This is a genomic window from Bradyrhizobium sp. 191 (assembly GCF_023100985.1).
Taxonomy (GTDB): domain Bacteria; phylum Pseudomonadota; class Alphaproteobacteria; order Rhizobiales; family Xanthobacteraceae; genus Bradyrhizobium; species Bradyrhizobium diversitatis.
In genome coordinates this window covers 5,512,828-5,568,521 of sequence record NZ_CP064692.1, presented here as the reverse complement: position 1 = coordinate 5,568,521, position 55,694 = coordinate 5,512,828, and the positions used below count along the sequence as shown (strand labels likewise).

Genomic DNA, 55,694 nt, shown 5'->3' with positions numbered 1-55,694 from the left:
ATCACGGGAGCGCGGGGGAATTGATGCGTCTCCTCCTCGCCTGGAACCCGCATCCGGGGCTTGCGTACAGACCCGGAAGATTACGGGGTTCTGTTGTAAATCTTACAAATTCCATTCAATGGTGCATTGCAAAAATGTGAATTGCGTTTTGGTCGAAACCGCTTATTTTATTTGTATACAAACGAGTTGAGCCCCGGCACCAGACCGTGCATGGGGTTGTTTTCCGTTTCTTTCGCAAGCCAGCTTCAGGACTGCCCAAAATGACAGAGCACAGCCTCTGGCGTTTCTCGCGCGCGTTGCACCGCGCGATCAACGACCGGCATTTCGAGGACATCGAAGCGCTCATCGACGAGGACGTCGAGTGGGCGCTCTACGGCCCGATCGACATGTTTCCGTTCCTCGGCGCGCGCCAGGGCAAGGAGGCCGTGCTCGATGTCATCCGCCAGTTAGCCGACAATTTCCACGTTCGCCGCTTCGACCGCGAGAGCATCATGCTCGGCGTCGATTCCGCCGCCTCGATGCTGCGCTATTCGCTGACCGCACTGGATTCCAACAAGCCGATCAGCTTGCGCGTGGCGCAGTTCGCCCAGTTCAGGGCGGGCAGGCTCGTCAGCATGCGCGTGCTGATCGACACCTTCGATCTGGTCGAGCAGGCACTCGGCCGCGCCATTCATCTGCCGAAGATGACCAGCGTCGGCTGACGCATGATCCGGACCCGAAGGGCCGCGTTAGCGCAAAGTGCGAAGCGGTTTTCCGATAAAGATCATGCGCAAACAACAACCTGAAGCGCGATGATGATCATCGCGCTTTAGGGGGGACGCCAACGGGCCCCGCTTGTCGGGACCGACGACAAGGCTATCGCGACGTCCTGGCCTCCAGCCCCGCCGGATGCCGTCGCATCAAAAGCTCGTCGTCGGGCGCGCGCGGTTTCGCGCGGCCCGTTGGTTCGCGTCCCCTTTGGAGAACCGCCACAATTCCGCAACGATGGATCAGCATCCTGTGAGCGGAATGGCGCATGGCCGAACGCCGATGTATATTAGCGGCAAGCATGCGCTGGGGTTCGCGGGCAGGACGATGGAATTCTCGACAGGGTTTGGCTGGACCAGGCTGCCGGTGCTGGCGGCCGCATTCATTCTGGGCTCGGTGCTGACGTTACAGGCGCAGATCATTCTGCCGGTCGCAGCAGTGCCCGACGAGGAGGCCGAGACCCAGGCCGCCGAGACCCCCGATGTCAACGACCCCGACGTGCTCAAGGGCATCGACGTCGACAAGCTCGACTGGAGCCAGCTCGCGGTCGATGCCGGGACCGGTATCGACCCCATGGCTGCCAAGAAGCGCGCCCAGGCCGCAGCCAGGGACGGCCTGGACTGGTCCTCGAACCCCAATGCGAACGGCTCCTCGGCCGTGACCGTGAAGCAGTCCGTGTTCTCGTTCTGGGATACGCGGATCGGCGCCGACATGACGGTGACGAGCGAGCCGCGGACAATGTCCGAGCTGCTGGCGCAGAAGGCCACCAATGGCGGCAGCCTGCCGCAATCCTCCGGCAGTGCCTGGGCCACCGCGACCGCGCCGGGCGCAGGCTCGCTCTGGGACAAGACCGCCGTGGAGGCCCGGGTCGATCCCGGCGCCGAGCACAGCAAGATCGGGGCATCGCTGACCAAGTCGGTGCCGCTGTCGGGCGACACGTCGCTGACACTGCAGAACGGCTACAGCGTCAACCAGCAGGGCACCACCGCGGTCCCCGGCATCGGCGGACATGTCACGCGCAACTACGAGACCGACCAGACCGCCAAGGTCACCCTCACCGACACCGGCACCAGCATCACCGCCGGCCAGACGCTGTCGACCACCGACGACAAATGGCTGCGCAGAATCGGCGCCGAGCAGAAGCTGTTCGACAACGTCACCGTCTCCGGCTCGGTCGGCGAGACCTCGCAGGGCGCGATCAACAAGAGCGTGACGGCAGGCTTCAAGAAGAGCTGGTGACTCTTTCGCCTCTCCCCGCCTGCGGGGAGAGGCCGGAATTTGCGCAAGCAAATTCCGGGTGAGGGGGACTCTCCGCGAACTCCTCTGTCACCGTTCCTGCGGAGACTCCCCCTCACCCCAACCCTCTCCCCGCAAGCGGGGCGAGGGAGCAGACCGCCGACCCGGCTAGAGCTTCGCGTCGCCGCGACAGCATTCATACTCTCCTAACCATGCGCCACGGCAAAACCCCTGAATCGTCCCCCCTTGCCGCATCTCGGCCCATTTGCGGCCAAATTCGGACGCCTTGATGAGGCAGCCTCACAGACGTCGTCGTGCGGGGACACTCGCGCTGCGCTCAACGCGAACAGGGGAATAACGATGAACGCCACCCGTCCCGAAAAGATCGAAGCCACCGAGACCGAGACGGTCGACACCAACCTTGCCGCCGTGACCGAGGTCGAAGCCGGCATCCGCGATTTCGTCCGCAACGACATCGCCTATCTGCGCCGCCCCGCCTCGACCACGACCGACGCGCCGCCGCTCGACCCGAGCGCGGAAGCCACCGTCAACAACGTGAACTCGCTGATCCAGCGCGTCGCCGGCACGTCGCTCGCCGAGATCGAGAACCTGATCTCCGAGCTCGAGAGCCTGCGCGACCTGCTCCACGCCGAAGGCCAGCGCGTCCAGCGCGAGATCTCCGGCTACGCCCAGCTCAGCCAGGCCGCGATGAAGTCGACCCGCATGATCGCCGACAACGTCGCGCAGTGGAAGCGCGCCGCCGACGGCCTGCGCAACAGCTGATCGCAAGCACCGCATCACAGGCCGCCGCGTTCCGGAAGGGGCGCGGCGGTTTTTGTTGGAGGTCGATCTCCCCAACGAAGGTGTCATCGCCCGACTTGATCGGGCGATCCCAGTACTCCGAGACGGTGAGGCAGGAGCCGAGAGGCCGCGGCGTACTGGATGCCCCGGTCCCGTCTCCGCGAAGGCTACGCCGGGCCACGCGGGTGCTCGGCCGCCGAAGCTTTAGCGAAGGCGGCAAGCCGGGGCATGACCGTGGAGGGGATGGCTGGTGGAGGGGATGGCTGAAGGACATGGCAGCGCGGCAGTGAACACGCGGTCACACACTCACGCGGCCCAGCACAGCCCCACCTTTGAACCCTCCACCCCTCTCCGGCGACAAACGCCAAGCGCTCGTGGCCGTTTTGGCCGAGCCCTGGGGACAGGTCATGGAAAGCATTCGGCCCGACAACACGGACCCTATATCGCTGCAGCCCGCGCCGAATCAGCTCGGCACGATCATGCTGCGCTTTGTCGGATTGCTGGCGGCTGCGATCGCGGTGCTGGCGTTCGTCTACAGCCGCTGACAGAGGGCCGGACTCCGCCCTCCTAAAGTGCGATGCGATTCGGATGAAGCGTCATCGCGGTCCGGATTGTCGTTTGAGCAGATGGTCCCTGAAATCGCTGCGCGCTCTTCCGGATCATGCTTCAGAAATCAGCGCCCCCTTATCGGGCGGCCTCCACGGTCGAGGCTTCAAGGGTGTAGCCACCATCGGCATAGCCCTTCACCACCATGCCGGCGACCAGCATCACGGCGAGCGTCGCGGTCGCGAAGATGAATCCAACGAATTTGAGTGCGCCGCGGTCTGCCATGGTCCTCGTCCCCTGTTCTCTGCCAATTCGTTTCAAATAGACAGCGACAGGTTCATAATTAGTTAGCAACTCACTGGTTCCGCCAAACTGCTCGCGGTAACCATGTTGCGCAGGCTTATGGCAGCCACCCGGAATCGCGTCCATAGCACGCGGGCAACACTCGCGCACTCATTTGCACGTTCATTCTGGAACGAGTCTAAGCGTTGTTCGCACGCGTCGGCACGAACGCGCTGGCGGTGATGGAATAGACTTCCTCGCCGCGCTGGTTGGTGCCGGTGGTCCGGGCCGTCAGAATGCCCCAGCCGGGGCGCGAGGCGGAGGTGCGCTTGTCGACGACGACGTTGACGAAAGCAACGGTGTCGCCGGCGAGCACGGGCCTGATCCAGCGCAGGTCGCGAAAGCCCGGCGACGGGCCCCACACCGCGACCTCCTCGCCGCGCGCTGCGGCTTCCCGCGCCAGACGCTGGCCGTCGGCGACAAGCAGGCTCATGCAGGCCGAGCCGACATGCCAGCCGGAGGCGGCGAGCCCGCCGAACAGCGAGTTCTTGCCTTCCTCCTCGTCGAGGTGAAAACGCTGCGGATCGAACTTTGCGGCGAATGTCTTGATGGCCTCGGCCGTGAACGTATAGCTGCCGATCTCGCGGCGCTGTCCGATCGCGATGTCGTCGAAGAACCGCATCAGACCGCTCCCTCGCGCCGCTTGATCAGGATCGGCGAGGTCATCTCGGCGAGCGCCTGCCCCGCCGCGTTGCGCACAGTGCATTTGAATTTGACGATGCCGAGCTCCGGCCGGCTCTTCGAGGTGCGCGCCTCCACGACGTCGACGTCGAGCATGAGATCGTCGCCGGGTCGAAGTGGCGACAGCCAGCGCACCTCGTCCACGCCGGGCGAGCCGAGCGACGCGGCGCCGGTGATGAAGCCGTCGGCCATCATCCGCATCATCAGCGAGCACAGGTGCCAGCCTGAGCCGGACAGGCCGCGCAGCATGCTTTTCGCCGCCGCCGCCTCGTCGAGGTGCATCGGCTGCGGATCGAATTCGGCGGCAAAGGCCAATATCTCGTCGCGGGTGACATGGCGCGGGCCGAACGTTCCGAACCGGCCGGGCGGGAAATCTTCGAAGGTCAGGGTCATCTTGGGATTGGTTGGCGGAAATGACAGATTGTGGCCGCACTTTACGGCAATCTCAACCCGCCGGCCCGCATGGCTCGTGCTACATATGGGGTGTCGGCGTTGATCCTGAGTCGGATCTACCGACGGCCGAGGCCTGATTTGCCCCTGGGGAGAGCGATGTTTTCATTCAGCGACCTGTTTCAATGGGACCGCTTCATCACGCCGACGATCATCAAGACCTTCTACTGGCTGGTGATCGCGCTGATCTGCCTGTTCGGCCTCTCCGGCATCTTCTCTGGCCTGGCCGCGATGGCGATCAGCCCGTTCGGCGGCTTCCTGGTGCTGCTGTCCTCGATTGCCAGCGTCGTGGTCGGCATCGTGTTCTCGCGCATCGTCGCGGAGCTGATCCTGATCGTCTTCCGCATCAACGAGCATCTCGGCGCGATCCGCGACCAGGGCGGCGGGATACGGTGAGGTTGGTCTCGTAGGGTGGGTTAGGCGAAGCCGTAACCCACCTCTTCCGTTTCCGCGGACCGAGACAGTGGTGGGTTACACCGAGCAGATGCGCTTCGCGCATATGCTCGTCTAACCCACCCTACGGCGCCGATGTTGGTGCTTACGTATTGAACCTGAAATGCATCACGTCGCCGTCGGCGACGACGTATTCCTTGCCTTCGAGGCGGAGCTTGCCGGCATCGCGCGCGCCGGCTTCGCCGCCGAACGCGACATAGTCCTCATACGCGATGGTCTCGGCGCGGATGAAACCCTTCTCGAAGTCGGTATGGATCACGCCGGCCGCGGCCGGCGCCTTGGTGCCGCGATGGATGGTCCAGGCGCGCGCTTCCTTCGGGCCGATGGTGAAGTAGGTGATGAGATCGAGCAGCGTGTAGCCAGCGCGGATCAGGCGGTCGAGGCCGGCTTCCTCCAGCCCCAGCGTCTCCAGGAACTCGGCGCGCTCCTCGCGGGAAATGGTGGCGATCTCGGATTCGATCTTCGCGGAGATGACGACGGCAACCGCGCCTTCCTTGGCGGCCTGCTCCTGCACGGCCTTCGAGAACGTATTGCCGGTCGCGGCCGAGCCTTCCTCGACGTTGCAGACATAGAGCACGGGCTTGGACGACAGCAGGCCGAGCATGGAGAAGGCGCGCTCCTCCTCGGGCTTGCGCTCGACGAGGCGCGCGGGCTTGCCCTCGCGCAGCAACACCAGGGTGCGGTTGACGAGATCGAGCTGCTCCTTGGCGTCCTTGTCGTTGCCCTTGGCTTTCTTGGTGAGATTGTCGACGCGCTTCTCGAGACTGTCGAGATCGGCGAGCATCAGCTCTGTCTCGATGGTCTCGATGTCGGCGAGCGGGGCGATCTTGCCCTCGACATGGGTGATGTCGGAATCTTCAAAGCAGCGCACCACATGCGCGATGGCATCGACCTCGCGGATATTGGCGAGGAACTGGTTGCCGAGGCCTTCGCCCTTGGAAGCGCCGCGCACGAGGCCGGCGATGTCGACGAAGGTCAGCCGCGTCGGAATGATCTGGCCGGACTTGGCGATGGCGGCGAGCTTCTCCAGCCGCGGATCGGGCACGGCGACCTCGCCGACATTCGGCTCGATGGTGCAGAACGGATAGTTCGCGGCCTGCGCCGCGGCCGTCTCGGTCAGCGCATTGAACAAGGTCGACTTGCCGACATTGGGCAATCCGACGATCCCGCATTTGAATCCCATGGTATCCTCTATCCGTATTCGTCATGGCCGGGCTCGTCCCGGCCATCCACGCCTTGACGCGCAGAACGAAGAACGTAGATGCCCGGAACATCTAGCGCGAAGACGCGCTTCGCGCTTCTGTCCGGGCATGACGGAGAAAACGGCGACCCTATTCCTTGCCGTTCTCGTCCTTGGTCAAAAAACCCTTCGCCTGCATGGCGAGATGCACCCTGTTGGCGAAGGTCGCGTCCGTGCCCTTGGCAAGCAGCGCGGCGTGCTCGGCGACGGCGTCGCAGAGCGTCGCCACCCATTCGTTGTCGGCTTTGGCGAAGTCCGACAGCACGTGGCCGTGCACCAGTTCCTTGACGCCGGGATGACCGATGCCGAGCCGCACCCGGCGATAGTCGTTGCCGATATGGGCCGAGATCGAGCGCAGGCCGTTGTGGCCGGCGATGCCGCCGCCGATCTTCACCCGCACCTTGCCCGGCGGCAGCTCGAGCTCGTCATGGAACACGGTGACGTCGCCTTCGGCGATCTTGAAGAAGCCTGCCGCTTCCTGAACGCTGCGACCGGACTCGTTCATGTAGGTCATGGGCTTGAGCAGGATCACGCGCTCAGTGCCCAGCGCACCTTCCGAAGTCTCGCCCTGAAAACGACGGCGCCATGGCGCAAAGCCATGACGCCGCGCGATCTCGTCGACGGCCATGAAGCCGATATTGTGCCGGTTACGTGCGTATTTCGCGCCGGGATTGCCGAGCCCAACAAAGAGTCGCATGACGCGGCGCGCCCCTCGCTCGGCGCGCGATCAAGGACCGCGCGCCAGCCTTGAGAGATTACTTCTTCTTGTCGCCGCCGGCGGGAGCCTTGGCAGCCGCCGCCGGAGCAGCAGCAGCCGGAGCAGCCGCACCAGCCGCCGGAGCCGCCGCAGCGCCCGGAGCCGCGCCACCGGCAGCCGCCGCAGCCGCGGCCTTCTGCTCTTCGGCGTAGCCGGACGGCGGCACGATGGTGACGAGGGTCGCGTCCTCGCGGGTCAGCGCCTTCACCCCGGCCGGCAGCTTGACATCCGACAGATGCAGCGAGTGACCGATTTCGAGCGAGCCGACATCGACCTCGATGTATTGCGGAATGCTCTCGGCGCCGCATTCGAGCTCGATCGCGTGGGCGACGATGTTGACCGTGCCGCCGCGCTTCACGCCCGGGGAGGTTTCAGCCTTCACCACGTGCAGGGGAACGCTGATGCGGATGGTGGCGCCTTCGCCGAGCCGCATGAAGTCGACATGGATCGGGAAATCCTTGACCGGATCGAGGTGGTAGTCGCGCGGAATCACGCGGTGCTTCTTGCCCTCGAGGTCGATGTCGACCAGCGTGGTCAGGAACCGGCCGGCGAGGATGCGCTGGCGCAGTTCACGATCTTCGACCGAGATCGTCAGCGGGGGCTGGTTGTTGCCGTAGATCACTCCGGGCACTCTGCCGGCGCGACGCTCAGCCCGGGCGGCCCCCTTGCCGCTCTTCGGACGTGCGGTCGCCTTCAATTCCTTGACGGTCGTCGCCATGTCGTTAAGTCCTTGTTTTTGCAAAAGTTAATGGGCCGCAGCGCGGCCCATGGCATCATCCGCAGCAAGCCTCCAGGGGTGCGGGGGCCGCGAACGTGGCGGGCTTTTACCCGGAAGATGCGGAAATGACAAGGAGAATGGGCTGATAGGCCGTGCCTAGCTTGCCGTCATTCCGGGGCGGTCGCGATAGCGGCCGAACTAGGGTGCGCAATTGCGCACCTGAGAATCTCGAGATTCCGGGTTCGATGCTGCGCGTCGCCCCGGAATGACGGCAAGAACCTACCCCCCGAGCTTGGCCTCCAGCGCTGCAATCCGCGCCTTCAGCGCTTCGTTCTCCTCGCGCGCGAGGCGCGCCATGTCCTTGACCGCCTCGAACTCCTCGCGCTTGACGAGGTCCATGTCGCGCAGGAATTTTTCCGCCTGGGTGCGCATCACGGTGTCGAACTCGCGCTTGACGCCCTGGGCGGCACCGGCGGCGTCGTTCATCAGGCGGCCGATCTCGTCGAACAACCGGTTGCTGGTCTGGGTCATCTCGGCCTCCGATAAACTTTGCGCGAACTCTCGAAAAGACAATGGCAATCCGCATCGAACGGTTCAAGGGCCGATCGCCGGTATCCTTGTCATGAACCGGTTTCCTTGCAATCGTATTCAACGTGCCTGCATAAGAAGAATCACGCGGCGTCCGCTGCTGGTGCTCCGTCGCCGCAATCTCGTCCACACATAGAAGGCGCGATGCCCTTTCTGCTGATCGACTTTCCCGCCTTCAAGCCGATCGCGATCGAGATCGGTCCATTCGCGATCCGATGGTATGCGCTGGCCTATATCTGCGGCATCGTGTTCGGCTGGCTCTATGCGCGCTCGCTCCTGAAGAACCAGCGCCTGTGGGGCGGACCGGCGCCGATCTCGCTGGTGCAGATCGACGACTTCATCCTGTGGGTCACGCTCGGCATCATCCTCGGCGGCCGCACCGGCTACGTGCTGTTCTACAACCTGCCCTTCTTCATCGATCATCCCGCCGCGATCTTCAAATTGTGGGAGGGCGGCATGTCCTTCCACGGCGGCTTCCTCGGCTGCGTCGTCGCGGTGATGTGGTTTGCCTATCGCAACAAGATCCCGATCCTGTCGCTCGGCGACATCACCACCGCCGTCGCCCCGGTCGGGCTGCTGCTCGGACGAATCGCCAATTTCATCAACGGCGAATTGTGGGGCCGCGCCACTGACCCGAGCCTGCCCTGGGCGATGGTCTTCCCCAACGACCCGACGCAGCTGCCGCGCCATCCGAGCCAGCTTTACGAAGCGGGCATGGAGGGCATCCTGCTGTTCACGGTGCTCGCGATCATGATCCGCTTCGGCGCGCTGAAGCGCCCCGGCATGATCCTCGGCGCCTTCATCCTGATCTACGGTCTGACCCGCATCGCCGGCGAGCATTTCCGCGAGCCGGACGCGCAGCTCGGTTTCCTCTGGGGCGGGTTAACCATGGGCATGCTGTTGTCGATCCCGATGCTTATCGTCGGCGCGATACTTATTGTATGGGCTGTCAGGCGGGGGGCGGCGAAGCCCCTCCAGGCCGTTCGTTAGTTCATTTCGAGAAGACAGCCGTGACCGACTCGCCGCTCCTGAACGAGATCAAGGCGCTGATCAAATCCTCAGGCCCGATGCCGGTCTGGCGGTACATGGAATTGTGCCTGATGCATCCGCGCTACGGCTATTACGTCTCGCGCGATCCGCTCGGGCGCGAGGGCGACTTCACCACCGCCCCCGAGATCAGCCAGATGTTCGGCGAGCTCTTGGGGTTGTGGACCGCCTCGGTCTGGAAGCACATGGGCTCGCCGCAATTCTTGCGACTGATCGAGCTCGGCCCCGGCCGCGGCACCATGATGGCGGACGCGCTCCGCGCACTTCGCGTGCTGCCGCCGCTCTACCAGGCGCTCCATATCCACATGGTCGAGGTCAATCCGGTGCTGCGCGAACGACAGGCGGCGACGCTGTCCGCCGTGCGCAACATCACCTGGCACGACAGCATCGACGACGTACCGGACGGCCCAAGCATCATCCTCGCCAACGAATATTTCGACGTGCTGCCGGTCCGCCAGATGGTCAGGCTCGAGAACGGCTGGCACGAGCGTGTGATCGAGATCGACCCCACCGGCAAGCTTCAGTTCGGCGCGGCGCCGGAGCCGACACCGCGCTTCGAGGTGCTGCTGCCGCCTCTGGTGCGCGCGGCCCCCATCGGGGCGGTCTACGAGTGGCGGCCCGACGGCGAGATCATGAAGCTCGCCACGCGCGTGCGCGACCAGGACGGCGCGGCGCTCATCATCGACTACGGCCATCTGCGCAGCGATGCCGGCGACACCTTCCAGGCCATCGTGCGCCACAGCTTCGCCGATCCCTTGAAAGCCCCGGGCCAGGCCGACGTCACCGCCCATGTCGACTTCCAGGCGCTGGCGCGCGCGGCCGAGGATGTCGGCGCCCGCGTGCACGGCCCGGTAACGCAAGGCGACTTCCTCAAGCGTATCGGCATCGACACCCGCGCCGCGGCCTTGATGCAGAAGGCGACACCCGAAGTCGCCACCGACATTTCGGTCGCGCTCAAGCGCCTGACCGATACCGGGCGCGGCGGCATGGGCTCGATGTTCAAGGTGCTCGGCATCTCCGAGCCGCGGCTGACGGGCCTTGCCGGCCTCAGCGATCTCGAACGGGCCGGAGAGACCTCATGACGCTTGCTTCTTCGCTGCTGTCCGCCGTGCCCGGCCTGCGCCATGCCTTCTTCACCCGCGAAGGCGGCGTCTCCGGCGGCATCTATTCCGCGCTGAACGGCGGGCTCGGCTCCCATGACGATCAGGCCCTCGTCGCCGAGAACCGCCGCCGCATGGCCGAGCATGTCGGCGTCGCGCCCGATCGCTTCCTCAGCCTGCACCAGATCCATTCGCCCGACGTGCTCGTGGCCGATGCGCCGTGGCCGAACGGGCCACGGCCCAGGGGCGACGCGCTGGTGACGAAGACGCCAGGCATCGCGATCGGCGTCTCCACCGCCGATTGCGCGCCGGTGCTGTTCGTCGATCCCAATGCGCGCGTGATCGGCGGCGCGCATGCCGGCTGGAAGGGCGCACTGACCGGCGTGCTCGAAGCGACGATCTCGGCGATGGAAACGCTAGGCGCAACGCGCGGCGGCATCATCGCCGCGATCGGCCCCCTGATCCGGCAGGAGAGCTACGAGGTCGGCAACGAGTTCGTGACGCGTTTCATCGAGGCTGACGCCGAGAACGCGATGTTCTTCATCCCGTCGGTGCGCGAGGACCACGCGATGTTCGATCTCGCCGGCTTCATCCGCAAGCGGCTGGACATGGCGGGCATCCTGATGATCGACGATCTCGGCCTCGACACCTATGCCGACGAACGCTTCTTCAGCTATCGCCGCTCGGTGCATCGCAAGGAGCCCGATTACGGCCGGCACGTTCACGCCATCGCGCTGGAAGGGTGAACACCCGGGCAACACGCCGTCATTCCGGGGTTCGCGAAGCGAAAACCCGGAATCCATCGTGCAGCAATGTACGGGGAGGAATGGATTCCGGGCTCGCGCCGAGTGGCGCGCCCCGGAATGACGGCAGCTTGTGGCGCCGCCGCCCTAGACGTTAATCGATTTTAACGATATCGCTGCCCTCCATAATGAGGGAAGCGTCATCTTTTCTGCGCCGCGCGGGGTCGCGCGTGCTGGCGGCCATGCTGCTGGCGACTGCGCTTGGCGGTTGCGCCGGCGGCAACGCGCCGGGCAATTCCTATGCGATGGCGCCGAGCGGCGGTAGCGGGGCCACGGTGGCGTTCGAATCCATCGACGGACCGCCGCCGCAGGTGTTCGACCGCATGGTCGGGGTGCTCGACAGCGAATCCAAGCTGCGCAGCCTGTCCGTGGTCTCCCGCGAGGGCACGGCCGCCTACCGCGTGCGCAGCTACCTCTCCGCCCAGGTGGTGCGCGGCAAGACGGTGATCGCCTGGGTCTGGGACGTCTACGACGCCAACCAGCAGCGGGCGCTGCGCCTCTCCGGCGAGGAACCGACCTCGGCCAAGGGCGGCCGCGACGCGACACGTGATGCTTGGGCGGCTGCCGACGACCTCGTGCTGCGGAAGATCGCCCAGGCCGGATTCAGCGGACTTTCCAACATGATCAACGGAACGCCGGATGCACCGGGTGCGGCTCCGGCTTTGCGCGGACCGGCGGTGGCGAGCGTCATCAGGGACGCTCCGCGGTCGGACATGCCGGCCTCGGCCCTCGGCTATGCCGAGCAATAACCCCCGCTAAACCACGGCCTCAAGTTGCGGCCAAGCCGTTGACCCGACTCTGGATTTTCAAAGGGAAAACGTAGCATCCCGGGTTGCCATTGCAGCCTCCGGCCTGATATTTCCTCGCCCGTCATAACCGTGCTTCCAGTGGGTATTTTCTGATGTTGAACGTCGTATCCAGCAAAGCGCGGGAGGAAGCGTCCATGTCGGGCAAGAACGGCTCCATCAAGCTCGTCGCCGGCAACTCCAATCCGGCTCTCGCACAGGCCATCGCGCAAGGGCTCCACATGCCGCTGACCAAGGCGGTGGTGCGGCGCTTCGCCGACATGGAGATCTTCGTCGAGGTCCAGGAGAACATCCGCGGTTCGGATGCCTTCATCATTCAGTCGACCTCGTTTCCAGCGAACGACAATCTGATGGAGCTGCTGATCATCACCGACGCGCTGCGCCGCTCCTCGGCGCGCCGCATCACCGCAGTGATTCCCTATTTCGGCTATGCCAGGCAGGACCGCCGGTCCGGCTCGCGCACGCCGATCTCGGCCAAGCTCGTCGCCAATCTGATCACCCATGCCGGCGTCGACCGCGTCATGACGCTCGACCTGCATGCCGGCCAGATCCAGGGCTTCTTCGACATCCCGACCGACAATCTGTTCGCTGCGCCCCTGATGGTGCGCGACATCCGCGAACGCTTCGACCTCGGCAGGGTGATGGTGGTCTCGCCCGACGTCGGCGGCGTGGCCCGCGCCCGCGGCCTCGCCAAGCGCATCAACACCCCGCTCGCGATCGTCGACAAGCGCCGCGAGCGTCCCGGCGAGTCCGAGGTCATGAACGTGATCGGCGACGTCTCCGGCTACAGCTGTATCCTGGTCGACGATATCGTCGACTCGGGCGGCACGCTGGTGAACGCGGCCGACGCGCTGATCGCCAAGGGCGCCAAGGACGTCTACGCCTACATTACCCATGGCGTGCTCTCGGGCGGGGCGGCCGCCCGCATCACCAACTCCAGGCTGAAGGAGCTCGTGATTACCGACTCGATCCTTCCGACCGAGGCGGTGACCAAGGCGCCGAACATCCGCACGCTGCCTATCGCCAGCCTGATCTCGGACGCGATCGCGCGCACCGCCGCGGAAGAGTCGGTGTCGAGCCTGTTCGACTGATTTTCTTCGCCTCTCCCCGCCTGCGGGGAGAGGCCGGAATTTGCGACAGCAAATTCCGGGTGAGGGGGACTCTCCGCGAGTCCAGCTCTCACCGTCCCCGCGGAGATTCCCCCTCACCCCGACCCTCTCCCCGCAAGCGGGGAGAGGGAGAGGCATCCTACCCCACGATCCCCGCCGCGACCTGGCCGCGCAGTCGCTCCAGGCCGTGCAACGTCTCCGCGCAGGCTGCCGCGACCTCGACGCCCTTGATGGCAAAATGCTTGCGGAAGAAGTCGTAGTGCACCTCGGTCTCGTGGAACTGCTGTGGGGTTAGCACCGCGGAGAACACCGGCACCTCGGTGCGGAGCTGCACATCCATCAGCGCCTTGATCACGGTGTCGGCGACGAATTCGTGCCGGTAGATGCCGCCGTCGACGACGAGGCCGGCGGCGACGATCGCGGTGTAGCGCCGCGTCTTGGCGAGGACCTGCGCGTGCAGCGGGATCTCGAACGAGCCCGGCACCTCGAACACGTCGACATGGGTGAGGTGACGCGCCTCGGCTTCCCTCATGAAGGCGATGCGGGCCTCCGCGACCACGTCGCGGTGCCAGCAGGCCTGCACGAAGGCCACCCGCTGCGGCTTTGCGAAGCGCGGATGCTCGATGGCCGGCGGGTCCACGGGAACCGGCGGCTGCGTCGTCTGGGACGTTTCGTTTTGGGGATCTTGCAACATCTGATTCATGGCTTTCCTCAGTTAAGGACCAGAATCAGGGCACACGGAACGACAAACAGCCGCACCTTGCGATGCGTCTGCCACCGACCGTTCTCTTTCATCCGGACTTTAACCGTCGGCTTCGGAGTTGCACCGAATCTGCTGACCCTTCCCTTTGGCAAGATCCTTTTCAGGATACCTGGGGGAAGGCGCTCGCGGGCTTAGGCCTTTCGGCCCTTACCGCCGGTGGGGACTTTCACCCCGCCCTGAGAACATCGGCCGTCCGGGATGAACGGCCTGACCGGAAATATGCCGCCCTCGCGCAGTCGCGGCAAGCGCGTTCGGCATGGGCAAAGCGCATGGTCCCATGCCGGGGTCGAGGCCCTCGTGGCGCCGGCCCGCGCCGGAACTCGCGATTGGCGGCGCTCCCAGGGAATCTGATTCCGGTTTGTTCTCCTCGACCCGGAGTTGGGACCTCCAACGTTAAGAATTGTGGCGGAGATGAGCTGTGGACGAACGAGTCCTGGCTTGTGGACGGACTCGCGACCCCGTTGCGCAGATTCCGCAAATCACATCACTTGATCCGCGACAGGCCCGCGCTGATCCGAGGGGCTCGCGAGAGCGACCCCAGGGATCGCCGCAGCGACGTTTAGGGAGCGCGCGCCGGGCCCAACCGCGTGCGTATCAAAGACAACAAGAAGGCAAGAGGTCGAGACGGCATGTCCCTGCTCGAAGGCACTATCGATTCCAGAAGCCATCCACTCGCGGTGGTCGAGGATATCGCTGCCAGCAACAACTGGCCGTTCGAACGCTCCGGCGAAGACGAACTCACGATTGTCTCCAAGGGACAATGGACCGACTACCAGCTCTCCTTCACCTGGATGGGCGAGATCGAGGCGCTGCATCTGGCCTGCGCCTTCGACATGAAGATTCCGCTCGCGCGCCGCGGCGAGGTGCAGCGGCTCGTCGCTGCCGTCAACGAGCAGCTGTGGGTCGGTCATTTCGATCTGTGGACCAACACCGGCATGGTGATGCACCGCCAGGCCCTGGTGCTGCCGGGCGGCCTCACCGCCTCGACCGCGCAATGCGAGGCCATGCTCGCCGGCGCCATCCACGCCTGCGAGCGCTACTTCCCGGCGTTCCAGTTCGTGGTGTGGGCCGGCAAAACCACCGCGCAAGCCATGGACGCGGCGATGTTCGACACGGTCGGAGAGGCATAGAGCTCGCAATGCATGGGGAGCCGCAGCTCCCTCCCTGCGTCATCCCGGACAAGCGCGCCCCAAGCGCGCGCCGATCCGGGATCCATTCCGCGTGATGGCCACTTGTGGCACGCGGCTTGTTGCCAACACCTCGATCCACTAGAACCGCCTGTGGTTATGGATCCCCGCCTTCGCGGGGATGACGCCTGAGTGTGTGGCAACGGCGATGGCAAACAATCCTCTCCAAAACGTCACCGGCACCATCCTGCTCGCCGGCGCCGGCAAGATGGGTGGCGCGATGCTGACGGGATGGCTGGCAGGCGGGCTCGATCCGCGTCGCGTCGCGGTGATCGATCCGCACATTGCGCCCGAGATATCCGCGCTCGCCGCCAAGGGCGTCGTGCTCAATCCCGATGTGAAGACCGCCGGCCTCGTCGAGACGCTGGTCGTCGCGGTGAAGCCGCAGATGTTCCGCGAGGCCGGCGCCAGGCTGAAACCGTTCGTCTCGGACAGGACCTCGGTGGTCTCGATCATGGCGGGCACCACGATCGCCTCGCTTGCCGAAGTCTGCGGCGGCGCCGTGGTGCGCGCGATGCCGAACACGCCGGCGGCGATCGGCCGCGGCATCACCGTTGCGGTCGCAGCCCGGGACGTAAGCGCCGCCCAGCGTGCCGTGGCCGATGCGCTGCTGCGCGCCACCGGCGCGGTGGAATGGGTCGAGGACGAAGCCCTGATGGACGCGGTCACCGCCGTGTCGGGCTCGGGGCCGGCCTATGTGTTCCTGCTCGCCGAGGAGCTCGCCCGCGCCGGTGTGGAAGCGGGCCTGCCCGAAGCGCTGGCGACGAAGCTCGCTCGCGAGACCGTCGCCGGCTCCGGAGAGTTGCTGCACCAGTCGGAGCTTCCCTCGGCCACGCTGCGCCAGAACGTCACCTCGCCCGGCGGCACCACCGCCGCGGCCCTCGGCGTACTCATGGGTGAGGCCGGCCTGCGCGATCTCATGATCCGCGCGGTCGCGGCGGCGACGCAGCGGTCGAGGGAGCTCGCGAAGTAAACAGGTGGCGCGCTACGCTCCCAGCCGCTTGTTGAACATCTCGACATTGACGAGACCGCGGGCATGGCGGCCCTCGCCGAGCTTGCGCGTGCCCTCGAAGGCCTCGACCTCGAAGCGGATGACGCGGCGCTCGACCGCAACCACCTTCGCCGTGGTCCGCACCGTCGCGCCGACCAGCGCCGCGGCGAGATGGCGGATGTCGACCTCGGTACCTACGGTGACCCAGCCCGGCTGAAGCGCCGCGCGGATCGCATCGCCCGCCGTCATCTCCATCTCCAGGATCATCATCGGGGTCGCATAAACAAACGGCATGCCGGGCACGAAATGCCCGACCGTGCGCTCGGCCGGAACCACCAGCGTGCGCTCGGCGCTCATGCCGGCCTTGATGAAGTCGCGTGCGTCCATGGTGCTTGCTCGATGTCGTTCCGGACAAGCGCGCCCTAAGCGCGCGCCGATCCGGGACCCATAACCACAAGACGTCGTGGTTGCGGGGATTCGGAGTTAGCGCTTCGTCAGATAACCAGTGCCTGTGGCTATGGGTCCCGGATCTGCGCTTACGCTTGTCCGGGACGACGGCGGTGGTTGCCGCGCCAGCCGAAACTATTTCTTCGCCGCCGCCGCGCGCTCCACGAAGGTCTTGCCGCCCTTCATCTTGTGGCGCAGCGGGGCTTCGTTGATCTGGATGACGACGGCATCGGCATCGACGCCGAGATTCTTCACCAGCGCCTGGGTGATGTCGCGCATCATGCCGGCCTTCTGCTCGTCGGTGCGGCCTTCGGCCATGCTGATGGTGATCTCAGGCATCGTTGTCTCCCTGCTGCTCTGCTGCTGTCGTCATGGCCGGGCTTGTCCCGGCCATCCACGTTCTTTTCCATCAAACAAGACGTGGATGCCCGGGACAAGCCCGGGCATGACGACCTGCCGGAATGGCTAACCCCAGCTCACGTCATGGCGGGCGAGGACCTCACGCACCTTTGAAACCAGATCGGCTTCCCTGCAGGAGAACTGCGCCGGCCGGGTCTCGCGCCATTCCTGGTTGGAGGCGATCGCGGCGGCGGCCTTCGCGCCCTCGATCAGGTCCTTGACCTGCACTTCGCCGAGCGCCTTTTCATCCGATCCCTGGATGATCACGCAAGGTGAGTCGCGGCGGTCGGCGTATTTGAGCTGGTTGCCCATGTTCTTGGGATTGCCGAGATAGAGCTCGGCGCGGATGCCGGCGGTGCGCAAGCTGGCCACCATTTTCTGGTAGTCGGCGACGCGATCGCGGTCGAACACGGTGACGACGACGGGGCCGAATTCGGGCCGCGTGTCGAGCTTGCCGAGCAACGTCAGCGCAGCCTGGAGCCGCGACACGCCGATCGAAAAACCGGTCGCCGGCACCGGCTCGCCGCGGAAGCGCGAGACGAGGCCGTCGTAGCGCCCGCCGCCACCGACCGAGCCGAACCGCACCGGGCGGCCCTTCTCGTCCTTGGTGTCGAGCAGGAGCTCCACCTCGTAGACGGGCCCGGTGTAATATTCGAGCCCGCGCACGACGGAGGGATCGATCTTGATGCGATCCGCGCCATAACCCGACGCCGTCACCAGCCTGGCGATCTCTTCAAGCTCGCTCACGCCGGCCTGACCGACTTGGCTCTTGGCAAGGTAAGTTTCCGCCGCAGCAATGGCCTCTTTCCAATCGTCGCGCGGCTTGGTGATGGCGAGAACGACGTCAGCTTCCGCCGCGCTCAGGTTGGCGCCCTTGGTGAAGTCGCCCTTGCCTTCTTCACCGCCGTCCCATCGTCCGGGACCGAGCAGCTTGCGCACTTCGTCGGTGGAGAACTTGTCGAGCTTGTCGATCGCGCGCAGCACGGTCAGCCTGCGGCCTGCGTTCTCGTCACCGGCGAGCCCGATGGCTTCCAGAACTCCGTCGAGCACCTTGCGGTTGTTAACCTTCACCACATACTGGCCACGTGCGATGCCGAGCGCCTCCATCGTGTCGGCCGCCATCATGCAGATCTCGGCGTCCGCCGCCGGCGTCGCCGAGCCCACCGTGTCGGCATCGAACTGCATGAACTGGCGGAAGCGGCCCGGGCCGGGCTTCTCGTTGCGGAAGACGTAGCCGACGCGGTAGCTGCGGTACGGCAAGATCAAAGCGTCGGTACCGTAGCGCTCGCCGACGTAGCGGGCCAGCGGCGCGGTCAGGTCGTAACGCAGGCTGATCCACTGCTCGTCGTCGTCCTGGAACGAGAACACGCCCTCGTTCGGACGGTCCTGGTCGGGCAGAAACTTGCCGAGCGCGTCGGTGTATTCCATCGCCGGCGTCTCCACCGGCTCGAAACCGTAGAGCTCGTAGACGGCGCGGATCTTCTCGACCATCTCGCGCGTCGCCCGGATCGCAGCGGGATCACGATCCTCGAGCCCGCGCGGCAGGCGCGCCTTCAGTTTCTGGGGTTTTTTGGGTTTCTCGGCCATGCGCGGCGTTTACCAGTCGACGGGGAATGCGGCAACGGGGTGTTAGAGGGCGACGTCATTCCGGGGCTCGCGAAGCGAGAACCCGGAATCTCGAGATTCTTAGGTGCGCAATTGCGCACCATAGTTCGCCCTTGGGGCGCCCCGGAATGACGGCCAGCCTTACGGAGTCTCCATTCGTGCCCGGATGGCATCCGCATCCGCCTTCGGCAGCGACTTCAGGGTCGGCTTGATGGTTTCACCACCGACGATCTTGCCGTTGCGCTTGAACATCCAGTCCGAGACGTCGGCTTCACCAAACGAGACTTTGTCGCCGGCGTGCTTGCCCGGTAGATCCCGCGGCTCGTTTGCCAAGAGCCCGGTAAAGGTCCCGCCAGGTTGCTTCTTCACCTCGCCAACCCAGATGTGCTCGCCGCCCTTGCGGGTCGAGAATCGCACCTTCAAGGTGTGCCCGGTTTCCGACGGCTTCGGCGATGCGTAGGAGGCCCAGAAGGTCGGGAGCGTAGCGCGACCCCGCTCGATAGCCGCATTCATCTCGGGATCGGCGGTCTGCACGGTCACGATGGGCGAGCGGTCTTGCGCGACCACTTCGTGCGTGGGGCCGATGGTCAGGATGCCGAAGACGGTGACGCCGGTGATTGCGGCGAGAACGACCCACTTGATGGGCTGCGAGAGCTTGGTTGCCATGACTACAAGGTCCTGATGTCGCGATGTGTCCTTTGTCGCATGTCGGCAACGGCACGTTCAGTGCGCAATAAACCACGAACATTGCGTGTTTCCCCTCTCCTCGTGAGAGAGGGAAAACTTCTCACCGCCGATCAAAGCACCTTGCGGATCCAGTTGTGGGGATCGTTGGTGCGGCCGTACTGGATGTCGACGAGCTGCTTGCGCAGGCCCATGGCGACAGGGCCGGCGCCGCCACCCGAGATCTCGAAGTCGCCGCTCACCGAGCGCACCTTGCCGATCGGGGAGATCACAGCGGCGGTGCCGCAGGCGAAGGCCTCCTTCAGCCTGCCGCTGGCCGCATCCTTGCGCCACTGGTCGAGTGAGTACGGCTCCTCGCGCACGGTCTTTCCGGCATCGCGGGCGAGCGCGATGATGGAGTCGCGGGTGATGCCGGGCAGGATGGTGCCAAGCGGCGGCGTGGAGAGCGAGCCGTCGTCGAACACGAAGAAGACGTTCATGCCGCCGAGCTCCTCGACATAGCGGCGCTCGACCGCGTCGAGGAACACGACCTGGTCGCAACCGTGCTGGATCGCTTCGGCCTGGGCGCGCAGGCTCGCGGCATAGTTGCCGCCGCATTTGACGGCGCCGGTGCCGCCGACCGCGGCGCGGGTGTAATTCTCGGACACCCAGATCGAGACCGGCGCAGGCCCGCCCTTGAAGTAGGAGCCGACCGGCGAGGCGATGACCGCGAAGATGTATTCAGATGACGGCTTGACGCCGAGGAACGTCTCGCTCGCGATCATGAAGGGGCGCAGATACAGGCTGCCCTCGCCGCCCGGAATCCAGGCGCGGTCGATGCGCACGACCTGCTCGACCGCCTCGAGGAAGACGTCCTCAGGCAGCTGGGCCATCGCCATGCGATCGGCCGAGTCCTTGAAGCGTCGTGCATTGGCATCGGGGCGGAACAGGTTCACGCCGCCATCATCGCGCTTGTAGGCCTTGAGACCCTCAAAGATCTCCTGCGCGTAGTGCAGCACCGCGCCGGCCGGATCGAGCTGGAAGTTGACGCGCGCCTCGATCCGCGCGTCATACCAGCCGCCCCTGGCCTGGTTGTAGCGGACGATGGCCATGTGGTCGGTGAAGACCCGTCCGAAGCCGGGGTCCACCAGCTTGGCGACGCGGTCCTTCTCAGGGGTTGGATTGGATGCGGGCTGGATGTCAAATTTCATGCTCATGTCCTTGCCTCCCGCTGCCGGTGGCGGCGCTGTTCTGGCGCCCGCCTGCCCGCTTTCGGGGCCCGGCTGGCTTTGATTGGTTTCTGCCGGACCACCGCCAGCCTTTTTACGGCCGGTTTCCGTGGACAGCATGTCGCCGAGGACATGCTTTTGCGGAAGGCGGAAGTCCAGTATGTTTTGCCGAAATGCCGCTCGACAATCGCACGGTAGATCTGATCCGGCCGTCGTCGCCTGTCCGGCTCTCTTCGGCGCCTTGCTCCGATGCTAACCCGACGCGAAGCGATCTAAAATTTCGTGCGGGTCGATCGTTTTGTAACATTGAACCCAAGATACGTCAATATGCCTGACATAAATTTCGTGACTTCCTCTCACGACGCTGCCGAGCCCGGGCCGGCCGCAGACGGTGGAGGCAATTTGCGCTGGGATATCATCGAGCTGCTGTTCTTCGCCTACCGCGACTTCGTCGGCGATCCCGACCAGGAGCTGGAGGCGTTCGGCTTCGGCCGGGCCCACCACCGCGTCCTGCATTTCGTCTACCGCTATCCCGGCCTCAAGGTCGCCGACCTCCTCGACGTCCTGCGCATCACCAAGCAGTCGCTCGGCCGCGTGCTCAAGCAGCTGCTGGACGAGGGCTACATCGTGCAGAAGACCGGCGACAATGATCGCCGCCAGCGCCTGCTCTACACGACGCCGAAGGGCGAGGCGCTGGTGCAGAAGCTCGCCGGCCTGCAGACCACGCGGATCAACAGGGCGCTCGCGGAGATGGCTCCGCAGGACGCCGAGACCGTGAAGCGCTTCCTGCGCGCGATGATCGACCGAGACGATCCGGACAAGGTGCTCGAGACGATCTTCGCTTCCGTCAACCACGACAAGGAGTGACCGTGCCGCTCGCTGCCACGCTCGCCCGCCCGCCGGTGCAACCCGCCGACGATGCCCCGCATCTGCTGCTGGTCGACGACGATCGCCGCATCCGCGATCTGCTCTCGCGCTTTCTCGCCAGTGAGGGCTACCGCGTCACCACCGCCGCGAGCGCCGGCGATGCACGCTCGAAACTGCTGGGCCTGCATTTCGACCTCCTGATCCTCGACGTCATGATGCCGGGCGAAACCGGGTTCGATCTCGCCCGCTTCATCCGGACCTCCTCCTCGGTGCCGATCGTGATGCTGACGGCGCGCCACGAACCGGAATCCCGCATCGAGGGCTTGCAGATCGGCGCGGACGATTACGTGGCAAAGCCGTTCGAGCCGCGCGAGCTCGCGCTACGCATCAACAACATCCTCAAGCGCGCCGCCCCGCCGCCACAGGTCGCGATCGTGGAGAAAATTGCCTTCGGTCCCTACGTCTACCATCTCGAGCGCGGCGAATTGCGCCAGGGCGAGGAGGTCATCCATCTCACCGACCGCGAGCGCGAGATGCTGCGGATTCTCTCGGAAACACCGGGAGAGACCGTGCCGCGCAGCGCGCTGACCGGCAACGGCAGCGTCAACGAGCGTGCCGTCGACGTGCAGATCAACCGCCTCAGGCGCAAGATCGAGACCGACCCCGCCAATCCGCTATTTCTGCAGGCGGTGCGCGGCATCGGCTACCGGCTGGTTGCCTCGCCTTGAGACCCGAGCAGTGAAGCGCGACCGATGAGCACGATCGATACCGGCCTGACGCTGCTGCGAAGCGCCGCCGGCCGCGTCTCCGCCGCCAATGGCTGGATGGGCAACGCGTTCAAGGGCTGGATGCCAACCGGCCTCTACGCCCGCGCGCTCCTCATCATGATCGTGCCGATGGTGGTGCTGCAATCGGTCGTCGCCTTCGTGTTCATGGAGCGGCACTGGAACACGGTGACGCGCAGATTGTCGGCTGCGGTGGTGCAGGACATCGCCGCGCTGATCGATGTCTACAAGGGCTATCCGCAGGACAAGGATCGCGACCAGATCCGCCGCATCGCGCAGCAGCGACTCGGCCTCGTGGTCGATTTCCTGCCCGCCGGCGACATGCCGCCGCCAGGCCCAAAACCGTTCTTCTCGCTGCTCGACCAGACGCTGTCGGTGCAGCTCGGCCGCCAGATCGGGCGCTCGTTCTGGATCGACACGGTCGGCCGCTCCAACCTCGTCGAGATCCGCATCCAGCTCGACGACGCCGTGATGCGCGTGTTCGCGCAGCGCAGCGCTGCCTATGCCTCGAACTCGGAGATCTTCCTGTTCTGGATGGTCGGGACGTCCTCCATCCTCTTGATCGTCGCGGTGCTGTTCCTGCGCAACCAGATCAAGCCGATCCTGCGCCTTGCCGATGCCGCCGAGAGCTTCGGCAAGGGCCGCGAGGCACCGAACTTCCGCCCGAGGGGCGCGCGCGAGGTGCGGCGCGCGGCAGTCGCCTTCCTCGAAATGAAGTCGCGCATCGAGCGCACCATGGAGCAGCGCACCGCGATGCTCGCCGGCGTCAGCCACGATCTGCGCACCATCCTGACCCGCTTCAAGCTCGAGCTGGCGCTGATCGGCGACAGTCCGGAGCTCGAGGGCATGCGCAAGGATGTCGACGAGATGTCGATGATGCTGGAGGATTACCTCGCCTTCGCCCGCGGTGATTCCGGCGAGCAGTCGCAGCCGACCGACATGGCCCAGGCCCTCGAAGAGCTGCGCAGCGATGCCGAACGCCACGGCCACAACGCGACCGTCGCATTCCACGGCCTGCCCGTGGTGACGGTGAAGCCGGCCTCGTTCAAGCGCTGCCTCGCCAACCTCATCACCAACGCGGCGCGCTACGGCAAGAACATCGCCATCACCGGCCAGCGCGATCACCGATATTTGACCGTCACGATCGACGACGACGGCCCGGGCATTCCCGCTCACTTGCGCGAAGAGGTGTTCAAGCCGTTCCTGCGGCTGGACAACGCCCGCAACCAGGACGAAGGCGGCACCGGCCTCGGCCTTGCCATCGCCCGCGACATCGCCCGCTCGCACGGCGGCGACATCACGCTCGGCGACAGCCCGATGGGGGGATTAAGGGCGAGCGTGAGGATACCGGTGTAGGTGCGGTCTTCCCTTCTCCCCTTGTGGGCTAAGGCGTGCACAGAATTTTCTTGCCTTAAGTGAATCGAGTCTGATTCTTTGTAATGCGGTTAAGAAGGATAACCGCATTGAAGGCAGGAATGGATTGGTCGGTCGGCCGTTTTGGAGACGTTCGACTGGCCAAAAAGGGGCGCTGTTGTTGCGGCGCGCCGTCGAACGCGTGACGATGAATCTGCGAGCAGCGGCCGATGGCCGCGCCGAATGGGTCGGCTTCAGCCGGTGGCTGAACAATCCGAGCGTAACGGTGGACGAGATCGTCGGGCATGGCGCAGAGGTGCTGTCGAAGCAGTGTGCAGGCCTGCATGTGCTTGCGATCCAGGACACGACGGAACTGAACTACGCGAGGCATGCGGGCCGGGTCCGCGGCCTTGGCCCTTCCGGGAACGGGATTGACCCAGGCCTGTTTGTGCATCCGGTGTTGGCCGTTGACGCCGGGAGCGGAGCCTTGCTCGGGCTCGCTGGGATGCAGATTTGGACGCGCCAGGGGCCTGCGTCGCCCGATTACCAGAGCCAGCCAATCGAAGAGAAGGAGTCCTATCGTTGGATAAAGAGCGCGGCCGACGCCAAGAGTGCGCTTGCTGCTGCGGCGATGGTCACGGTGGTTGGCGACCGTGAGAGCGACATTTACGAGGAATTTGACCGGATTCCTGACGCACGGACCCATTTGCTTACACGTGCCTGTCGCGATCGCGCCCTGGTGGGCGGCGGAAAGCTGTTTGATATTGCCGAAAGTTGGCCGGTCCAGCATAGCTTCGACTTGGAGGTTCGGGCACAGCCCGGCCGTGCGGCACGAACGGCCAAGATCGCACTGCGCTTTGGCGGGGTGACCATCAAGCGCCCGGCCAACTGCAGCGACCGGAAAGCTGCGCGTCAATTGACGTTGCGCTTGGTTGAAGTGAAGGAACTGGATCCCGTTATCGGGGAGTCGATCCACTGGCGCCTTCTCACCACTCATACGGTGACGACCGTGAAGCAGGCGCTGCAGATCGTTGATTGGTACCGTCAGCGCTGGCACATCGAGCAGTTGTTCCGCACCAGTAAAAGCCAAGGCCTCGACATCGAGAGCAGCCAAGTCGAGGCGGCTGAGGCATTGTTCAAGCTCGCTGCCATCGCGATGACGGCAGCTACCAAGATCATGCAGCTCGTCCTCGCCCGTGATGGCACGGTCGACCGCCCCGCCACCGACGTGGTGCCTCCGGACCAACTGCCGATCCTCGAAATCTTGCAGGTCCAGCTCGAAGGCAGGACTGACAAGCAAAAGAACCCTCACTCCAAGCACTCTGTCGCATGGCTCGCATGGATCATCGCTCGCCTCGGAGGATGGACCGGCTACGCCTCGGAGCGGCCACCAGGTCCCATCACTATGCGCAGAGGATGGCACCGCTTCAAGCAAATGTCAGCCGGTTGGAGGCTCCGAGATATGTGCTCGCCTTAGCCTTGTGGGAGAAGGTGGCGCGAAGCGCCGGATGAGGGGTCTGTCTCCGCGGGCAGAACTGCTCGATAGTGACGAGGGTCATACGCGGATAGAGACCCCTCACCCCAACGCGTTCGCATCCACTGACGTCGCCGCCCTCTCCCACAAGGGGAGAGGGCACAACAATGCCGGTCGTGCTCGCGGCCGTCGCCGTTTTCCCAATCGCACGAATTTCGTCATCGCATGATTTTGCGCGTTCGCACGATCATCTGCGCGGCAGACGTCGCACGCGACGAAAATGGGTCAAAACATGACGATTATCATATCAATTGACCCAAAACCTTTGCAGCGATCGCCGCACAAATTCGTGAATGTCATGGCCTCACGCCTCGTTCGCGCAAATATGCATTGCCGGAAATTTCGACGCTTCATCGTTTCGCATCGGTATGATTATGGTCGCGCAAAATTCGTCGAATTGATCGCCGCACGCGATCGCCGAGCAAGGGAATGCATATGGCAACTGTTCTCACCATCAACGGCGAAACGAAATCCTTCGACGCGCCACCTGACATGCCGCTGCTCTGGGTGCTGCGCGACATCCTCGGAATGACCGGCACCAAGTTCGGCTGCGGCATCGCGCAGTGCGGCGCCTGCACGGTGCATGTCGACGGCAAGGCGGTCCGCTCCTGCGTGCTGCCGGTGAGCGCGGTCGAGAACCGCGCCGTCACCACGATCGAAGCCGTCGGCAGCACGCCTGCGGGCGCGAAGGTGCAGAAGGCCTGGTTGGAGGCCGAAGTGATCCAGTGCGGCTACTGCCAGTCCGGCCAGATCATGGCGGCTGCGGCGCTGCTGGCGGCAACGCCGAACCCCGACGATTCCGACATCGACGCCGCCATGGCCGGCAACATCTGCCGCTGCGGCACCTATGTGCGCATCCGCGAGGCCATCAAGCAGGCCGCCAACGGCCGTCAGTCCTGAGGTTCGCCATGAACGCACATCACAGCATCTCTCGCCGCGCAGCTCTGACCGGTGGTCTCGCCACCGGCTTCCTGCTCGCCTTCCATCTGCCGCTGCGCGCCGCCGTCAACGAGCCGGTGCAGCCGCGCGACACCACCGACGGCAAGTTCGCGCCCAATGCCTTCATCCGCATCGACGAGACCGGCCGCACCGTCCTGATCATGCCGCAGGTCGAGATGGGCCAGGGCACCTATACCTCGATCTCCGCGGTGCTCGCCGAGGAGCTGGATGCCGACTGGAGCAAGGTCGAGGTCCAGCACGCCCCGCCTGACGACAAGCTCTACGGCAATCCAACCTTCGGCCTGCAAGTCACCGGCAATTCCAACTCGATCCGCGCCTGGTGGCTGCCGCTGCGCAAGGCCGGCGCCACCGCGCGCGCGATGCTGGTGCAGGCGGCGGCCGCGGAATGGGGCGTCGATCCGGCAAGCTGCACGGCCGCCAAGGGCGAGGTCGCGCATGCAGCGAGCGGCCGCAAGCTTGCTTACGGCGCGCTGGCGCTCGCAGCCCGAGGCCAGACCCCGCCGAAGGACGCTGCGCTGAAGGACCCCAAGGACTTCGTCCTCATCGGCCAGCCCTTGAAGCGGCTCGACACGCCGGACAAGGTCAACGGCAAGGCCATCTACGGCATCGACGCCATCCTGCCCGGCATGAAGTTCGCGACCGTCGCCGCCTGCCCGGTGTTCGGCGGCAAGGTCGGCAAGGTCGACGACAGTGCCGCGGTGAAGCTTCCCGGCGTGCGCAAGGTCGTCGTGCTCGAGGACATGGTCGCCGTGATCGGCGATCACATGTGGGCGGCCAAGAAGGGGCTCGAAGCGCTCGAGATCGAGTGGGACGAAGGGCCGAACGCCGAGATCACCACCAAGGACGTCTGGGACGACCTGCGCAAGGCCAGCCGGAAGGACGGCGCAATCGCCAAATCCGACGGCGACATCGCCAAGGCGCTGGCGAGCGGCGACAAGTTCGAGGCGGTCTACGAGTTGCCCTTCCTGGCGCACGCCTCGATGGAGCCGATCAACGCCACGGTGCACGTGAAACCCGACTCCTGCGACATCTGGACCGGCACGCAGATCATGACGCGCGTGCAGTCGGAGGCGGCGAAGGCCGCGGGCCTGCCGATCGACAAGGTGATCGTCAACAATCACCTGCTCGGCGGCGGCTTCGGCCGCAAGCTCGAGCCCGACATGGTGGTGGCGGCGGTGAAGATCGCCAAGCAGGTCGACTATCCCGTGAAGGTGGTGTGGACCCGCGAGGAGGACATCCAGCACGACGTCTACCGCCCGGTCTATCGTGACGAGATCACGGCGTCGCTGGTCGACGGCAAGGTCGCGGGCTGGAAGTACAAGGTCGCCGGCTCCGCCGTGCTGGCGCGCTGGCTGCCGCCGGCGTTCCAGAAGGGCATCGACATCGACGCGATCGACGCCGCGGTCGATGCGCCCTACGACTTCGCCAACTTCCATGTCGAATATGTCCGCGCCGAGCCACTGTCGGTGCCGACGGGTTTCTGGCGCGGCGTCGGCCCGAACAACAACGTGTTCGCGGTCGAATGCGCGATGGACGAGCTCGCGCGCAAGGCGGGCAAGGACCCGATCGAATTCCGAAAGTCCATGCTGACGAAGAATCCGCGCATGCTCGCGGTGCTCGACCAGGTCGCGGAGAAATCCGGCTGGGGGCAACCCCTGCCGCCGCGCGTCGGCCGCGGCGTCTGCGTGCAGCCGTCATTCGCAAGCTTCATCGCGACGGTGGTGGAGGCGGAGATCGACGACATCGGCGAGATCACGCTCCGCCGCATCACCTCGGTGGTCGACACCGGCATCGCCGTCAACCCCGACACCGTGAAGGCGCAGATCGAGGGCGGGCTGATCTTCGGCCTGACCGCGGCGCTCTATGGCGAGATCACCATCGACAAGGGCCGCGTGCAGCAGTCGAACTTCCACGACTACCGCATGATGCGCATCAACGAGACGCCGAAGATCGAGGTCATCGTCGTCAAGAGCGGCGAAGCGCCCGGCGGCATCGGCGAAGCCGGCGTCAATGCCGGACCGCCGGCGCTGCGCAATGCGATTTACGCCGCGACCGGCGTGGCGCTGCGGCGCCTGCCGATCGACCGGAAACTGCTGGCTGCGGGGAAGAAGGCATGAGCGGCAAGATGCGTATCCTCACAAGCGTCGTCGCGATTGCCATCGTCGCGGCAGCGGTCGGCGTCTTCATCATCCGTGGGCCCGGCCCGCTCGACTTCGCCGGCGGCACGAAAGTGCCGCTGGCGGACTACCGCGCGGGCAAGCCGACCGGCGTGCCGGCGAAGCTAGAGAAAGCCGGCATCGTCGAGCGCGGCGAATATCTCACCAAGGCCGCCGACTGCATGGTCTGCCACACTAAGCCGGGCGAGAAGGAGTATTCCGGCGGGCTCGCCTTCAAGCTGCCGTTCGGCACGCTCTATTCCACCAACATCACGCCGGACAAGGACACCGGCATCGGCAATTACAGCGACCAGGATTTCCTGAACGCGGTCCAGCACGGCAAGCGCCGTGACGGCGCGCGGCTCTATCCGGCGATGCCCTACACGTCCTACACCTTCATGACCGACGAGGACGTGCTGGCGGTGAAGGCCTATCTGTTCAGCCTGCCGGCGGTGCGCGCCAAGGCGCCCGACAACATGCTGTCGTTCCCGTTCAACCAGCGCTGGGCGATGATGTTCTGGTCGGCCGTGTTCAATCCGGACACGCGCTTTGCGCCCGACACCTCGAAGAGCCCTGAGTGGAACAGAGGCGCGTATCTCGCCGAGGCGCTGGCGCATTGCGGCGAGTGCCACACGCCGCGCAATCTCGGCTTCGCGCTGGACAACCGCAGGAAGTTCGCCGGCGCCATCACGGCGGGCTGGCGCGCCTTCAACATCTCCTCGGACAAGGCGACAGGTCTCGGCAACTGGAGCGACCAGGATCTGATCTCGTATCTGTCGCTCGGCCATGCGCCGGGTCATGGCTCGGCCTCGGGCCCGATGGGTGAGGCGGTCGACCACAGCTTGAGCAGGCTCGTCCCCGAAGACATCAGCAGCATCGTTGCTTACCTGCGCAGCGTGCCGCCGCAGCCCTCGCCCGACCTGCCCGCCACCACGGCGCCCGTCGCCCCCGCCTCGCACCGCGACGGCGTCACGGCGAACGCCCGCGGCAAGCAGGTGTTCGCGAGCGCCTGCGCCAGCTGCCACGGCTGGAGCGGCGAGAGCCCGGTCTCGCCGATGGCGACACTGACCGGCACCTGGGCTGTCAACGACCCCGCCGCCACCAACGTCGCGCAGATCGTGCTCTCGGGCACCAAGCGGCATACGCCCGACGGTGCGTTGTCGATGCCGGCGTTCGGCAAGGCCTACACCGACGACGAGATCGCGGCGGTGGCGAACTACGTCACGGCGCGGTTCGGAACGAAGGGCTCGAAGCTGACGGCGAAGGACGTGGCGGAGCTGAGGGAGCAGACGGCGGAGTAGCGTATGGCGAGATTGATGCGTGATCGCGCGTCAGTCTCCGTTGTCGTCCCGGACAAGCGTAGCGAAGCGGAGCGCAGATCCGGGACCCATAACCACAGGATGTGGTTCGGCGAAGACTCGCAGTTACCAGCTTCGCGCAACAACTTCTCCCTGGGGTTATGGGTCCCCGCCTTCGCGGGGACGACACCTAGCGTGGAGCGTGGTTCTTCAGCTCAGCCAGAATCTTGGCGTCGCCGGCTCCAGCCGGCCGCCCACGCGCACCGGTGCAATCTTCAGCGCGAGCCCCGTGGCGTCATCCGTCTCCACCGCGACGCCGCTGAGCGTCGCCGCGCCCGCGGCGGGCTCGAAGCGGCCCGACGGAATCCCCGTGGTGAACCGGCGCAGCGGTTCTTCCTTCTGCATGCCGATGATGGAATCGTAGTCGCCGGTCATGCCGGCGTCGGTCATGTAGGCGGTGCCGCCTGACAGGATCTGGTGGTCGGCGGTCGGCACATGGGTGTGGGTGCCGACGACGAGGCTGGCGCGGCCGTCGCAGAAGAAGCCGATGCCCTGCTTCTCGCTGCTCGCCTCGCAATGAAAATCGACGACAATGGCGTCCGCGGCAACGCCGAGCGGGCAGGCCCCGAGCTCGCGCTCCAGCGCCGCGAAGGGATCGTCGAACGGGGTCATGAAGACGCGGCCCAGAGCGTTGACGACGAGGGCATGCCGGCCGTTCTTGGTCTCGACCAGGGCGGCGCCGCGGCCGGGCGTGCCGCGCGGATAGTTGGCGGGGCGCACCAGGCGGTCGGCGCGCTCGATGAAGACGAGGGCCTCGCGCTGGTCCCAGGAATGATTGCCGAGCGTCACCGCGTCGGCGCCGGCCTCGAGAAACTCCTGGTAGATCGCTTCCGTGATGCCGAAGCCGCCGGCGGAATTCTCGCCGTTGACGACGACGAAATCGAGCGACCAGTCCTTGACCATGCCGGGCAGATATTCGGCGATGGCCTCGCGCCCGCTACGGCCGACGACATCACCCACGAAGAGAATGCGCAACTTCAGAACTCCGGAAATCGAACACGTCCGATTCCGTTAGCACATAATCCAGCGCGACGTCGTGGGATAGTGCCGGAACCGCCTCGATCTCTTGCACCGCAAAGGCAAGCCCGATGCCGATGATTTGCTTGGTCTTGCGCAAATGCGCGAAGGTGAAATCGTAATGGCCGGCGCCATAGCCGATGCGATGGCCGAGACGATCGAAGGCCGCAAGCGGTGTCAGCATGATGTCGGGGATCACTTCGCTTGCTGCCGGCGACGGCTCGGGAATGCCGAGCGGGCCGAGCATCAGGCGGTCGTTCGGATGGAAGATGCGGAAGATCAGCGACTGGCCGCGCGCGGTGACGCAAGGCAGCGCCAGCTTCGCGCCCTGCTCGGCGAGCTTCCGCATCAACGGCATCGGATCGATCTCGTTGCGGATCGGCGAATAGCCGGAGACGATGCTGCCGGGCAGCAGCTCGAACGGCAACCCGCGCTTGGCGAGCCTTGCAGCGGCAGCGATGCGCTTCTTGTCGCTCAGCGCGTCGCGCCTGGCGAGGGCCTTGGCACGGAGCTCGGCTTTGGAGTTGGGCATGTGCTTCGGTCCCCACGTCATCACCCGCGAACGCGGGTGATCCAGTATTCCAGAGGCGGTGGTGATTCACACAAGGGCCGCGGCGTACTGGATTCCCCGCTTTCGCGGGGAATGACACCTGTTGAATTGGCGGCAGTCGTTTCAACAAGCACAAACCAAGCAAACAAAAGTACGAAGCCGCGAACGCCGTTGAAGCACTCGATCCCGGAGTTCCCTACGAAAGTAGGTGGGCACCATATGTCCGGGCCCACGGGCCCGGCCAGGGACAGTTCCCTAAAGGATCGATAAGGCCCCGGGGATATATGGCTCCTGACGCACGTCGCAGCCTCGCTTGGGCAATGTAACAACGATAGTGACGAAGTGCCAGTGCGGCGAAAAGCGAGCTTCGGCCGAGCCACGGCGGAAGTGTGCTCCCTCCCCCGCCTGCGGGGGAGGGTTGGGGAGAGGGTGTCTCCGCGACGGGACAATCCCCTAGAGGAGAGACCCCTCACCCGGCGCGCGGGACGATGCTGCGCATCGCCCGGACGCGCCGACCTCTCCCGCAAGCGGGAGAGGCGCGTCGCCCGCGGCCAAACCGACTACCACAATAGGCAACCTCTTCTGCGGCCCCTACCCGATCGCGATGCCGCCACCGACCGTTCGGTTCAGCACCTGGGTCGACTTCTCGATGCGTTCGGCGGCGGCGTTGAGTGCGTTCACCACGGCGGTCTGCGTCATCCGGGCGCGCTCGACGGCGGCGTTGCGGAAATCCCGGAGCTCGACCAGCTCCTGCTCCATGGTGCGGATGCGGTTGCCGGCGTCGATCAACTCGTCGCACACGGTCAGCGCCGCCATCACGGTGAGGCGCGCATCGCCGATCTCGCCGAATTTTCCGCGCAGCGACTGGATGCGTGTCTCCAGGCTCTCGGCGAGCTTGAGCAGCCGCACCTCCTGGCCCTCCTCGCAGGCCATGCGGTATTGCCGGCCGTTGATGGTGACGTTGATGTGGCTCATCCGTCCTCTCCGGTATCGAGCACCGAGCGTATCGTGACGATTGCGGAATCCAGCCGGTCGGAAATCTCGCGATTGGTGCGCTCGAGCTTGCGCGCCTTCACCAGCGCGCCGTCGAGCTCGTCGGCGAGTCGCGAGCGATCCGCGCCGAGCGCCTGGATCCGCGCCGCGAGCTCGTTCTCGTCGCGATCGGCATCGCGTCGTCGCTCGACCGCGCTTTCGAGTGCGTCGAGCGCCGCCGTGAGCCTGCGGGTCGCAATCTCGATCTCGACGGCGGATGATTCCGTCATGGCGGAGCTATTGGACACGCGATCGTTCATGCAGTCAGCGGCGGAACCTGGCGGCCTTTGCCCAGTGGCCTTTCCCTGGAGCTTGCCGTCCGGCAAAAGACTCGGTTCGGCAAGCGGTTAGAAGCAGAAATTTACGTGGCAAGCTAGCCCAGCGCAACGCCGCCGCAAAACTATGCACCGATCAATCGGGACGCGGTTGCGATCGATCGATTCCTTCCGACACGATCCAGGCGGAAAACTGATCTCGACCGGCAACTTTTACGGCCAAACCGGCGTTTGACCGCCTTGGACTCCCGGAACCGAGGTGCTATCCCAGCGCCAACCTTCAGTGGCCGCCAGGCTTCTTCCCGCGCGGGCATACATCGCCAAGCGCCTCATTTCAGACGGATTTCAGACATGACGCAGGTCGATCACACCCGTATGGCCAACGCGATCCGCGGCCTTTCGATGGACGCTGTCGAGAAGGCGAAATCGGGCCATCCCGGCCTGCCGATGGGTGCCGCCGACATCGCCACGGTGCTGTTCACGCAGTTCCTGAAATTCGACGCCGCTGCGCCCGCCTGGCCGGACCGCGACCGCTTCGTGCTCTCCGCCGGCCACGGCTCGATGCTGCTCTATTCGCTGCTGTATTTGACCGGCAATACCGAGATGACGCTGGACCAGATCAAGCAGTTCCGCCAGGTCGACTCGCTCACCCCCGGGCATCCAGAGAATTTCCGCACCAGGGGCATCGAGACCACCACCGGGCCGCTCGGCCAGGGCATCTCGACCGCGGTCGGCATGGCGCTCGCCGAGAAGATGCTGGCCGCCGAGTTCGGCAAGAAGATCGTCGACCACCACACCTATGTGCTCGCCTCCGACGGCGACCTGATGGAAGGCGTGTCGCAGGAAGCGATCGCGATGGCCGGGCACTGGAAGCTCAACAAGCTGATCGTGCTCTACGACGACAACGGCATCTCGATCGACGGCCCGACCTCGATCTCCGATTCCGTCGACCAGGTGAAGCGCTTCAAGTCGGCGGGCTGGGCCGCCGAGAAGATCGACGGCCAGGATCAGGCCGCCATCGCCGCCGCCATCACCCGCGCGCAAAAATCGAACAAGCCGACGCTGATCGCCTGCCGCACCACCATCGGCTTCGGCGCGCCGCACAAGCAAGGCACTTCGAAGGTGCATGGCGAGGCGTTAGGGGCCGACGAGCTCAAGGCCGCCAAGGAAAATCTCGGCATCTCGCTCGAGCCGTTCTCGGTGCCCGACGACGTGCTGAAGGCGTGGCGCGCGGCCGGCAGCCGTGGCGCAGCCGCACGTCAGGAATGGGAAGCACGGATCAGTGAGCTCGGCAGCCGCAAGCGCGCCGAGTTCGAGCGGCGCCTGCGCCATGAGCGTCCGGCCTCGCTGGCCAAGGCGCTGAAGGCGCACAAGAAGGAGCTGCTGGAGAAGCCGCTGACGGCGGCGACGCGCAAATCGTCGGAGGCTGCGATCGAGGTGATCGCTGCCGCGATGCCGATGGAATTCCTCGCCGGCTCCGCCGATCTCACCGGCTCCAACAACAACAAGGCCAAGTCGGCGACCGCGTTCTCGGCCAAGACGCCGAAGGGCCGCTTCATCCATTACGGCATCCGCGAGCACGGCATGTGCGCCGCGATGAACGGCATCTTCCTGCATGGCGGCTTCGCGCCGAACGGCGCGACCTTCCTGGTGTTCACCGACTACGCGCGTCCCGCGATGCGCCTCGCCGCGCTGATGGGCACCGGCGTCGTCTATGTGATGACGCACGACTCCATCGGCCTCGGCGAGGACGGGCCGACGCATCAGCCGGTCGAGCATCTCGCCGCGCTTCGCGCCATTCCGAACATGCGCGTGTTCCGCCCGTGCGATTCCATCGAGGTCGCAGAATGCTGGGAGCTCGCGCTCAACCGCGTCGACGGTCCGACCGTGCTGGCGCTGACGCGGCAGAATCTGCCGCAGCTGCGGACCACCGCACCGAATGACAATCCCTGCGCAGCCGGCGCCTATGAGCTGGTCGCGGCCCAGGGCGAAGCCAAGGCGACGCTGTTCGCCTCCGGCTCCGAGGTCGAGATCGCGGTCGCGGCCCAGAAGCAGCTCGCGGAACGCGGCGTCGCCTCGCGCGTTGTCTCCGTTCCCTCGCTCGAGCTGCTGTTAGCGCAACCAGAGGCCAAGCGTGCCGCAATCATCGGCAACGCGCCGGTCAAGATCGCGATCGAGGCCGCCGTGCGCTGGGGCTGGGACGCCGTGATCGGCCAGGACGGCGAATTCATCGGCATGCATTCCTTCGGCGAAAGCGGTCCCGCCAAGGAGCTTTACAAGCATTTCGGGATTACCGCCGAGGCCGCGGTTAACGCTGTGCTGAAGCGCATTTCCTGAGAGTTGAGCTTGCCCCAAAAAAGGACTACCTAGTCTTCCATATGATCAAGCACCGCCCGGCCGAACCGGGCGCCCGCCCCTAAAAAAAACCCTCGCAGGCGCACGAAAGCGCGTTGTGCGGGATGACAACGGTCATTGAAGGAGACGAAACATGGCAGTCCGCGTCGGAATCAACGGTTTTGGCCGCATCGGCCGCAACGTCCTGCGGGCTATCGCGGAGTCAGGCCGCAAGGACATCGAGGTCGTGGGCATCAACGATCTCGGCCCGGTCGAGACCAACGCCCATCTGCTCCGTTTCGACAGCGTCCATGGCCGCTTCCCCGGCACCGTCACCGTCGACGGCGACTCGATCAATCTCGGCGGCGGCAAGATCAAGGTGACCGCCGAGCGCGATCCCGCGAAGCTGCCCTGGAAGGATCTCGGCGTCGACATCGCGCTGGAATGCACCGGCATCTTCACCTCGAAGGACAAGGCCTCCGCGCATCTGACCGCCGGCGCCAAGCGCGTGCTGGTGTCCGCGCCGGCCGACGGCGCCGATGCCACCATCGTCTACGGCGTCAACCACGACACCCTGACCAAGGATCATCTGGTCGTCTCCAACGGCTCCTGCACGACGAACTGCCTCGCGCCCGTCGCCAAGGTGCTGAACGATCTCGTCGGGATCGAGACCGGCTTCATGACCACGATCCACGCCTATACCGGCGACCAGCCGACGCTGGACACGCTGCACAAGGATCTCTACCGCGGCCGCGCCGCGGCGATGTCGATGATCCCGACCTCGACCGGCGCCGCGAAGGCGATCGGTCTCGTGCTGCCCGAGCTAAAGGGCAAGCTCGACGGCGTCGCGATCCGCGTGCCGACCCCGAACGTCTCGGTGGTCGACCTCAAGATCGTCGCCAAGCGCGCCACTGACGCCAAGGAGATCAACGCGGCGATGAAGCGCGCCAGCGAGCAGCAGCTCAAGGGCATCCTCGGCTACACCAGTGCGCCGAACGTCTCGATCGACTTCAACCACGATCCGCACTCCTCGACCTTCCACGAGGACCAGACCAAGGTGCAGAACGGCACGCTGGTGCGCGTGATGTCCTGGTACGACAACGAGTGGGGCTTCTCTAACCGCATGGCGGACACCGCCGTCGCGATGGCGAAGGTGATCTGAGCAGGGTCTCGTGTCCCGGACGCGGTGCAGCGCGCTTGCGCTGCTCCGCAGAGCCGGGACCCATTCAACCGCGGGACTCGCTGTCACGTGGGTCCCGGTTCTGCAGCGCACCGCTCCGCGCTGCGCAGCGCCCGGGACAAGAGAGAGCGTCCGATGACCAACAAATTCCGCACCCTCGACGACGTCGACGTGAAGGGCAAGCGCGTGCTGCTGCGCGTCGACCTCAACGTGCCCATGGAGAATGGGCGCGTCACCGACGCGACCCGGCTCGAGCGCGTGGCGCCGACCATCACCGAACTCGCCGACAAGGGCGGCAAGGTCATCCTGCTCGCGCATTTCGGCCGGCCGAAGGGGCGCGATGCCAAGGACTCGCTCAAGCCCGTCGCGGAAGCGCTGTCGAAGGTTGTGAAGAAGCCCGTCGGCTTTGCCGATGATTGCATCGGCGAGCCCGCGGCAAAGGCCGTGGCCGGCCTAGAGGACGGCGACATCCTCTGTCTCGAAAACACCCGCTTCCACAAGGAAGAGGAAAAGAACGATCCCGCCTTCGTCGCGGAGCTCGCCAAGCTCGGCGACATCTGGGTCAATGACGCGTTCTCGGCTGCGCACCGCGCCCATGCCTCGACCGAAGGCCTCGGTCACAAGCTGCCGGCCTATGCCGGCCGCACCATGCAGGCCGAGCTCGATGCGCTGGAGAAGGCGCTGGGATCGCCGACCAAGCCCGTCATCGCCATCATCGGCGGCGCCAAGGTCTCGACCAAGATCGACCTCCTGGAAAATCTCGTGACCAAGGTCGACGCGCTGGTGATCGGCGGCGGCATGGCCAACACCTTCCTGCACGCCCAGGGCGTCGCGATCGGCAAGTCGCTGGCCGAGAAAGACCTCGCACCGACCGCGCTGCGCATCATGGAGAAGGCGGATGCCGCCAACTGCGCCATCATCCTGCCCGTGGATGCGACCGTCGCCTATCATTTCGCGGCCAACGCGCCGTCGCATGCCTATGGGCTCGATGCGATCCCGGCCGACGGCATGATCCTCGACGTCGGCCCGCAATCGGTCGCCCGCGTCCACGCGGCGATCGACGATGCGGCAACCCTGGTCTGGAACGGACCGCTGGGCGCCTTCGAGATGCAGCCGTTCGACCGCGGCACGGTCGCGGCCGCCAAGCACGCCGCCGAGCGCACCAAGGCGAAGAAGCTGGTCTCGATCGCGGGCGGCGGCGACACTGTCGCTGCACTCAACCAGGCCCATGTGGCCGGTGACTTCACCTATGTATCGACCGCCGGTGGCGCGTTCCTCGAATGGATGGAAGGCAAGCCGCTCCCCGGCGTCGAGGTTCTGCGCATCAAGTAAGCAAGCGGCCTTTCAAGTCAGCCTTGCAGGGCCCCAACGGGAGAAAGACACAGATGGCTCGGATCACGTTACGTCAACTGCTCGACCACGCGGCGGAGAACGATTACGGCGTACCGGCCTTCAACATCAACAACATGGAGCAGGCGCTGGCGATCATGGACGCGGCCAACCAGGTCGACGCGCCCGTCATCATCCAGGCCTCGCGCGGCGCCCGCTCCTACGCCAACGACGTCATGCTCAAGCACATGATGGACGCGGTGACCGAGATCTATCCGCACATTCCGGTCTGCGTGCATCTCGACCACGGCAACGAGCCCGCGACCTGCATGACCGCGATCCAGGCCGGCTTCACCTCGGTCATGATGGACGGCTCGCTCAAGGCCGACGGCAAGACCCCCGGCGACTGGGGCTACAATGTCGGCGTCACCAAGACCGTGACCGACATGGCCCATCTCGGCGGCATCTCGGTGGAAGGCGAGCTCGGCGTGCTCGGTTCGCTCGAAACCGGCATGGGCGACAAGGAAGACGGCCACGGCGCCGAGGGCAAGCTCAGCCACGACCAGCTCCTGACCAATCCGGACGAGGCGGTGAAGTTCGTGCAGGAGACCAAGGTCGACGCGCTCGCGATCGCGATGGGGACTTCTCACGGTGCTTACAAATTTACCCGCAAGCCCGACGGCGACATCCTCGCCATGAACGTGATCGAGGAGATCCACCGCAAGCTGCCGAACACCCATCTCGTCATGCACGGCTCCTCGTCGGTGCCGCAGGATCTCCAGGACATCATCAACGCCTATGGCGGCAAGATGAAGCCGACCTGGGGCGTGCCTGTCGCCGAGATCCAGCGCGGCATCAAGAACGGCGTGCGCAAGATCAACATCGACACCGACAACCGCATGGCGATGACCGGCCAGATCCGCAAGGTGCTCAAGGACAATCCGGAAGAGTTCGATCCGCGCAAATATTTGAAGCCGGCGATGGAAGCGATGACCAGGCTGTGCAAGCAGCGGCTTCAGGAATTCAATACCGCCGGCCAGGCCTCCAAGATCAAGAGGGTGCTGACCACCGCCGAGATGGCCAAGCGCTACGCCAAGGGCGAGCTCGACCCCAAGGTGGCGTAAGCGATCGCGAAGTCGCGAGGGCCCGCACACTCTCTCCGTCATTCCGGGGCGCCGCAAAGCGGCGAGCCCGGAATCCATAACCACAGCCTGGGGTTATGGATTCCGGGCCTGCGCCTTCCGGCGCATCCCGGAATGACGGGCTCTCTTGTCGCACGATCTCCCTCCCTTTTACCCTGCGACGAACGTTAACTCGGCAATTGCCCGAGAACGGTCTATTTTTGCGGGCAAGGGCAGAATCGATTTGGGAGGACCTCTCGATGAATCTGACTGAGCTCAACAGGATCGCCACCGCCATGGTCGTATCAGGCAAGGGCATCCTTGCCGCCGACGAATCCTCCGGCACCATCAAGAAGCGCTTCGACGCCATCGGCGTGGAATCGACGGAAGAGAACCGCCGCGACTATCGCGAGATGCTGTTTCGCGCCAAGGACGCCATGAGCCAGTACATCTCCGGCGTGATCCTCTATGACGAGACGATCTGGCAGGATGCCAAGGACGGCACGCCGCTGGTCAGGCTGATCGAGCAGAGCGGCGCCATCCCGGGGATCAAGGTCGACGAGGGCACGCAGGCCCTGCCGATGTGTCCGGGCGAGCTCGTCACGGTCGGGCTCGACAAGCTCGCCGAGCGGCTGAAGAAATATTACGAGCGCGGCGCGCGTTTCGCCAAATGGCGTGCGGTGATCGACATCGGCAGCGGCATTCCCTCGATGACCGCGATCAGCGTCAACGCCCACGCGCTGGCGCGCTACGCCGCGCTGTGCCAGGCCGCGCAGATCGTGCCGATCGTCGAGCCGGAAGTGCTGATGGACGGCGACCACGACATCGACCGCTGCTATGACGTGACGAGCCGCGTGCTCAACAAGACCTTCCAGGAGTTGCGCGTGCAGCGCGTTGCGCTCGAAGGCATGGTGCTGAAGCCGAACATGGCAATCTCAGGCAAGAAGTGTCCGAAGCAGGCCTCCGTCGAGGAGGTCGCGGAGAAGACGATCCGGCTGCTCAAGGCCTGCGTGCCCGCAGCGGTGCCCGGCATCGCTTTCCTCTCCGGCGGCCAGTCCGACGAGGAAGCGACTGCGCATCTCAATGCCATGCACAAGCTCGGCCCGCTGCCCTGGGGCCTGACCTTCTCCTACGGCCGCGCGCTCCAGGCCGCGCCGCAGAAGGCCTGGTCCGGGAGGCCTGAGAACGTCGCGGCCGGACAGCGCGCCTTCAGCCATCGCGCGCGGATGAACGGCCTTGCCGCCAAGGGCGAATGGCAAAGCAGCCTGGAACAGAAGGCAGCCTAGATCTTGTCGAACAAACCGCCTCCGCCGCGCCCGGCGCCGCGTCTCTACCTCGCGACGCCTATTGTCGATGACCCTGCGCGGCTCGTCGCCGATTTGCCGGGCCTGCTCGCTTCGGCCGATGTCGCGGCCGTGCTGCTGCGGCTGAAGGAGACCGACCAGCGCACCATGATCTCGCGCGTCAAGGCGTTGGCACCGCCGGTGCAGAAGGCAGGCGCAGCCCTCCTCGTCGATGGCCATCCTGACATCGTCGCGCGCGGCGGCGCCGACGGCGCGCACCTCACCGGCCTTGCCGCGCTGGAAGAGGCGGCGCCCTCGCTCAAGCCCGATCGCATCGCCGGCGTCGGCGGCCTCGCCACGCGGCACGATTCCATGAGCGCGGGCGAGATGGGCGCCGACTATGTGCTGTTCGGCGAGCCCGACAAGAAAGGCCAGCGCCCTTCATCCCAGGCCATCACCGAACGGCTGGACTGGTGGGCCGAGCTGTTCGAGCCGCCCTGCGTCGGCTTTGCCACGTCACTGGAAGAGGCCCACGATTTCGCCGCCAGCGGCGCCGATTTCGTGCTGGTCGGCGACTTCATCTGGGCCGATCCGCGCGGGCCCAAGGCGGCGCTGGTCGAGGCCGACGCTGCGATCAAGAAGGCCCATGCGACGGCGCCGGCGAGCCAGGATCCTGCGGGTCAGGAGCACGGCCAGCGCCCGACATGAAGCTTCCGCACATCACCATGCTGGCCGCGCTGCTGCTCACGGCGCCCGCGGCCGCGCAGCTCCAGATCACGCCGCCGGCCGCAACGCCGAGCGCTCCCGCCGAAAAAAAGAAGCCCAGACCGCACACGATCACCAAGAAGAAGGAGGCCGCTCCTGCGCCGAAACCTTCGGCGTCCCCCAAGCCCTCCTCCTCGCCCAAGCCGGCCGCGACCGTGATCCCCGCGCCGCCGACCGACGATCCCAACGTCGATCTTGTCTACGGCGCCTACCAGCGCGGTCAGTACAAGACCGCGTTCGAGCTCGCCACCGCCCGCGCGCAAGCAGGCGATCCCAAGGCGATGACCATGCTCGGCGAGCTCTATTCCAACGCCATGGGCATCCGGCGCGACTACGCCAAGGCGGCCGAATGGTACAAGCGCGCCGCCGATTCCGGCGATCGCGAGGCGATGTTCGCGCTCGCCATGCTGCGCATGTCGGGCCGCGGCGGCCCGGTCGACAAGGGCGAGGCGGTCAAGCTGATGGCCTCTGCCGCCAAGCTCGGCGAGCCCAAGGCCGCCTATAATCTCGCCTTGCTCTATCTGGACGGCCAGACCCTGCCGCAGGACGTCAAGCGCTCGGCGGAGCTGCTGCGCCAGGCCGCCGATGCAGGCCTGCCCGAGGCGCAATACGCGCTCGCGACCTTCTACAAGGAAGGCACCGGTGTGCCGAAGGACCCGGAACGTGCGGTGCGGCTGCTCCAGGCCGCCTCGCTCGCCGACAATGTCGATGCCGAGGTCGAATATGCGATCGCGATGTTCAACGGCACCGGCACGCCGAAGAACCAGCCGGCGGCCGTAGCCCTGCTGCGCAAGGCGTCCCGTCAGGGCAGCGCGATCGCGCAGAACCGGCTGGCATGGGTGCTGATCAATGGCGTGGGTACACCCATGGACAAGGTCGAGGGCTTCAAATGGCACCTGGTGGCCAAAACGGCCGGCAAGGGCGACCCCGATCTCGACAAGCAATTATACGATCTGCCAGCCGAGGAGCGGGCCAAGGCTGAGGCCGCCGCCAAGAAATGGCTCGGGACCAAATGACTTGACGCAAGCGCCCTCGCAGGGCACCCAATCCCTCAAACAGGCGCGACGTTCCGTCACTGCCCCTGATCCCCCGCCCCCGATCAAGTCCAGAGCTCATGCTGTATTCCGCCACTATCAACGTCATGGTCAAGGCCGCGCGCCGCGCCGGCCGCAGCCTCAAGCGCGATCTCGGCGAGATCGAGCATCTCCAGGTCTCGCTGAAGGGGCCGGCGAATTTCGTCTCGCTCGCCGACAAGCGCGCCGAGGAGATCCTCTATCAGGACCTCGCCAAGGCGAGGCCCGGCTACGGCTTCATCGGCGAAGAGGGCGGCACCCGCGAAGGCACCGACAAGAGCCACACCTGGATCGTCGATCCGCTCGACGGCACCACCAATTTCCTGCACGGCATCCCGCAATTCGCGATCTCGATCGGCCTCGCCCGTGAAGGCACGATCATCGCCGGCGTGATCTACAACCCCGCCAATGACGAGCTCTACATCGCCGAGCGCGGCAAGGGCGCCTTCCTCAACGACCAGCGCCTGCGCGTGGCCGGCCGCCGCCAGCTGAACGAATGCGTGGTGGCCTGCGGCCTGCCCCATATCGGCCGCGGCGACCACGAGGAATTCCGCCGCGAGATGACCGCGATCCAGAATCGCGTCGCGGGCCTGCGCCGCTTCGGCGCCGCCTCGCTCGACCTCGCCTTCGTCGCCGCCGGCCGCCTCGACGGGTATTGGGAGCGCAATCTGCAATCCTGGGACATCGCCGCCGGTATGCTGATGGTGCGCGAAGCCGGCGGCACGGTGAGCGATATCAACACGCCCGGCGATGCGCTGGTGACCGGGGACGTGGTGTGCGGCAATGAGTACGTGCACGGGGAGCTGGTGAAGATTTTGCGGAAGCCTGCGTAAGGCAGGAGCTCGCGCTCCACACTCCGCCGTCATCATCCGCGAAGGCGGATGATCCAGTATTCCAGAGACGTCAGTCGGATACCGAGAAGCCGCGGCGTACTGGATGCCCCGCCTGCGCGGGGCATGACAGTTTTCCTTACGGCCTTGCTCGCACCGGCGGGCCGTAGGCCTCATGGTCCTTCGCCGGCGCCGGCTCCCGGTCCCCGCCCAGCACGCGCTGCACCGAGACGAAGAACACCGGCACCATCAGGAGCGCCAGGATCACCACCGCGATCATGCCGCCCATCACGATGCTGCCCAGCGCCTGCTGGCTGGCGCCGCCGGCGCCATGCGCGATCGCCATCGGCAGCACGCCGCAGATGAAGGCGAGGCCGGTCATCAGGATCGGGCGGAAGCGCAGGCGGCACGCCTCGATGGTGGCTTCCACCAGCGGCTTGCCTTCCTTGCGCAGATCCTTCGCGAACTCGATGATCAGGATCGCGTCCTTCGCGGCGAGGCCGATGATGGTGATCAGGCCGACGGTGAAGTAGACGTCGTTGGGCAGGCCGCGCAGCATGGCGGCGGCGACGGCGCCGACGATGCCGAGCGGCACGGTCAGCAGCACCGCGAGCGGAATGGTCCAGCTCTCGTACAGCGCGGCCAGACACAGGAACACCACGAATACCGAGAGCGCCAGCAGGAATGGCGCCTGCGAGCCCGACAGTTTTTCCTGGAGCGATTGTCCGGTCCATTCATAGCCGAAGCCGCGCGGCAGTCTGTCAGCAAGCTGCTCCATCTCGGCGATCGCATCGCCCGAGGTGAAGCCGGGCCTGGCTTCGCCGGAGATGCGCACCGCCGGATAATAGTTGAAGCCGGCGATCTGCGTCGGACCGCGGGCCCATTCCACCGTGGCAAAGGACGAGAACGGCACCAGCTGGCCGCGGCTGTTCTTGACGTTGTAGTTGAGGATGTCCTCGGTCCGCATGCGGTCGCGCGCGTCGGCCTGCACGACGACACGCTGCATGCGGCCGCGGTTCGGGAAGTCGTTGATGTAGTTCGAGCCGAGATTGGTGGAGATGGTGTTGTTGATGTCCTCGAAGGTGACGCCGAAGGCGCCGGCCTTCTCGCGGTCGATCATGAGATTGACCACGCCTGCCTCGGGCAGGCCTTCGATGTAGACCTTCTGAAGCACCGGGCTCGCATTGGCCGCCGCGATCAGCTGGTCCGCAGCGCGCATCAAGGCCGAATAGCCCTTCTGGCCGCGGTCCTGAAGGCGGAACGAGAATCCGGAGGAGTTGCCGAGATTGTCGATCGGCGGCGGCTGCAGCGCCGAGATCTTGGCGTCGCGGATCGATGAGAGGTCGCGGTTGATATCGTTGACGATCGCCGCGGCGGAATCCTTGGGTCCGCGCTCCGACCAGTCCTTCAGCGTGATGAAGGCCTGCGCGGTGTTCATGCCCTGGCCGGAGAAGCTGAAGCCCGTGAGGAAGGTGACATCCTTGATTCCCGGCCGTGCCGCGAGGTATTTTTCGACCTTCTCGATCACGGCCTCGGTGCGGGCGTAGGACGAATCCGACGGCGTCTGCACGTCGGTGGTGACGAAGCCCTGGTCGTCGACGGGCAGGAAGCCGCCGGGCAGGCTGACGAAGGCCCAGGACAGGCCGACCAGCAGCGCGGCATAGACCAGCATCAGGCGCCCGGTGCGCTTCAGCGAGAAACCGACCGTACCCGCATAGCGAAACCGCGCGGCCTCCAGCATGTGATTGAACCAGCCGAACACGAAATTGCTGGAATGACCGTGCCCCTTGGCGATTGGCTTGAGCAGGGTCGCACACAGCGCCGGCGTCAGCGACAGCGCGAGGAAGGCGGAGAAGCCGATCGCGGCGACCATGGTGACGGAGAACTGGCGGTAGATGATGCCGACCGAGCCCGGGAAGAACGCCATCGGCACGAACACCGCCATCAGCACCAGGGTGATGCCGATGATGGCACCGGTGATCTGCGACATCGCCTTGCGCGTGGCTTCCTTCGGCGGCAGGCCTTCCTCGGCCATGATGCGTTCGACGTTCTCGACCACGACGATGGCGTCGTCGACGAGGATGCCGACCGCAAGCACCATGCCGAACATCGAGAGCATGTTGATGGAGTAGCCGGCGAGCAGCAGCGTGGAACAGGCGCCCAACAGCGCCACCGGCACCACGATGGTCGGAATGATGGTGTAGCGGATGTTCTGGAGGAACAGGAACATCACCACGAACACCAGCACCACGGCTTCGACCAGCGTCGTCAGCACCTTCTTGATCGAGGCCTCGACCACGGGCGTGATGTTGTAGGGGATCTCGTAGGTGATGTTGGCCGGGAAGAAGCGCGACAGCTCCTTCATCTTCGCTTCGACCGCGCTCGCGGTTGCCAGCGCATTGCCGGTCGGCGACATCAGCACCGACAGACCCGCGGTCGGCTTGCCGTTGAGGCGCGTGTTGAACTGGTAGCTGAGCCCGCCGACCTCGACGCGCGCGACATCGCGCAGGCGCACGGTCGAGCCGTCGGCATTGGCGCGCAGGATGATGGCGCCGAATTCGTCCGGCGAGGAGAGTTGCCCCTTGACCAGCACCAGCGTCGAGGTGCGCTGGCTGGACGTCGAAGGTTCGGCACCGATGCTGCCGGAGGCCACCTGCGCGTTCTGCGCGGCGATGGCCTTGTTGACGTCATCGGCGGTCAGCCCATAGCCGACGAGCTTGGCCGGATCGACCCAGACGCGCAAGCTGCGCTCGGTCGAGTACAGCGTGGCGCGACCGACGCCGGGAATTCGGCGGATCTCACCCAGCACGTTGCGGATCATGAAGTCGCCGAGGCCGACCTCATCCAGGCTGCCGTCGGTCGAACTCAGCGTGATGATCTGAAGCACCGCGCTGGAGGCTTCCTCGATCAGGATGCCCTGCTGCATCACCGCGCGCGGCAGGCGCGCCTCGACGCGCTTGATGCGGTTCTGAACTTCCACCGAGGCGTCGTTGGTATCGGTGCCGGGCTGGAAATTGGCGATGATCTCGACCTGGCCGAGCGAGTCGCTGGTCGATTCGAAATTGAGAATGCCGGAGGCGCCGTTGAGCTCCTCCTCGATCAGCCGCGTGACGCTGTTGTAGAGGTTTTCGGGCGACGCACCGGGATAACTGGTCGAGATCGAGATCGAGGGCGGCGCGATGATCGGATATTGCGCGATCGGCAGCAGCGGCACCGCGATCGCGCCGATCAAGCAGATGAACAGCGCGACCACCCAGGCGAAGATCGGCCTGTCGATGAAAAAGCTCGGCATAGCGCGTTACCGCGTGAGCTGCTGGGCGTGCCGGTTGTCCGCGGTCGCTTCCGCCTCCGACCAGGATTGCGGCTTGACCTTGTCGCCGGCCGCGAATTTCTGGAAACCTTCGACCACGACCTTGTCACCGGCCTTCAGGCCTTCGGTGACGAACCAGAGTCCGTCCTGCACCGATCCCGTGCGCACCGGCTGCACCGCGATGTGGTTGTCGTCCTTGACGACGAACACCTCGCTGCCGCCGCCGCCATTGCGCTGGACCGCCTGCTGCGGCACCGCGATCGCGTCGGAATCGAGACCCTGGTCGATGCGGACCCGGACATACATGCCCGGCAGCAGTTCGCGCTTCGGGTTGGGGAACTCGCCGCGCAACGTCACCTGCCCGGTATTGGCGTCGACCTTGGCGTCGGAAAACAGCAGTTTGCCGTCGAGCGAATAGATGGTGTTGTCGTCGAGCACCAAGCGCACCTTGGCGGCATCAGCGGCGATGCGCTCAAGGTCGCCGGTCTCGAAGGCACGGCGGAGCTGGTTGAGTTCATTCACCGACTGGGTGAAGTCGGCGTAGATCGGATCGAGCTGCTGGATGGTGGCGAGATTGGTCTCGTTCTGCACGGCGAGCGCGCCCTCGCTGACCAGCGCCGCACCGACCACGCCGTCGATCGGCGCGCGCACGGTGGCGTAGTCGAGATTGAGCTTTGCCCGCGCGAGCTCGGCCTTGCGGCCCTCGACCTCGGCGTGGGCCTGGCGTTCGCCCGCGATCGCCTTCTCGTTCTCGGCTTCCGGGGCAGCGCGATCCTTGGTGAGGGTGGCGATACGATGCGCCTGCTGCTTGGCCTGCATCAATGCCGCCTCGGCCTTGGCAAGCGCGGCCTCGTTGGCCATCACCTCGACCTCAAAGGGACGCGGATCGATGCGGTAGAGCGGATCGCCCGCCTTCACCTCGCTGCCCTGGCGGAACAGACGCTCGACCACGTTGCCGGAGACGCGAGGCCGCACGTCGGAGACACGGGTCGGTGCGATGCGGCCCGGCAGTTCGCGCACCACGGCGCGCGGCTGCGGCTTGACGACGACGACGCTCACGTCAGGAGCGGCAGGCTGGGCCGCGGACACGGCGGAGCTGGATTCGTCGCAAGCACCAAGGAGCGGCGCAAGGGCCGCGAGCATCAATGCAACGCATGCCGATCGCGCGCGAAGTCCTGACATGAAGTGTGGTGCCCCGATGTTGTTGATACTGCTCACGCTCCGTGGGCCCGTCCTGGACTCCTTTCGCGCGCCGATGGCCTCAAAATAGAATGGACTTGCTGCGACGCAACGCGTGTTGCGGGCGGCTCATTGTCACACGACCTAACTCGTTGACTTCAGAGGCCTTTTCTCGAATCACCGGATTGTGAGTCTAGTTCCACCGCCGCGTGCTGCGACCGAACACCGCAATCACTCGGCGGCTTTCAGCCGATAATGGCTGATTCCCCATTCGGTTCCACCGGCGTAGCCGAACAGGCAGGATGTTGCGAGGAGGAACCAGCGCCAGCGACGCATGCAGGGAGCAGTCTCCTCGCCGTAGACCCTGCGCAAGGACGGCTCGATGGGGCCGCGATGCGCATCGAAATTGGCGAGCCAGTCGTTGGCGGTGCGCTGGTAATGCGTACCGCTCCAGCACCATTCCTTCTCGATCGCAAAGATATCGTCGAATTGCCTGACGAGGTGATGGCTCGGCATCAGCCCGCCCGTGAAGACGTGCTGCGCGATCCAGTCGTTGCGATCGAGCCGGTCGAACAGCTGCGAGCCCGAGCGATGGGTGGCGACCTGCATGAAGAGCCGCCCCTCCGACGCCAGCCATGACCGCACCCGTGTCATCAGCTTGCGCCAGTTCGTCATCTGCCCGAACATCTCGACCGAGACGATGCGGTCGAACTGGCCTTCGGGCTCGAACACGTTCATGTCCGCGGTGACCGCGCGCAGGTTCAGGAGTCCGCGGAGCCGCGCCTCCTCCTCGACATGGGCGCACTGCGCCTGCGAGCCCGACACCACCGTCACCTTTGCATGAGGAAACTGCCGCGCCATCCACAGCGACAGCGAGCCCCAGCCGCAACCGAGCTCGAGGATGGTCTGGCCGTCGGCAAGATCGGCATGCTCGACGGTCTGGCGCAGCGCCTCCTCCTCCGCCTCCCGCAAGGTGCTCGCGTCTGTCTTGTAGAAGCAGGAGGAGAATTTGCGGTTGGGGCCGAGCACTTCGGCGAAGAAGGAAGCAGGCGCCTCGTCGTGCCGGGTCCCCGCACCCTCGGCAATCGGCCGCAGCATCATCCGCCCAGCGAAGGCGGCGTCATCGGCGGCGCCCAGCGCGGACAGGCCGCTCGCCGTGCGGGAGCACAAGCGCTGGATCGCGGCACGGATGATCACGTCCGGCAGCGGGACGCGTTCGGCACTCCCGATGATCGCGGAAACGACGCTCATGCACCTCCCGAACGGCGAGCTTCTGCAGATACCAGCTCATCAAAGCGCCGCTTCCGGCCCCGGTTCCCCCAGCTGTCCCCGAAATTGGCGCATCCGGCGCTTTTTTTGGACGGGCGCTGTGCCATAGTGCGCACCGCAAGCAAGCTTACGTAACGGATGATACCGGCCATGCCGTCTGGCACTTCCCGCTCCACCTTGGATATCGAGTACACGAAACTGTCCTCGCCCAGCGTCTTCCTGGTGCGGATGCTGGTCTTCCTGGTGCTGTGCACGCTGGTTGGCGTGGTGCTCTACAAGCAGATCATCCAGGCCTTCTTCGCCAATCCCGGGCTCAATGCCCTGATCGGGGCAGTGCTGTTCATCGGCATCGTGCTGGCCTTCCGCCAGGTCATCCGGCTCTATCCCGAAGTCTCCTGGGTCAACAATTTCCGCATCGCCGACCCCGGCCTGGCGCCGGCCCGGCACCCGAAGCTGCTGGCGCCGATGGCGGCGATCCTCGGCGGCGAGCGCTCCGGGCGGATGACCATCACCCAGACCACGATGCGGCATTTGCTCGATTCCATCGCGACGCGCCTCGACGAGGCCCGCGACATCTCGCGCTACATGACCGGCCTCCTTGTCTTCCTCGGCCTGCTCGGCACCTTCTGGGGCCTGATCGAGACGGTCGGCTCGGTCGGCAAGGTGATCGACGGGCTCAAGGTCGGCGGCGATGCCGGCTCACTGTTCGACACGCTCAAGGAGGGCCTCGCCGCCCCGCTCGGCGGCATGGGGATCTCGTTCTCCAGCTCGCTGTTCGGCCTCGCCGGCTCCCTGATCCTCGGCTTCCTCGACCTGCAATCGAGCCAGGCGCAGAACCGCTTCTACACCGACCTCGAAGACTGGCTCGCCACCACCGTGCGCGAATATGGCAACGGCGAAGCGCCGCCCGTTGCGGCAGGCGGCGGCGTCGCTAGCGGCGAGCTCCAGGCCGCGGTCGAACGGCTGCGCTCCGTGTTCGAGGAAGGCAGCGCCAGCCGCGGCACAACGGCGGCGATGGCGAGCCTTGCCGAGGCGATCCAGGCGCTGGTCTCGCACATGCGCACCGAACAGCAGATGATCCGCGAATGGGCCGACGGCCAGGGCGAGCAGAACCGCGAGATCCGGCGCCTGTTGGAGCGCATCGCGCGCCAGCCGGAGAAGAGCTGAGGCGGGGACGGAGGTTTCGTGCCCCGGACGCAATGCAGCACGAAGTGATGCATCGCTCTGAGCCGGGGCCCAGAATCTTCTACCTAACGCCGGGTCCCGGCTCAGCGGCGCATCGCCAAGGGCGCTGCACCGCGTCCGGGACACGAGAGAAACGGAGAGACGTAAATGGCTCTAGCGCGCGGCCGCCGCAGCGAAGGCGCCTTCAACTACTGGCCCGGCTTCGTCGACGCGCTGTCGACGCTGGTGCTGTCGATCGTGTTCCTGCTGTCGGTGTTTCTGGTCGTACAGTTCTTCCTGTCGCAGGAGGTCACCGGCAAGGACAAGGCGCTGGAACAGCTCAACGCCAAGATCGCCCAGCTCAACGAGCTCCTGTCGCTGGAAAAGCTCGGCAAGCTCAGCCTCGACGACCAGGTCTCGCAATTGAGGGCGGGCCTCGCCTCGGCCGAGTCCGAGCGCGACCGCATCAAGGGTCTCTATGACGGCCTTGCCGCCGCCGGCAATGACGCGCAAGGCAAGACCGCCGAACTCGGCAAGGCGCTGGACTCGGAGAAGGCCGTCTCGGCGCGGGCCTTGGCGCAGATCGAGGTGTTGAACCAGCAGATCAGCGCGCTCAGGCGGCAATTGGCGGCGCTGGAAGAGGCCCTGGATGCATCCGAGAAGCGCGACAAGGAATCGCAAAATCGAATTGCCGATCTGGGCTCTCGCCTGAACGTTGCCCTGGCGCAGCGCGTGCAGGAATTGTCGCGCTACCGCTCCGAATTCTTCGGCCGCCTGCGCGCCATCCTCGGCAACCGCCCCGACATCCGCATCGTCGGCGACCGCTTCGTGTTCCAGTCCGAAGTGTTCTTCGATACCGGCCAGGCGACCTTGCTGCCCGAGGGCCGCGCCGAGCTCGACACGCTGGCGACCGCGCTGATCGAGCTCGACAAGAAGATCCCGAGCGAAATCCCCTGGGTATTGCGCGTCGACGGCCATACCGATGTGCGTCCGGTCAACGGCCCGAACTTCAAGTCGAACTGGGACCTGTCCGCGGCGCGCTCGATCTCGGTGGTGCAATATCTCATCTCGCTCGGCGTGCCCGCCCAGCGTCTCGTCGCGGCCGGCTTCGGCGAATTCCAGCCGCTCGATCCAGGGAACACCGAGGAGGCCTACAAGCGCAACCGCCGCATCGAGCTGAAGCTGACGGAGCGGTAGTGGAGTCGCTTGTGGCAGTCGTTCCGGGGCGATGCGAAGCATCGAACCCGGAATCTCGAGATTCCGGGTTCGCCCTCTGGGCGCCCCGGAATGACGGAGCCCAACAATGATCTCTGCGCTTCACCTCCGCCCTTACCGACCCGAGGACGAAGCCGCGGCGATCGAGCTCTGGCATCGCACCTGGCAGCAGGCCTATCCGCAGATCGACTTCGCGGCACGGCTGGAATGGTGGCGCGAGCGCTGGCGCAAGGACCTGGTGCCGAAGGCCTCGATCGCGGTGGCGGAGCAGGATGGTGCGCTGACCGGTTTCGTCACGATCGATGGCGAAGGCTATCTCGACCAGCTCGTGGTCGATCCGGAGCATTGGGGCTCGGATGCAGCGCGGCTGCTGGTGGACGAGGCCAAGCGTCTCTCGCCGGGAGGAATCACGCTGCTCGTCAACAAGGACAATGCCCGCGCCATCCGCTTCTACGAGCGCAACGGCTTTGCCCATGCCGGCGACGACGTGAACCCGACCTCGGGCCGGCCGGTGCTGAAGATGGTGTGGAAGGCGTAGGCGTTCTCTCCAGCGTTGCCCCTCTCACGCGCCCTCGAACTGCAGCCGCGCCAGCCTCGCATAGAGTCCGTTCGCCGCCACGAGCTCGGCATGCGTGCCCTGCTCGACGATCCGGCCCTGGTCCATCACCAGGATGCGGTCGCAGGAGAGCACGGTGGCGAGGCGATGCGCGATGACGAGCGTGGTGCGGTGGCGCATCAGCTCTTCCAGCGCGGTCTGGACCAGCGTCTCGCTTTCGGCGTCGAGCGCGGACGTGGCCTCGTCCAGCAGCAGCAGCGGCGCATCGCGCAGGATGGCGCGCGCGATCGCAATGCGCTGGCGCTGGCCGCCGGACAGCGTCACGCCGCGCTCGCCGAGCGCCGTCTCGAAACCTTCGGGCAGGCGGCGGATGAACTCGGCGGCATGCGCGAGCTCGGCGGCACGCTCGACCTCGGCATCGCTCGCATCGGGCCGGCCGAAGCGGATGTTCTCGCGGGCGGTCGCGGCGAACACCACCGAGTCCTGCGGCACCAGCGCGATGCGGGCGCGGAAATCGCGCGGGTCGGCGGATCTGACCGGCACGCCGTCGAGCGAGATCGTCCCGCTGCGCGGATCGTAGAAGCGCAGCAGAAGATGAAAGATCGTGCTCTTGCCGGCGCCGGAGGGACCGACGATCGCGACCTTCTCGCCGGGGCGCACGGTGAACGACACGGCGTCGAGCACCTTGACGTCGGACCGCGCCGGATAGGCGAAGCTGACCTGATCGAAGCCGACCTCGCCGCGCGCGGGCACCGGCAGCGCCCGCGGCGCCGCGGGCGCTGTGATCTCGGGCTTCACGTGCAGGATCTCGAACAGGCGCTCGGCCGCGCCGGAGGCGGCCGAGACCTCGCCCCAGACCTCGCTGAGCTGGCCGAGGCCCGCCGCGGCGAACACGGCATAGAGCACGAACTGGCCGAGCCGGCCCGGCGTGATCGCGCCACTCAGCACGTCGTGCGAGCCGATCCAGAGGATGGCGACCACGCTTGCGAACACGATGAAGATGATGATGGCCGTGAGCACTGCGCGGGCCTGGGTCGAGGTTCGCGCGGCTTCATAGGCCTGTTCGACCTCGCCACCGAAACGCTTCTCGGCAAACTGCTCGCTGGTATAGGCTTGCACGGTGCGGATCGCGCCGACCAGCTCGCCGGCATAGGCCGAGGCTTCGGCGAGCGTATCCTGTGCATTGCGCGACAGGCGCCGCACCCAGCGCCCGAAGGCCACCAGCGGTAGCACGATCAAGGGAATGGCCAGCAGCACGAAGCCGGACAGCTTCGGGCTCGTGATCACCATCATCGCCGCGGCGCCCAGGAACATCATCAGGTTGCGCAACGCGATCGAGACCGAGGCGCCGACGGCCGATTTGAGCTGGGTCGTGTCGGCGGTGAGCCGCGAGATCAATTCGCCGCTGCGGGCGGAATCGAAGAAGGCGGGGGAGAGCGAGAGCAGATGGGCGAAGACGTCGCGCCTGAGGTCGGCGACGATGCGTTCGCCGATCGTCATCACGAGATAGTAGCGCGCCGCGCTCGCGAGCGCGAGCACGCCCACCACCGCGAGCATCACCGAGAAGTAGCTGTTGATCAGCTCGATGCCCTCAGGCGTCAGGCCGAAATCGATCATCCTTCGCACCGCGATCGGCACCAGCAGCGTCGTCAGCGCAGCGACCGTGAGCGCGACGAAGGCCAGCGCCGCCCGGCCGCGATAGCGGCTCACATAGGGCGCGAGCCCAAGCAGCGGCCTCAGCTTGGCGCGCCCCTTGGCGGGCTCTTCGATCAGCTCGGCCTCGATCGACGGGATGTCCGCGGCGTTCATTGCGGGCCGATTGACATGCTGGTCATCAAGCCGTTCCACTGCGCTCATGATATCCGACCTGTTGCATTGGTTTGCACCCAATAGGCTGGTGTAGGGGTAGTGGCAAATCCGGGAAGTCCCTTAGGGGCAAACCCGGTTCGACGGCCCGACATGGCTTGTTTTGCAAGGTTTCGTGCGGTATAGAGCCGCCCAAATCCGTCATTCGCTAGCCACCCAAGAAGGCGCCGGAGCGCCGAGGAATTGCCATGAAAGCCGAAATTCATCCGGATTATCATACGATTAAGGTCGTCATGACCGACGGAACCGAGTACCTGACCCGCTCGACCTGGGGCAAGGAAGGCGACACGCTGAACCTCGACATCGACCCGAAGTCGCACCCGGCCTGGACCGGCGGCTCCACGCAGATCATGGACCGCGGCGGCCGCGTTTCGCGCTTCCAGAAGAAGTTTTCGGGCTTTCTCAAAAAGGATTGAGCCGGCCGCAAGGCTGGAGACGAAAAAGCTGGAGACGAAAACGCCCCCGCAAGCCGGGGGCGTTTTTGTTTGCCGTCATTCCGGGGCGCCCGAAGGGCGAGCCCGGAATCCATAACCACGATCGGGAGTATGGATTCCGGGCCCGCGCCAAGTGGCGCGTCCCGGAATGACGACCGAGATTGTTGACAATATTACCGCTCGAACGCCGCCTTCAGCGCGTTGAGGTGCGGCACCAGCGGGTTGCCGATCGCCACGTGCTCGGCCGGCGGAGTGTGGATCGTGCTGTCGAGGCGGCGCACGCGGGTCTGCAGACTCATCGAGCGATGGATCAGCTCCTGGAGCTGCGCGGGCAGCTTCTCGATGGTGTCGGCGGGACCGGGATCGGCCGCGGTGAGCTTCACCTTGGTCTTCTCGCGGTTGGCCTGGCTCAGCGTCATCTCGCCCTCCTTCACCGCGCGATGCAGCAGCAGCCAGGAGGCAAGCTGCATCAGGCGCGTGGTGAGGCGCATGCTCTCGGTCGCATAGGTGAGGCTGACGGCGCGATCGAGTGCCTTGGCCTCGACGCGGCCGGCGCCGTCGAGATAGGCGGCGGTCTCTTCGACGAGGTCCATGCCTTCACGGAACAGAACGCCGAACGCCGCAGAATTGGTGAACCGCTCGCTGAGCTGAACGAGAGCGCCTTCGGCCTGCAAACGTTCCATGGTTAACGCCCCTTACGCAACTGTCTGACTGTCCGGCTTGGCGCCGGCTTATGATGAACAAATCATTGCGCGGGCGGAGCGCGGAGTCCAGTGACAAGCGCGGATATGGTTTCCGCGGGTCATTCCTCGCAAGTGCAACTGAGGGGATATTCCTGTTTCGACACGTCTTCTCGACGCGAAGCTGCATCCGTTGCACTTTGCGCAAAAAAAGAGCCGCCGGAGACCGGCGGCTTTGAAAGTTGATAACAGGGAGGCGTCAAACAGAGTGGACAGGAGCCACTCGGTGTCCAAACGAGGACAGTTCCAGTCATAAACCCGAAAGCTTAATCGAGCGTAAACGAGCTAATTTTTTGAGAGTTCGTTAGCCATGTCGGCCAGCGGCCGAGTGGGCGGAACAAGAGTTGGCGGTCACCCAACTCAGCGACACACTCCGCCGCCATCCCGGACAAGCGGAGCGCAGATCCGGGATCCATAGCCACCGGCGGATGTGGTGACGGGGACTCGGGAGTTGCCGGCCTCGCGCAACGACCTCGTCCTGGGAGTATGGGTCCCGGATCGGCGCGCGCTTGGGGCGCGCTTGTCCGGGACGACAGTCGTTGTGTGGCGACCGCTACTTCTTGAAAAAGTGATCTGCCGCATCGCGCGAGGCGCGCTTCCTGGTGGCGGCTTCCTCCAGTCTTGCGATCTCGGTCTTGAGCAGCGCGACGCGCTCGGTCAGCTCCTCGACCGACAACAGTGAAAGATCCTGGCCGATTTCGTGCGTGATCTTCCTGCGCGGGCGGTCGTCGTCTTCCATGGCCATGTGTGTCTCCCGAGCGGTCCTGAAGGACGCCGATCTGGCGTTCTCCATCCTGGAATGCTATCGTTTCTGTACAAGGAGAAATGTGCAGTGACTTTCGCGAGCGCGCAACATTTGACGCGAATGCCCCGGCCCGACCGCAAGGAGGCTGACCGGACGGGATAAGAGCGCGTCCACGCGCGTGAGGCATGAGCCGACCCCAAGCCCTTCCGATCATGCGGGAGGGCTTTTGATTTTCCGGTTTGATCTCTTCCGGGTCGGCATCACCAAACGCGAAAGACGCAGCCATGTCCAAAATTCTCATCACCAGCGCCCTTCCCTATGTGAACGGCGTCAAGCATCTCGGCAATCTGGTCGGGTCGCTCCTGCCTGCCGATGTGCATGCCCGCTTTAGACGCCAGACCGGCGACGAGGTGCTCTTCGTCTGTGCAACGGACGAGCACGGCACGCCGGCCGAGCTCGGCGCCGTTCGTGCCGGACAGGACATCCAGACCTTCTGCAGCACGCAGCATGCAATCCAGGCCGACATCTACCGCCGCTTCGGCCTGTCATTCGACCATTTCGGGCGGACCAGTTCGCCGCAGAATCGCGCGTTGACGCAGCACTTCTATCGCAGACTCGAAGAGAGCGGATTGATCGAGGAACGCACGTTGCAACAGGTCTGGTCCCCCGTGGACGGCCGTTTCCTGCCAGACCGCTACGTGCTCGG

The 55,694-nt window shown here is 65.4% G+C and carries 56 protein-coding genes, 1 other RNA gene and 1 riboswitch (2 of these 58 only partly in view); of the genes, 33 read left to right on the top strand and 24 right to left on the bottom strand.

All coding sequences use genetic code 11. The features are described from left to right. From IVB23_RS25895 to IVB23_RS25875, 5 genes are all read left to right on the top strand, one after another. A protein-coding gene (locus tag IVB23_RS25895) for a nuclear transport factor 2 family protein (RefSeq protein ID WP_247800490.1) crosses the window boundary here: on the top strand, positions 1–24 show its end. It extends 423 nt beyond the left edge of the window; only the last 24 of its 447 coding nucleotides appear in the window; its start codon lies off the left edge, out of view; the stop codon is at positions 22–24. A gap of 236 nt (positions 25–260) precedes the next feature. Further along, a complete protein-coding gene (locus IVB23_RS25890; RefSeq protein WP_131869214.1) occupies positions 261–701 on the top strand; it encodes a nuclear transport factor 2 family protein in 441 nt (146 codons plus the stop codon). A 373-nt stretch (positions 702–1,074) separates the two neighbouring features. Further along, on the top strand, positions 1,075–1,986 hold the full coding sequence (locus IVB23_RS25885; RefSeq protein ID WP_247804963.1) for a hypothetical protein: 912 nt from the start codon (positions 1,075–1,077) through the stop codon (positions 1,984–1,986). Between the two features lie 357 nt (positions 1,987–2,343). Continuing rightward, positions 2,344–2,766: a hypothetical protein gene (locus IVB23_RS25880; RefSeq protein ID WP_061877449.1), complete on the top strand. Its 423-nt coding sequence runs from the start codon at positions 2,344–2,346 to the stop codon at positions 2,764–2,766. Between the two features lie 425 nt (positions 2,767–3,191). After that, positions 3,192–3,329, top strand: coding sequence for a hypothetical protein (locus IVB23_RS25875; RefSeq protein WP_165935882.1), 138 nt, complete (start codon positions 3,192–3,194; stop codon positions 3,327–3,329). A gap of 139 nt (positions 3,330–3,468) precedes the next feature. Here IVB23_RS25875 and IVB23_RS25870 read toward each other — a convergent pair whose 3' ends face one another. The 3 genes from IVB23_RS25870 to IVB23_RS25860 form a co-directional block, all read right to left on the bottom strand. After that, the gene (locus IVB23_RS25870; RefSeq protein ID WP_164934669.1) at positions 3,469–3,615 is read right to left on the bottom strand and encodes a hypothetical protein; all 147 of its coding nucleotides are present in this window, start codon (positions 3,613–3,615) and stop codon (positions 3,469–3,471) included. A gap of 196 nt (positions 3,616–3,811) precedes the next feature. Further along, the gene (locus IVB23_RS25865; protein WP_247800489.1) at positions 3,812–4,294 is read right to left on the bottom strand and encodes a MaoC family dehydratase; all 483 of its coding nucleotides are present in this window, start codon (positions 4,292–4,294) and stop codon (positions 3,812–3,814) included. Next, positions 4,294–4,746, bottom strand: coding sequence for a MaoC family dehydratase (locus tag IVB23_RS25860; RefSeq protein WP_247800488.1), 453 nt, complete (start codon positions 4,744–4,746; stop codon positions 4,294–4,296). The genes IVB23_RS25865 and IVB23_RS25860 overlap by 1 nt, the downstream gene beginning before the upstream one ends. A 156-nt stretch (positions 4,747–4,902) precedes the next feature. Here IVB23_RS25860 and IVB23_RS25855 point away from each other — a divergent pair, with 156 nt between their 5' ends. Then, positions 4,903–5,199 carry a DUF4282 domain-containing protein gene (locus IVB23_RS25855; RefSeq protein ID WP_028176656.1) on the top strand — a complete coding sequence of 99 codons (297 nt, stop codon included), beginning with the start codon at positions 4,903–4,905 and terminating at the stop codon, positions 5,197–5,199. Between the two features lie 142 nt (positions 5,200–5,341). On the opposite strand, the gene ychF is transcribed toward IVB23_RS25855, so the two are convergent. From ychF to IVB23_RS25835, 4 genes are all read right to left on the bottom strand, one after another. Further along, positions 5,342–6,439, bottom strand: a complete 1,098-nt coding sequence (gene ychF, locus IVB23_RS25850; protein WP_197968965.1) for a redox-regulated ATPase YchF — start codon at positions 6,437–6,439, stop codon at positions 5,342–5,344. 148 nt (positions 6,440–6,587) lie between these two features. Further along, positions 6,588–7,193 carry an aminoacyl-tRNA hydrolase gene (gene pth, locus IVB23_RS25845; protein ID WP_061877445.1) on the bottom strand — a complete coding sequence of 202 codons (606 nt, stop codon included), beginning with the start codon at positions 7,191–7,193 and terminating at the stop codon, positions 6,588–6,590. Positions 7,194–7,251: 58 nt separating this feature from the next. Beyond that, a complete protein-coding gene (locus IVB23_RS25840; protein WP_061877444.1) occupies positions 7,252–7,971 on the bottom strand; it encodes a 50S ribosomal protein L25/general stress protein Ctc in 720 nt (239 codons plus the stop codon). A 279-nt stretch (positions 7,972–8,250) separates the two neighbouring features. After that, positions 8,251–8,502, bottom strand: coding sequence for an accessory factor UbiK family protein (locus tag IVB23_RS25835; RefSeq protein ID WP_194391531.1), 252 nt, complete (start codon positions 8,500–8,502; stop codon positions 8,251–8,253). A gap of 201 nt (positions 8,503–8,703) precedes the next feature. Between IVB23_RS25835 and lgt the strand changes: the two genes are divergently transcribed. From lgt to IVB23_RS25810, 5 genes are all read left to right on the top strand, one after another. Further along, complete coding sequence (lgt, locus tag IVB23_RS25830) at positions 8,704–9,549, top strand: prolipoprotein diacylglyceryl transferase (RefSeq protein ID WP_247800487.1); 846 nt, start codon at positions 8,704–8,706, stop codon at positions 9,547–9,549. 20 nt (positions 9,550–9,569) lie between these two features. Then, on the top strand, positions 9,570–10,688 hold the full coding sequence (locus IVB23_RS25825) for an SAM-dependent methyltransferase (protein WP_247800486.1): 1,119 nt from the start codon (positions 9,570–9,572) through the stop codon (positions 10,686–10,688). Then, positions 10,685–11,452: a peptidoglycan editing factor PgeF gene (pgeF, locus tag IVB23_RS25820; RefSeq protein WP_247800485.1), complete on the top strand. Its 768-nt coding sequence runs from the start codon at positions 10,685–10,687 to the stop codon at positions 11,450–11,452. The genes IVB23_RS25825 and pgeF overlap by 4 nt, the downstream gene beginning before the upstream one ends. Before the next feature lie 185 nt (positions 11,453–11,637). Then, a complete protein-coding gene (locus IVB23_RS25815) occupies positions 11,638–12,258 on the top strand; it encodes a hypothetical protein (RefSeq protein ID WP_247800484.1) in 621 nt (206 codons plus the stop codon). A 194-nt stretch (positions 12,259–12,452) separates the two neighbouring features. Then, positions 12,453–13,406 (top strand): ribose-phosphate pyrophosphokinase, encoded by a 954-nt coding sequence (locus tag IVB23_RS25810; RefSeq protein ID WP_061877498.1) that lies wholly within the window; start codon positions 12,453–12,455, stop codon positions 13,404–13,406. A gap of 157 nt (positions 13,407–13,563) precedes the next feature. Here IVB23_RS25810 and IVB23_RS25805 read toward each other — a convergent pair whose 3' ends face one another. Further along, positions 13,564–14,127: a 6,7-dimethyl-8-ribityllumazine synthase gene (locus IVB23_RS25805; protein WP_061877438.1), complete on the bottom strand. Its 564-nt coding sequence runs from the start codon at positions 14,125–14,127 to the stop codon at positions 13,564–13,566. A 76-nt stretch (positions 14,128–14,203) separates the two neighbouring features. Further along, positions 14,204–14,375, bottom strand: a riboswitch (FMN riboswitch). Positions 14,376–14,816: 441 nt separating this feature from the next. Here IVB23_RS25805 and IVB23_RS25800 point away from each other — a divergent pair. Next, positions 14,817–15,317, top strand: coding sequence for a YbjN domain-containing protein (locus IVB23_RS25800; RefSeq protein WP_128923607.1), 501 nt, complete (start codon positions 14,817–14,819; stop codon positions 15,315–15,317). 205 nt (positions 15,318–15,522) lie between these two features. Further along, positions 15,523–16,347 (top strand): pyrroline-5-carboxylate reductase, encoded by an 825-nt coding sequence (gene proC, locus IVB23_RS25795; RefSeq protein WP_197968970.1) that lies wholly within the window; start codon positions 15,523–15,525, stop codon positions 16,345–16,347. Positions 16,348–16,359: 12 nt separating this feature from the next. Here proC and IVB23_RS25790 read toward each other — a convergent pair whose 3' ends face one another. The 5 genes from IVB23_RS25790 to IVB23_RS25770 form a co-directional block, all read right to left on the bottom strand. Beyond that, a complete protein-coding gene (locus IVB23_RS25790; protein WP_061877435.1) occupies positions 16,360–16,752 on the bottom strand; it encodes a hotdog domain-containing protein in 393 nt (130 codons plus the stop codon). Positions 16,753–16,947: 195 nt separating this feature from the next. Further along, positions 16,948–17,151, bottom strand: coding sequence for a tautomerase family protein (locus tag IVB23_RS25785; RefSeq protein WP_025033847.1), 204 nt, complete (start codon positions 17,149–17,151; stop codon positions 16,948–16,950). Positions 17,152–17,277: 126 nt separating this feature from the next. After that, positions 17,278–18,798: a histidine--tRNA ligase gene (gene hisS, locus IVB23_RS25780; RefSeq protein WP_247800483.1), complete on the bottom strand. Its 1,521-nt coding sequence runs from the start codon at positions 18,796–18,798 to the stop codon at positions 17,278–17,280. Between the two features lie 159 nt (positions 18,799–18,957). Further along, positions 18,958–19,482, bottom strand: a complete 525-nt coding sequence (locus IVB23_RS25775) for a DUF2314 domain-containing protein (protein ID WP_247800482.1) — start codon at positions 19,480–19,482, stop codon at positions 18,958–18,960. A 131-nt stretch (positions 19,483–19,613) separates the two neighbouring features. Next, positions 19,614–20,696 carry a branched-chain amino acid aminotransferase gene (locus IVB23_RS25770; protein ID WP_247800481.1) on the bottom strand — a complete coding sequence of 361 codons (1,083 nt, stop codon included), beginning with the start codon at positions 20,694–20,696 and terminating at the stop codon, positions 19,614–19,616. Positions 20,697–21,110: 414 nt separating this feature from the next. Here IVB23_RS25770 and IVB23_RS25765 point away from each other — a divergent pair, with 414 nt between their 5' ends. The 7 genes from IVB23_RS25765 (at position 21,111) to IVB23_RS25735 (ending at position 29,664) form a co-directional block, all read left to right on the top strand. After that, positions 21,111–21,575 (top strand): MarR family transcriptional regulator, encoded by a 465-nt coding sequence (locus IVB23_RS25765; RefSeq protein WP_197488640.1) that lies wholly within the window; start codon positions 21,111–21,113, stop codon positions 21,573–21,575. Further along, the gene (locus IVB23_RS25760; RefSeq protein ID WP_035674584.1) at positions 21,572–22,303 is read left to right on the top strand and encodes a response regulator transcription factor; all 732 of its coding nucleotides are present in this window, start codon (positions 21,572–21,574) and stop codon (positions 22,301–22,303) included. Before IVB23_RS25765 ends, IVB23_RS25760 begins: the two co-directional genes overlap by 4 nt. 24 nt (positions 22,304–22,327) lie before the next feature. Continuing rightward, the gene (locus IVB23_RS25755; protein ID WP_061877429.1) at positions 22,328–23,716 is read left to right on the top strand and encodes an ATP-binding protein; all 1,389 of its coding nucleotides are present in this window, start codon (positions 22,328–22,330) and stop codon (positions 23,714–23,716) included. 178 nt (positions 23,717–23,894) lie between these two features. Continuing rightward, a complete protein-coding gene (locus tag IVB23_RS25750) occupies positions 23,895–25,190 on the top strand; it encodes an IS4 family transposase (protein WP_247800479.1) in 1,296 nt (431 codons plus the stop codon). Between the two features lie 492 nt (positions 25,191–25,682). Further along, positions 25,683–26,147, top strand: coding sequence for a (2Fe-2S)-binding protein (locus IVB23_RS25745; RefSeq protein ID WP_247800478.1), 465 nt, complete (start codon positions 25,683–25,685; stop codon positions 26,145–26,147). Between the two features lie 8 nt (positions 26,148–26,155). After that, positions 26,156–28,324: a molybdopterin cofactor-binding domain-containing protein gene (locus tag IVB23_RS25740; protein ID WP_247800477.1), complete on the top strand. Its 2,169-nt coding sequence runs from the start codon at positions 26,156–26,158 to the stop codon at positions 28,322–28,324. Then, on the top strand, positions 28,321–29,664 hold the full coding sequence (locus IVB23_RS25735) for a cytochrome c (RefSeq protein WP_247800476.1): 1,344 nt from the start codon (positions 28,321–28,323) through the stop codon (positions 29,662–29,664). Before IVB23_RS25740 ends, IVB23_RS25735 begins: the two co-directional genes overlap by 4 nt. Before the next feature lie 207 nt (positions 29,665–29,871). Here the strand turns inward: IVB23_RS25735 and IVB23_RS25730 are convergent, their stop codons facing one another. The 5 genes from IVB23_RS25730 to IVB23_RS25710 all read right to left on the bottom strand — a co-directional run bounded on the left by IVB23_RS25730 (position 29,872) and on the right by IVB23_RS25710 (position 32,550). Next, positions 29,872–30,696 (bottom strand): TIGR00282 family metallophosphoesterase, encoded by an 825-nt coding sequence (locus IVB23_RS25730; RefSeq protein ID WP_247800475.1) that lies wholly within the window; start codon positions 30,694–30,696, stop codon positions 29,872–29,874. After that, positions 30,674–31,270, bottom strand: a complete 597-nt coding sequence (locus tag IVB23_RS25725) for a 5-formyltetrahydrofolate cyclo-ligase (protein ID WP_247800474.1) — start codon at positions 31,268–31,270, stop codon at positions 30,674–30,676. The genes IVB23_RS25730 and IVB23_RS25725 overlap by 23 nt, the downstream gene beginning before the upstream one ends. 170 nt (positions 31,271–31,440) lie before the next feature. Next, positions 31,441–31,601, bottom strand: a non-coding RNA gene (ssrS, locus tag IVB23_RS25720) — 6S RNA. A 278-nt stretch (positions 31,602–31,879) separates the two neighbouring features. Then, entirely contained in the window at positions 31,880–32,263 is a 384-nt protein-coding gene (locus IVB23_RS25715; protein WP_028182480.1) for a cell division protein ZapA, read from the bottom strand. After that, positions 32,260–32,550: a DUF4164 domain-containing protein gene (locus tag IVB23_RS25710; RefSeq protein ID WP_008546526.1), complete on the bottom strand. Its 291-nt coding sequence runs from the start codon at positions 32,548–32,550 to the stop codon at positions 32,260–32,262. The genes IVB23_RS25715 and IVB23_RS25710 overlap by 4 nt, the downstream gene beginning before the upstream one ends. Before the next feature lie 396 nt (positions 32,551–32,946). Here IVB23_RS25710 and tkt point away from each other — a divergent pair, with 396 nt between their 5' ends. From tkt to IVB23_RS25670, 8 genes are all read left to right on the top strand, one after another. Further along, positions 32,947–34,932: a transketolase gene (tkt, locus tag IVB23_RS25705; RefSeq protein WP_061880917.1), complete on the top strand. Its 1,986-nt coding sequence runs from the start codon at positions 32,947–32,949 to the stop codon at positions 34,930–34,932. Between the two features lie 151 nt (positions 34,933–35,083). Then, complete coding sequence (gene gap / locus IVB23_RS25700) at positions 35,084–36,091, top strand: type I glyceraldehyde-3-phosphate dehydrogenase (protein WP_061880918.1); 1,008 nt, start codon at positions 35,084–35,086, stop codon at positions 36,089–36,091. Between the two features lie 153 nt (positions 36,092–36,244). Beyond that, positions 36,245–37,441, top strand: coding sequence for a phosphoglycerate kinase (locus tag IVB23_RS25695; RefSeq protein WP_061880919.1), 1,197 nt, complete (start codon positions 36,245–36,247; stop codon positions 37,439–37,441). A gap of 53 nt (positions 37,442–37,494) precedes the next feature. Next, on the top strand, positions 37,495–38,562 hold the full coding sequence (gene fba, locus IVB23_RS25690) for a class II fructose-bisphosphate aldolase (protein ID WP_061880920.1): 1,068 nt from the start codon (positions 37,495–37,497) through the stop codon (positions 38,560–38,562). 257 nt (positions 38,563–38,819) lie between these two features. Then, positions 38,820–39,845: a class I fructose-bisphosphate aldolase gene (locus tag IVB23_RS25685; RefSeq protein ID WP_061880921.1), complete on the top strand. Its 1,026-nt coding sequence runs from the start codon at positions 38,820–38,822 to the stop codon at positions 39,843–39,845. Between the two features lie 3 nt (positions 39,846–39,848). Next, on the top strand, positions 39,849–40,550 hold the full coding sequence (locus tag IVB23_RS25680; protein ID WP_247800473.1) for a thiamine phosphate synthase: 702 nt from the start codon (positions 39,849–39,851) through the stop codon (positions 40,548–40,550). Continuing rightward, positions 40,547–41,623, top strand: coding sequence for a tetratricopeptide repeat protein (locus tag IVB23_RS25675; RefSeq protein WP_247800472.1), 1,077 nt, complete (start codon positions 40,547–40,549; stop codon positions 41,621–41,623). Before IVB23_RS25680 ends, IVB23_RS25675 begins: the two co-directional genes overlap by 4 nt. A gap of 98 nt (positions 41,624–41,721) precedes the next feature. Next, positions 41,722–42,513 carry an inositol monophosphatase family protein gene (locus IVB23_RS25670; RefSeq protein WP_061880924.1) on the top strand — a complete coding sequence of 264 codons (792 nt, stop codon included), beginning with the start codon at positions 41,722–41,724 and terminating at the stop codon, positions 42,511–42,513. Positions 42,514–42,649: 136 nt separating this feature from the next. Here IVB23_RS25670 and IVB23_RS25665 read toward each other — a convergent pair whose 3' ends face one another. The 3 genes from IVB23_RS25665 to IVB23_RS25655 all read right to left on the bottom strand — a co-directional run bounded on the left by IVB23_RS25665 (position 42,650) and on the right by IVB23_RS25655 (position 48,250). Next, complete coding sequence (locus tag IVB23_RS25665) at positions 42,650–45,802, bottom strand: multidrug efflux RND transporter permease subunit (RefSeq protein ID WP_247800471.1); 3,153 nt, start codon at positions 45,800–45,802, stop codon at positions 42,650–42,652. A 6-nt stretch (positions 45,803–45,808) separates the two neighbouring features. Then, complete coding sequence (locus IVB23_RS25660) at positions 45,809–47,002, bottom strand: efflux RND transporter periplasmic adaptor subunit (RefSeq protein ID WP_247800470.1); 1,194 nt, start codon at positions 47,000–47,002, stop codon at positions 45,809–45,811. 228 nt (positions 47,003–47,230) lie between these two features. Continuing rightward, complete coding sequence (locus tag IVB23_RS25655) at positions 47,231–48,250, bottom strand: cyclopropane-fatty-acyl-phospholipid synthase family protein (RefSeq protein ID WP_247800469.1); 1,020 nt, start codon at positions 48,248–48,250, stop codon at positions 47,231–47,233. Positions 48,251–48,418: 168 nt separating this feature from the next. On the opposite strand from IVB23_RS25655, the gene IVB23_RS25650 reads away from it, so the two are divergent. The 3 genes from IVB23_RS25650 to IVB23_RS25640 all read left to right on the top strand — a co-directional run bounded on the left by IVB23_RS25650 (position 48,419) and on the right by IVB23_RS25640 (position 51,185). Next, positions 48,419–49,435 carry a hypothetical protein gene (locus IVB23_RS25650; protein WP_061880928.1) on the top strand — a complete coding sequence of 339 codons (1,017 nt, stop codon included), beginning with the start codon at positions 48,419–48,421 and terminating at the stop codon, positions 49,433–49,435. A gap of 165 nt (positions 49,436–49,600) precedes the next feature. Next, positions 49,601–50,629 carry a peptidoglycan -binding protein gene (locus IVB23_RS25645; protein WP_061880929.1) on the top strand — a complete coding sequence of 343 codons (1,029 nt, stop codon included), beginning with the start codon at positions 49,601–49,603 and terminating at the stop codon, positions 50,627–50,629. A gap of 109 nt (positions 50,630–50,738) precedes the next feature. Further along, positions 50,739–51,185, top strand: a complete 447-nt coding sequence (locus IVB23_RS25640) for a GNAT family N-acetyltransferase (RefSeq protein WP_197964949.1) — start codon at positions 50,739–50,741, stop codon at positions 51,183–51,185. Between the two features lie 24 nt (positions 51,186–51,209). Here the strand turns inward: IVB23_RS25640 and IVB23_RS25635 are convergent, their stop codons facing one another. Then, positions 51,210–53,060 (bottom strand): ABC transporter ATP-binding protein/permease, encoded by a 1,851-nt coding sequence (locus tag IVB23_RS25635; protein ID WP_247800468.1) that lies wholly within the window; start codon positions 53,058–53,060, stop codon positions 51,210–51,212. Between the two features lie 197 nt (positions 53,061–53,257). Here IVB23_RS25635 and rpmE point away from each other — a divergent pair, with 197 nt between their 5' ends. Beyond that, positions 53,258–53,485, top strand: coding sequence for a 50S ribosomal protein L31 (gene rpmE / locus IVB23_RS25630; RefSeq protein WP_028182497.1), 228 nt, complete (start codon positions 53,258–53,260; stop codon positions 53,483–53,485). A gap of 191 nt (positions 53,486–53,676) precedes the next feature. On the opposite strand, the gene IVB23_RS25625 is transcribed toward rpmE, so the two are convergent. Together IVB23_RS25625 and IVB23_RS25620 are read right to left on the bottom strand one after the other, a co-directional pair. After that, positions 53,677–54,186 carry a DUF1465 family protein gene (locus tag IVB23_RS25625; protein WP_061880931.1) on the bottom strand — a complete coding sequence of 170 codons (510 nt, stop codon included), beginning with the start codon at positions 54,184–54,186 and terminating at the stop codon, positions 53,677–53,679. A gap of 610 nt (positions 54,187–54,796) precedes the next feature. Further along, entirely contained in the window at positions 54,797–54,988 is a 192-nt protein-coding gene (locus IVB23_RS25620; protein ID WP_028182499.1) for a DUF1192 domain-containing protein, read from the bottom strand. 284 nt (positions 54,989–55,272) lie between these two features. Between IVB23_RS25620 and metG the strand changes: the two genes are divergently transcribed. After that, positions 55,273–55,694: the 5' portion of a methionine--tRNA ligase gene (metG, locus tag IVB23_RS25615; RefSeq protein WP_247800467.1), read on the top strand. 1,258 nt of this gene lie beyond the right edge of the window; the window shows 422 of its 1,680 coding nt (coding positions 1–422); it begins with the start codon at positions 55,273–55,275; its stop codon lies beyond the right edge, outside the window.

Coding starts and splice junctions, on each gene's coding strand:
- IVB23_RS25890 (WP_131869214.1), top strand. CDS start 261: ATGACAGAGCACAGCCTCTGGCGTTTCTCGCGCGCGTTGCACCGCGCG.
- IVB23_RS25885 (WP_247804963.1), top strand. CDS start 1,075: ATGGAATTCTCGACAGGGTTTGGCTGGACCAGGCTGCCGGTGCTGGCG.
- IVB23_RS25880 (WP_061877449.1), top strand. CDS start 2,344: ATGAACGCCACCCGTCCCGAAAAGATCGAAGCCACCGAGACCGAGACG.
- IVB23_RS25875 (WP_165935882.1), top strand. CDS start 3,192: ATGGAAAGCATTCGGCCCGACAACACGGACCCTATATCGCTGCAGCCC.
- IVB23_RS25870 (WP_164934669.1), bottom strand. CDS start 3,615: ATGGCAGACCGCGGCGCACTCAAATTCGTTGGATTCATCTTCGCGACC.
- IVB23_RS25865 (WP_247800489.1), bottom strand. CDS start 4,294: ATGCGGTTCTTCGACGACATCGCGATCGGACAGCGCCGCGAGATCGGC.
- IVB23_RS25860 (WP_247800488.1), bottom strand. CDS start 4,746: ATGACCCTGACCTTCGAAGATTTCCCGCCCGGCCGGTTCGGAACGTTC.
- IVB23_RS25855 (WP_028176656.1), top strand. CDS start 4,903: ATGTTTTCATTCAGCGACCTGTTTCAATGGGACCGCTTCATCACGCCG.
- ychF (WP_197968965.1), bottom strand. CDS start 6,439: ATGGGATTCAAATGCGGGATCGTCGGATTGCCCAATGTCGGCAAGTCG.
- pth (WP_061877445.1), bottom strand. CDS start 7,193: ATGCGACTCTTTGTTGGGCTCGGCAATCCCGGCGCGAAATACGCACGT.
- IVB23_RS25840 (WP_061877444.1), bottom strand. CDS start 7,971: ATGGCGACGACCGTCAAGGAATTGAAGGCGACCGCACGTCCGAAGAGC.
- IVB23_RS25835 (WP_194391531.1), bottom strand. CDS start 8,502: ATGACCCAGACCAGCAACCGGTTGTTCGACGAGATCGGCCGCCTGATG.
- lgt (WP_247800487.1), top strand. CDS start 8,704: ATGCCCTTTCTGCTGATCGACTTTCCCGCCTTCAAGCCGATCGCGATC.
- pgeF (WP_247800485.1), top strand. CDS start 10,685: ATGACGCTTGCTTCTTCGCTGCTGTCCGCCGTGCCCGGCCTGCGCCAT.
- IVB23_RS25815 (WP_247800484.1), top strand. CDS start 11,638: ATGAGGGAAGCGTCATCTTTTCTGCGCCGCGCGGGGTCGCGCGTGCTG.
- IVB23_RS25810 (WP_061877498.1), top strand. CDS start 12,453: ATGTCGGGCAAGAACGGCTCCATCAAGCTCGTCGCCGGCAACTCCAAT.
- IVB23_RS25805 (WP_061877438.1), bottom strand. CDS start 14,127: ATGAATCAGATGTTGCAAGATCCCCAAAACGAAACGTCCCAGACGACG.
- IVB23_RS25800 (WP_128923607.1), top strand. CDS start 14,817: ATGTCCCTGCTCGAAGGCACTATCGATTCCAGAAGCCATCCACTCGCG.
- proC (WP_197968970.1), top strand. CDS start 15,523: ATGGCAAACAATCCTCTCCAAAACGTCACCGGCACCATCCTGCTCGCC.
- IVB23_RS25790 (WP_061877435.1), bottom strand. CDS start 16,752: ATGGACGCACGCGACTTCATCAAGGCCGGCATGAGCGCCGAGCGCACG.
- IVB23_RS25785 (WP_025033847.1), bottom strand. CDS start 17,151: ATGCCTGAGATCACCATCAGCATGGCCGAAGGCCGCACCGACGAGCAG.
- hisS (WP_247800483.1), bottom strand. CDS start 18,798: ATGGCCGAGAAACCCAAAAAACCCCAGAAACTGAAGGCGCGCCTGCCG.
- IVB23_RS25775 (WP_247800482.1), bottom strand. CDS start 19,482: ATGGCAACCAAGCTCTCGCAGCCCATCAAGTGGGTCGTTCTCGCCGCA.
- IVB23_RS25770 (WP_247800481.1), bottom strand. CDS start 20,696: ATGAGCATGAAATTTGACATCCAGCCCGCATCCAATCCAACCCCTGAG.
- IVB23_RS25755 (WP_061877429.1), top strand. CDS start 22,328: ATGAGCACGATCGATACCGGCCTGACGCTGCTGCGAAGCGCCGCCGGC.
- IVB23_RS25745 (WP_247800478.1), top strand. CDS start 25,683: ATGGCAACTGTTCTCACCATCAACGGCGAAACGAAATCCTTCGACGCG.
- IVB23_RS25740 (WP_247800477.1), top strand. CDS start 26,156: ATGAACGCACATCACAGCATCTCTCGCCGCGCAGCTCTGACCGGTGGT.
- IVB23_RS25735 (WP_247800476.1), top strand. CDS start 28,321: ATGAGCGGCAAGATGCGTATCCTCACAAGCGTCGTCGCGATTGCCATC.
- IVB23_RS25725 (WP_247800474.1), bottom strand. CDS start 31,270: ATGCCCAACTCCAAAGCCGAGCTCCGTGCCAAGGCCCTCGCCAGGCGC.
- IVB23_RS25715 (WP_028182480.1), bottom strand. CDS start 32,263: ATGAGCCACATCAACGTCACCATCAACGGCCGGCAATACCGCATGGCC.
- IVB23_RS25710 (WP_008546526.1), bottom strand. CDS start 32,550: ATGACGGAATCATCCGCCGTCGAGATCGAGATTGCGACCCGCAGGCTC.
- tkt (WP_061880917.1), top strand. CDS start 32,947: ATGACGCAGGTCGATCACACCCGTATGGCCAACGCGATCCGCGGCCTT.
- gap (WP_061880918.1), top strand. CDS start 35,084: ATGGCAGTCCGCGTCGGAATCAACGGTTTTGGCCGCATCGGCCGCAAC.
- IVB23_RS25695 (WP_061880919.1), top strand. CDS start 36,245: ATGACCAACAAATTCCGCACCCTCGACGACGTCGACGTGAAGGGCAAG.
- fba (WP_061880920.1), top strand. CDS start 37,495: ATGGCTCGGATCACGTTACGTCAACTGCTCGACCACGCGGCGGAGAAC.
- IVB23_RS25685 (WP_061880921.1), top strand. CDS start 38,820: ATGAATCTGACTGAGCTCAACAGGATCGCCACCGCCATGGTCGTATCA.
- IVB23_RS25675 (WP_247800472.1), top strand. CDS start 40,547: ATGAAGCTTCCGCACATCACCATGCTGGCCGCGCTGCTGCTCACGGCG.
- IVB23_RS25670 (WP_061880924.1), top strand. CDS start 41,722: ATGCTGTATTCCGCCACTATCAACGTCATGGTCAAGGCCGCGCGCCGC.
- IVB23_RS25665 (WP_247800471.1), bottom strand. CDS start 45,802: ATGCCGAGCTTTTTCATCGACAGGCCGATCTTCGCCTGGGTGGTCGCG.
- IVB23_RS25660 (WP_247800470.1), bottom strand. CDS start 47,002: ATGTCAGGACTTCGCGCGCGATCGGCATGCGTTGCATTGATGCTCGCG.
- IVB23_RS25655 (WP_247800469.1), bottom strand. CDS start 48,250: ATGAGCGTCGTTTCCGCGATCATCGGGAGTGCCGAACGCGTCCCGCTG.
- IVB23_RS25650 (WP_061880928.1), top strand. CDS start 48,419: ATGCCGTCTGGCACTTCCCGCTCCACCTTGGATATCGAGTACACGAAA.
- IVB23_RS25645 (WP_061880929.1), top strand. CDS start 49,601: ATGGCTCTAGCGCGCGGCCGCCGCAGCGAAGGCGCCTTCAACTACTGG.
- IVB23_RS25635 (WP_247800468.1), bottom strand. CDS start 53,060: ATGAGCGCAGTGGAACGGCTTGATGACCAGCATGTCAATCGGCCCGCA.
- rpmE (WP_028182497.1), top strand. CDS start 53,258: ATGAAAGCCGAAATTCATCCGGATTATCATACGATTAAGGTCGTCATG.
- IVB23_RS25625 (WP_061880931.1), bottom strand. CDS start 54,186: ATGGAACGTTTGCAGGCCGAAGGCGCTCTCGTTCAGCTCAGCGAGCGG.
- IVB23_RS25620 (WP_028182499.1), bottom strand. CDS start 54,988: ATGGCCATGGAAGACGACGACCGCCCGCGCAGGAAGATCACGCACGAA.